This window comes from Nocardioides sp. NPDC000445 (assembly GCF_040300245.1).
In the GTDB taxonomy this organism is placed as follows: Bacteria; Actinomycetota; Actinomycetes; order Propionibacteriales; family Nocardioidaceae; genus Nocardioides.
Window position 1 is genome coordinate 112,587 of record NZ_JBEPDH010000008.1, and the last position, 54,141, is coordinate 166,727.

Consider the following 54,141-nt stretch of genomic DNA (forward strand, 5'->3'; position numbering starts at 1 on the left):
CGGCCCCGACGAGCGCAGGTGCCGACGCCGCTGGCCCAGTTCCTGGACGTCATCGGGGTGCCTGCGTTCGTCGAGGACCGCTACCTCGACATCCTCGCCAGCAACACCCTCGCCCGGCTGGTCGACCCCACTCTCAGGGTCGGCGAGAACCGGCTGCGCTCGTTCTTCCTCGACCCGGCGGTCCAGGCACTCCACCTGGAGTGGGAGTCGGTCACCAGCTCCCTGGTGGCCAGCTTCCGTACCTCCGTCGGTCACGACACCGACGATCCACGCTTCGTCGAGCTGGTCGGTGAGCTCTCGCTGGGCAGCGAACGGTTCCGACAGCTCTGGGCCCGCCACGACGTCATGGCGCTCACCAGCGGCACCCTCCTGATCGACCACCCGCAGGTCGGGAGCATGACGCTGCACCGCCAGAAGCTGACGATCAGCGACGGGAGCGGCCTCATCGTCGGCGCCTACCACGCCGACCCGGGCTCGGAGAGCGCCGAGAAGCTGGCACTGCTGGCCTCGCTGGGAACCACCGAGACCACTCCGTCCTGACCCTCGGGACTACCTGAAGGCGGGCTTCTCCTTGGCCAGGAACGCGCGTACGCCCTCCTTGAAGTCCGCGCCGGTGTAGACCTCCCGCAGCAGGTCCTCGTCGCCCTCCGGCGAGGCCTCCGCCCTGGCGGCGTACGCGGCGAGCTGGCTCTTGGTGGTCCGGACGGTGACTCCGGAGAGCGGCAGGATGCCCTCGACCAGCGCGTCGACCTCGTCGGCCAGCGAGTCGGTGACGGCGGTCAGCGCGCCGGTGGCGTAGGCGCGGTCCGCGCCGACCAGGCGTGCCGCGAGCAGCATCTCTCGCACGACCGGCTCGCCGAAGACGGCGGCCGCGCGGTAGACGATGGAGGCCGCGAGCGCGTTGCCGAGCGTCTTCGCGATCGGGTAGCCGAAGCGCGAGTGCGGCGTCGCGACCCGCAGGTCGCAGTGGGTCGCGACCGCGAGCCCGCCACCGACACAGACGCCGTCGACCGCGGCGATGGTGACCTGCGGGAGCGCGAACAGCTTCTCGAGCAGCGCGCGGATCCAGTCCTCGTAGTCGACCGCGTCACGGGAGAGGAAGTCGGAGATCTCGTTGCCGGCGGCGAACGCCCGGCCGCCGGTGCCGGTCAGCACCAGCACCTTCACCGACTCGTCGGTGGCCAGCTCGTCGCACAGGTCGTGCAGCGCGCCGTACATCTCCGCGGTGAAGGCGTTGTGCTTCTGCGGCCGGTTGAAGGTCACCTGTACGACGCCGGGGCGCCGCTCCACTACCAAGTCCTCGCTCACGAGAACCGAGCGTAGGGCACCCCGCGGGGCGCCCTACGCGGGTGCTCATCAGACGTGCGGCTTGACCTGGTCGGTGTAGATCTTCTCCAGCGCCGTCTTCAGGCTGTCCATCTCGGTCTGAACGTCCTTGTTCTCGGTGAGGATCGAGGCCATGTGGTTGGCCATCTCCAGGTCCCCACCGGGCAGGAAGACACGGGCGTAGTCCTGCGAGCGGGTGTTGGGGAGCTGGTCGATCGCGACCTGGGCCTGCGGGGTCTTCTTCAGGATCGCGGCAGGGTCGGCGGACTTGCGGATCGGCACGTAGCCGGTCGCCTCCGAGAACTTGATCGCCTGCTCGGGCTCGGTGAGGAACTTGATGAACGTGCCGGCCGCGAGCTGCCGCTCGGGGCTGATGTCCTTCGGGATGCCGACACCCGAGCCGCCGGTCGGGCAGATCCGCTCGGCCTCCGCCGGCCCGGCGGGCAACGGGGCGACGCCGACGTCGAACTTCGCCGAGGTGATCGCGTTGATCAGGTCACCGGTCGAGCCGACGGTGGCGCTGGCGACACCCGCCGCGAAGTCCTGGATCTGGTCGACGCCGGCGACCCCGGCGACCTTGTCCTTGTAGACCCAGTCCTTGAGGAACGAGAGCGCCTCGACCGAGGTGGCCGAGTTGCAGGTGATGTCGAACGACTCCTCCTTCGACCAGCCGCCGCCCCAGCCCCACAGGTTGTTCTGCAGGGTCCAGCCGGCGTAGCCCGCCAGCGCCGGGAACTGGAAGGCGAACTTCGCGCCGCTGGCCTGGGCGAGCTTCATCTTCCACTCGCCGAACTCCTCCCAGGACTCCGCTCCCTCGTCGGGCAGCCCGGCCTTCTTCCAGTGGTCCTTGTTGTAGTAGAAGAGCGGCGTCGAGCGCGCCCACGGGACCGCCCAGTGGGCGTCGTCGTAGAGGTAGTCGCCCAGCAGCGAGTCGACGTAGTCGTCGGTGTCGAACTCGAGCGCCTCGAAGAGCGAGTCGAGCGGGATGATCTGGTCGTTCATCTTGTAGCGGAACCACCACACGTCCGACAGGTTGATGATGTCGGGCAGGTCGCCGCCGGTCTGCGCGGTCTGGAACTTCTGCGCGATCTCCTCGTAGTCGGCGCCGGCCGTGACGAGCTTGACCGTGATGTCGGACTGGGAGGCGTTGAACGCGTTGACGATCTCGGTGCTGACCTTGATCGAGTCACCCGGGTTGGAGGTCCAGAAGGTGACCTCCTTGGCCGGCTTCACCCCGCTGAAGTCGATCTGCTCGACCTTGCTGGCGCTGCCTCCCCCGCTGGTCGAGGGGCCACCACCGCAGGCGGAGAGCGCCGCCGCGGAGATGCCCAGGGCGCTGAGGCCGAGGAACCGTCGTCGGTCCAGGATCAGACCCGAGCGATGCAGGTTGGACGAGGTGTTCATGAAGCATCCTTTCCCTGTTGTGCCGACTGTGGGCTGAGAACGTCAGCCTTTGACGCCGCCCTGGGTGAAGCCGTTGACGATGTGCCGCTGCAGGAACGCGAAGACGACGAGGATCGGCAGCAGCACCATCACGGTGCCGGCCATCAGGACGCCGAACGAGCTGGCCGCGGACTCGCTGTTCTGCAGCAGCGTCAGACCGCGTGGCAGCGTCATCATCTCGGGATCGGTGATGATGATCAGCGGCCACAGGTAGTCGTTCCACTCGTAGACCACGTTGACCAGGGCCACGGTCGCGATCGACGGCAGCGACATCGGCACCACGCAGTGCCACAGCCTCCGCCAGTGGCCGGCGCCGTCGAGGTGAGCCGCCTCGATCACCTCGTAGGGCAGCTGCATGAAAGCCTGGCGCAGCAGGAACGTACCGAAGCCGGTGCCGAGACCGGGCAGGATGAGGCCCCAGTAGGTGTTCTCGCCACCGAGGCTGCTGATGAAGACGTAGTTGGGCAGCGCGGTGACCTGCGGCGGCACCATCATCGTGGCGAGCACGCCCCAGAAGATGTACTTCTTGCCGGGGAACTCGCAGAAGACCAGGCCGTACGCCGTCAGGATCGCCAGCAGCACCTTCAGCCCGGCGCCGACGACCGTGACGATGGTGGAGTTGAGGAAGAGCCGCCCGAAGGGGACCTTCTGCGCCGCCTCGGCGTAGTTCTCCGGCTTCCAGACCTCGGGGAAGACGACCAGGTCGGTGGTCGCCAGGTCGCCGGCGCCCTTGAAGGAGGCCAGGAACATGTAGCCGAGCGGCAGCACGACGACGAGCACCGCGAGCAGAAGCACCAGGTAGTCGCGTACGGTCAGCGGCGTCAGCCGCAGCTTGCGTGAGGGAGCCGTCGTCGTGCTCATCGGTAGTGGACCCGCCTCTCCACGACGATCAGCTGGACGAGCGTGATCACCACGAGGATCGCGAAGAGCACCGTGGACAGCATCGCGGAGTAGCCCGCCTGGCTCTGCTCCTTGAAGCCGGTCAGGTAGGCATCGAAGATCAGGGTGCGGGCGCCGCGGCCGAGCTTGTCCATCGCGATCAGCAGGTCGAAGGCCTGCAGGCTGTTGAGGATCGTGGTGACCAGCAGGAAGAACGTGGTCGGCGACAGCAGCGGCAGGGTCACCGTGAAGAACCGTCTCACCGGGCCGGCGCCGTCGAGATCGGCCGCCTCCAGCACGTCGCCCGGCACCGCCTGCAGGCCGGCGAGGTAGATGACCGCGGCATAGCCGAGGTTCTTCCAGACGTAGACGATGATCACCATCGTCAGCGTCCACGGAGGCGAGTTGATCCACTCCGGGCTGTTCAGACCGATGTCGCGCAGGATCGCGGAGAGCGCGCCGATGTTGGGGTCGAAGATGTAGAGCCAGGCGAGCCCGACGCCGTAGCCGGAGAGGATGTACGGCGCGAAGACCGTGGCCTGCGCGAACCCGGCGCCCGGAAGCTTTCGGTTGAGCGCCAGCGCGACACCCAGACCCAGGGCGAGGGTGAGGCCGACGGTCGCGACGGTGAAGATCGCCGTCGTGGTGAGCACCTTGCTCGCCTCGCCGGAGGTGAAGAAGTCGCGGTAGTTGCCCAGCCCGACGGGCGTCGCGAACTTCGAGCCCAGCGTCCAGTTGAGCGTGGAGTAGTAGATGTTCTGGAAGAGCGGTCGGTAGGTGAAGACCGCGATCAGAACGACGTTGGGCGCGACGAACGCGACAAAGATCAGCCACTCCCGTATGCGTCTTCCCGAGAGTGCCTGACGTGGTCGCTTGGTCGTGACGGCCGTCATACCTGGCACGATCGGTGAGTCAAGCGGCTGGGTCGGACCCCGTCAAGAGTAAAACTCTTGGTCTCAAGATTTCGTTACCGGAAACTGACCGTGAACGTCATGGATTTACCAGCTGAAGCGGAGCCCGAAGCAATCAGAGGAGCCAACGTCCGAGCAACGTGCCGTCGTGCTCGATGAGCGAACCCAACGACACCGGTACGTCCGTGGGTGGCCCGGTCACAATCCGCCGGCCGTCGCCGGCGAGGAGCTTGGGCGTGATCGTGTGGCAGAGCTCGTCGACCACGCCGGCCTCGAGCAGCGAGCCGAGAAGAGCCGGCCCGCCCTCGCACAGCACGTGCTGCATGCCCTCCTCGTGCAGCCGGTCGAGGAGCGCCGGCAGGTCGACCTCGGAGGTGCCGGTGACGTAGACGTTCTCCTCGCCGATCTCCTCGCGCGCCGCGTCCAGGCCGGGCGCCTCGGCCACCGTGGCGAGCCGTACCGCGCCGGGCTCGCAGCCGCGGAGATCGTCGGGGATCCGGCCGCGGCGGGAGACGACGACGATCGGCGCGCCCTTGGCCTGGTACGTCTCCGCGACGGCGGTCCCGGCGCCGACCAGAACGGCGTCGGCGAGATCGCGCAGGACGTGGAAGACGTCGACGTCGACCGCGTTGTTGACCGTGCCGGAACGCCCGTCGGAGCCGGTCGCCGCGCCGTCCAGGGAACTGACCATGTTGGCCCGCAGCCATGGCAGGCGGGGCGGGGCGTAGATGGCGCGCAGGCCGTCAGGGGTCGTCGGGTCGCCGTCACCGTGCAGGAGCCTCACCCCGCAAACCTAACCGCTCAGGGCACCCCGCTATCTTCATCGCATGAGTTGGTTGGTTACCGGAGGCGCGGGCTACATCGGATCGCACGTCGTGCAGGCACTGCTCGACGCGGGCATGGAGCCGGTCGTCATCGACGACCTGTCCTCGGGGTTCGCGAAGTTCGTGCCCGACAACGTCACGTTCGTCGAGGCGACGCTGCTGGACAGGTCCGCGATCGAGCAGGCGATCTCCAACCACGGTGTCGAGGGAGTCATCCACCTCGCCGGCTTCAAGTACGCAGGCGTGTCGGTGCAGCGGCCGCTGCACACGTACGCACAGAACGTCACCGGCACCGCCAACCTTCTCGAGGCGATGACGGCCACCGGTGTCGACAAGCTGGTCTTCTCCTCCTCCGCCGCGACCTTCGGCACTCCCGACGTCGACCTGGTCACCGAGACCACGCCGACCAACCCGGAGAGCCCCTACGGCGAGTCGAAGCTGATCGGCGAGTGGCTGATCGCCGACGTGGCGCGTGCCGAGGGGCTCGCCCACACCAGCCTGCGCTACTTCAACGTCGTCGGGTCCGGCAGCAAGGACCTCTACGACACCAGCCCCCACAACCTCTTCCCGCTCGTCTTCGACGCGCTGGCCAAGGGCAAGACGCCGCAGATCAACGGCGACGACTACCCGACCCCCGACGGCACCTGCGTACGCGACTACGTGCACGTCGCCGACCTGGCCCACTCCCACGTCGTCGCCGCCAAGCGGCTCGCCGAGGGCAAGGACCTCGAGCCGGTCTACAACCTCGGCTCGGGCGACGGCTCCTCCGTACGGCAGATCATGGATGCCATCCGCGAGGTCACCGGCATCGACTTCGAGCCGGTCATCAAGCCGCGTCGTCCCGGCGACCCCGCCCGCATCGTCGCCACCGGCGAGCTCGCCCGGCGCGATCTCGACTGGCAGATGCGCCACGACCTGCGCTCCATGGTCGCCACCGCCTGGGAGGCCCGCCAGGCCGCTGGCGCCGACTACCCGAGCTGACCCTTCGACAAGCTCAGGACATCGCCTCGGGCGGGATGTTCACCGAGGTAACTCGGTCAACGCCCACTTCCCTCGTGGAACTCGATGAAATAACCGACGGCTCACCGAGTTACCTCGGTGAGCCGTCGGGCATGAAGGGCCAGGATCAGGCCTTCTTGGCAGCCGTCTTCTTGGCCGGAGCCTTCTTGGCGGGAGCCGGCTTCTCGGCCGGAGCCTCGGCCTTCGGGGCCTCCGCCTTGGCAGCCTCGGCCTTGGGGGCCTCAGCCTTCGGAGCCTCGGCCGGGGCCTCAGCGGTCTCGGACTTCTTGAACTTCGCGACGAAGGTCTCACCGCGGGTGGCGAGCTTGTCGTAGGTGCCGGTGGCGGAGCCGGTGGTCTCGTCGAGCTTGGCCTTGACCGTGGTCTTCAGCTTCTCGGGGAGAACGGTGTACTGCTCCTTGGCCAGGGCCGGGAGGGACTTCGGGTCGAAGCCGGTCACGGTGGACTTGGCAGCGGTGGCCTTCTCGGTCGCCTGGGTGCGGTAGGCGGTCGCCTTCTCGGTCGCCTTGGAGCGGGCGTCGGTCAGCTTGGTGGTCGCCTCGGAGCGGTAGCCGTCGACGCGCTTCTGCAGGTCGGTGGCGAGGTCCTTGACGGTCTCGTAGGCGAGATCCGCGACACCGGCGACGGCGTTGAGGGGCTTGGTGGTCTCAATCTTGGGCAGAGTGGGCATCTGGGTTCTCCTCGTGATGGGGTTCAGCGGTTTCATCGGCGGCCGGCGCATCGTCGGTGACACGACTGTTGAGAGCAAGGAACGAGTGATAGACGTCGAGCAGCGAGTGCTTCTGCCGCTCGGTCAGGCTCGGGTCGGCGAGCACAGCGAGCTCCACGGACCCCCCGACGTTGGAGTCGGGGCTGAGGATCCCGGCACGGACATAGACCTGCTCCGCCGAGATACGCAGCGCCTTGGCGATCTGCTGGAGGACCTCAGCCGATGGCTTGCGCAGACCGCGCTCGATCTGGCTGAGGTAGGGGTTGGACACACCTGCTTGGTCGGCGAGCTGACGCAGAGACATCTCAGCCGAGATCCTCTGTTCCTTCAGATACTCGCCGAGCGTGCCAACCGCACTCGTGACCTTGCTCTTGACCATGGCTCCATGGTGCTAACAATTGCTAGCAAACACAAGGCCTGAGCAACCGAAGTGACACACATCACCCACTAGTTGCCTCACCAACCGGCGAAAACGCGCGGAGCGCGGCCATCCTCGCCTCGCTAGCAGACCGCTAGCAGATCACAGAAGCGCGCGGATCTCCCCGACGCGTCGCCCGCCACCGAAGATCGGCGCGTCGCCGGTCGCGCGCAAGGCATCGGCATCGACCCCGTCGAGGTCACCGACCCCGTCGCGCAGCAGCGCGGCGGCCATCACCGCCGCCCGCGCCCGGTCGCCGCCGTCGTCGGCCTTCAGCGCCCATGCGCGGCCGTCGGGAAGCGCGACGGCGTAGACCGCCTCGGCACCCAGCTTGCCGATCAGCCCGGGTACGGCCCGGTGCAGCGCCACCTCGTCGCGGGTCGTGCCCGAGACGTACTCGGGGTGGGAACGGATCGCCTCGGCGACCCGCGCGGCCGGACCGTCGACCGCCGAGCCGATCATCGAGAACGCCCGCGCCAGACCGGTCAGCGACGTGGACAGGGCCGGCGCCCCGCATCCGTCGACGGTGGCGTACGCGGTCTCGCCGGTGCACGCCTCGAGCACCTCCTGGATGCCCTCCTGGAGCGGGTGCTTCGGGTCCAGATAGTCCTCCAGCGGCCAGCCTGCCGCGACGCAGGTGGCCAGCATCGCGGCGTGCTTGCCGGAGCAGTTCATCGCCAGGCGGGTCTTCGGCTCGCCGCGACGGAGCGCCTCCTCCCGCGCCTCGACACCGAACGGGTAGTCCTCGATGTTGCCCAGCGCGGACTCGTCCAGGCCGACGGTGGCGAGGATGCGGCGCACGCCCTCCTGGTGGAACGCCTCGCCCGAGTGGGAGGCGCAGGCGAGGGCGAGCAGGTCGGGCGGCAGGTCGAGGCCGAGGATCACCATCGCGAGGGCCTGGACCGGCTTGTTCGAGGAGCGCGGCAGGATCGGCGACTCGACGTCACCGAGCGACCAGCTCACGGTTCCGTCGGCCGCCAGGGCGACGGCGGAACCGTAGTGGTGTCCCTCGACGAAGTCGGAGCGGATGATCTCGGCGAACGGCACTGGTGCTGGCATGGGGGCGAGACTATGTGAGAGTTGCCCCGTGTTCGCCGACCTCCTCACCCAAGACGCGCTCAGCGTGCTCGTGGTCAGCTTCGGCATCGGCATCGTCGTCGGGCTGACCGGCATGGGCGGTGGCGCCCTGATGACCCCGGCGCTGATCTTCCTCGGGGTGCCGCCGACGACCGCGGTCGCCAACGATCTCGTCGCCGCCTCGGTCAACAAGTCGGTCGGGGCCGCGGTGCACTGGCGCCACGGCTCGCCCAACATCAAGCTGGCGACGTACCTCATCATCGGCTCGGTGCCGTGCGCGTTCCTGGGCACCTTCGTCCACAAGCTGGCGCCGGGCGACACCGACCACTTCCTCAAGCTCGTCCTCGGCGGGGCTCTGCTGTTCGCGGCGGCGTCCTACATGTTCCGGATGTACCTGCAGCTGCGTCTGGTCACCGGCGGCAACGAGGCTCCCGAGGAAGATCCCCGCCTGAAGCCGCTGCTCACCGTCGTCATCGGCGCGCTCGGCGGCCTGCTGGTCGGCATCACCTCGGTCGGCTCCGGCTCGGTCATCATGATCGCGCTGCTGCTGGTCTACCCGACCCTCTCCGCGGTGAAGCTGGTCGGTACTGACCTGCTCCAGGCGGTGCCGCTCGTCCTGGCCGCCGCGATCGGACAGGTGCTCAACCACGGCGTCGAGTGGGCGGTGCTGATCCCGCTCATCCTCGGCGGCACCCCCGGCACGTTCCTCGGCTCCCGGATGGCGCGCTGGGTCTCCCAGTCGGTCATCCGGCGCGGCATCGTCATCATGCTGACGCTCTCCGGCGCCAAGATGCTCGGCGCCGACGCCACCTTCCTGCTGCTCCTCGGCGGCGCGATGCTGCTCCTCGGACCGCTCCTGTGGGGCTTCATCCGCCAGTCGCGCGGCCTGGAGGCCTTCGACAACAACGCCGCCGCCTGGCGGCTGCCGGAGCGTTCGGAGAAGTAGCACGCACGCAGAGTCGGCAGTCAGGCCTTCAGGTAGCGGCGCAGGGCGTCGAGGTGGTCCTCGGGCTCGAACCCGGTGGCGGTGAGCTTGTCGAGGGACATCACCGAGTTGAGCGGTCGCGGCGCGACGCCCTCCTTGCCCGCGAAGTAGGCCTCGGTCGAGGTGGCACCCACATCGGCCCGGTCACGCCCCGACAGCGAGAACACCTCGGCGGCGATGTCCCGCCACGAGCACGGCTCCCCGGCGTTGGTGCAGTTGTAGACCCCGTACGCAGCCTCGGACCGGAGCAGGTGAGCGGTGGCCGCGGCGAGGGTGTCGGTGAAGGTGAGCCGGCCGATCTGGTCGTCGACCACGGTGGGCGAGACGCCCTTCTCGGCGAGAGCCGCCATGGTGCGTACGAAGTTCTTGCCGTCGCCGACGACCCAGGAGGTGCGCAGGATGTAGTGACGAGCGGTGCCGGCGACCGCGATGTCGCCGGCGGCCTTGGACTGGGCGTAGACACCGAGGGGCGAGACCGGCTCGTCCTCGGTGTGCTCGGTGGCGGTGCCGTCGAAGACGTACTCGGTGGAGTAGTGCACCAGGGTCAGCCGGTGCTCGGTCGCGACCCGGGCGAGCAGCGCGGGAGCCGTCGCGTTGGCGGCCCAGGCGGTACGCCGGCCGTCGGCCGTCTCGGCGACGTCGACGGCCGTGTAGGCCGCGGCGTTGAGGATGAGCTGGTAGTCGGGCCACGGCCAGGCCGCGACCGCCTTCTCGTCGGAGATGTCGAGCTCGTCGAGGTCGACCGCGTCCGCATCCGGGAAGACCGACACGAGGGCCCGGCCGAGCTGGCCGTTGGCGCCGATGATCAGGGTCTTCTTCGGCTTCATCGGGGTGATCTCGGCCAAGCGCGGGTTGGCGAGATCCTTCTCGGAGATCTCGGCCGACTCCAACGGGATCGGCCACGGGATCGCGGCGGTCTCGTCGGCGAGGTTGAGCGCCGGGTAGGCGAACCCGGGACGCCAGTGGTCGTTGACCAGGTAGGAGTAGACGGTGCGGTCCTCCAGCGCCTGGTAGGAGTTGCCGACCCCACGCGGCACGAAGACCGCGGTCTCCGGGCCGATCTCGACGGAGAAGGTCGCTCCGAAGGACGACCCCTCACGCATGTCGACCCACGCCGCGAAGACCCGCCCGCACGCGACGGAGACGAACTTGTCCCACGGCTCGGTGTGGATCCCCCGGGTAGCGCCGCGGGAGGCGTTGAAGGACATGTTGTTCTGCACCGGCCCGAAGTCGGGGAGCCCCAGCTCCACCATCTTCGCGCGCTGCCAGTTCTCCTTGAACCAGCCGCGGGCGTCGCCGTGCACGGGCAGGTGGACCACCAGGAGACCGGGGATCGGGGTCTCCTCGACACGAAGCTCAGCCACCGAGATCACTGTCCCTTCGCGGCGTACTTGGCTTCGGTCTCGTGCTTGAGCGGCGACCACCAGGCCTCGTTCTCCTGGTACCAGGAGATCGTCGCGGCCAGGCCCTTGTCGAAGTCCTGGTACTTCGGCTCCCAGCCGAGCTCGCTGCGCAGCTTGCCTGACTCGATGGCGTAGCGGCGGTCGTGGCCGGCGCGGTCGGTGACCCACTCGATGTCGTCCTCGGGACGCCCGAAGTGACGCAGGATCGCGCGGACGACGTCGACGTTGGACTTCTCCCCGTCGGCACCGATCAGGTACGTCTCCCCGATCCGGCCCTTCTCCAGGATCGTCCAGACCGCCGAGGAGTGGTCGTCGGTGTGGATCCAGTCGCGCACGTTGAGCCCGTCGCCGTAGACGCGCGGCCGGCGGCCCTCGATCACCTCGGTGATCTGACGCGGGATGAACTTCTCGACGTGCTGCCAGGGGCCGTAGTTGTTGGAGCAGTTGGAGATCGTCGCGCGTACGCCGAAGGAGCGCACCCAGGCGCGGACGAGGTGATCGGAGCCGGCCTTGGAGGCCGAGTAGGGCGAGGACGGCTGGTAGGGCGTGTCCTCGGTGAACCGCTTCGGGTCATCGAGGTCCAGGTCGCCGTAGACCTCGTCGGTGGAGACGTGGTGGAAACGTACGTCGTGACGCCGGACCGCCTCGAGGAGCACGAAGGTGCCGACGATGTTGGTCTGGACGAACGGAGCCGGGTCGGAGAGCGAGTTGTCGTTGTGCGACTCGGCCGCGTAGTGCACCACGGCATCCGACTCCGCCACCAGCGGCTCAACGACCGCGGCGTCCGCGATGTCGCCGACCACGAGCCTCACCCGATCCTCCGTGAGCCCCGCCAGCGATGCCTCCGAGGAGGCATAGGTCAGCTTGTCGAGCACCGTCACGTACGCATCGGTGTTGGCCACGAGGTGGTGCACGAAGTTGGAGCCGATGAACCCGGCCCCGCCTGTCACAAGAATCCGTCTCACCGGTTCATCGTAGGCAGAATTAACCACCCGGTGGTCGCCTCGCCCCGGTGGGTTCCCTAGAACGTGGGGTGAACATCCGTAGGATCAACTGACCATGAAGGGGATCATCCTTGCCGGAGGCACCGGCTCACGTCTGCACCCGATCACACTCGCGATCAGCAAGCAGCTGATGCCGATCTACGACAAGCCGATGATCTACTACCCGCTGACCACGCTGATGCTGGCCGGGATCCGGGACATCCTGGTGATCACGACGCCCCACGAGGCCTCCGGCTTCCATCGGCTCCTGGGCGACGGCAGCCACCTCGGCGTCAACATCAGCTACGCCGAGCAGCCCTCCCCCGACGGCCTCGCCCAGGCGTTCACGATCGGCGCCGACGTCGGCTTCCTCGATGAGTCCGAGGACGGTGTCGGCCTCGTCCTGGGTGACAACATCTTCTACGGCCCCGGCCTCGGCACCCAGCTGGCCCGCTTCAAGACGATCACGGGCGGCGCCGTCTTCGGCTACCGCGTCGCCGACCCGCGCGCCTACGGCGTCGTCGAGTTCGACGAGAACCGCAAGGCCATCTCCTTGGAGGAGAAGCCCGAGAAGCCGAAGAGCCCGTACGCCGTCCCCGGCCTCTACTTCTACGACAGCTCGGTCATCGGGCACGCCCGCAACCTGAAGCCATCGGCGCGCGGCGAGCTCGAGATCACCGACCTCAACCGGATCTACCTCGAGGCCGGCACCCTCTCTGTCGAGGTGCTGCCACGCGGCACCGCGTGGCTCGACACCGGCACCCTCGAGGACCTCAACGAGGCCGCCAACTTCATCCGCGCCATCGAGCACCGCCAGGGCACCAAGATCGGCGCCCCCGAAGAGGTCGCCTGGCGCCAGGGCTGGCTCTCCGACGAGGATCTCTCCCGGCTCGCCCAGCCGCTGCTGAAGAGCGGCTACGGGAAGTACCTGCTCGGCCTGCTGGCCTAGGCGGAATCAGGCCTCCGCCGCGACCGCGGCCGTCTGCTCGGCGCGACCGAAGTCGTCCTCGAGGCGGACGATGTCGTCCTCGCCGGTGTAGCCACCGCGCTGGACCTCGATGATCGAGAGCGGCTCGTCGGTCTCGTTGCAGATCCGGTGGGCCTGGCCGACGGCGACGTCGACCGACTCACCCGGGCCGGCGATGGTGGTCACGCCGTCGATGATGCAGGTCGCCTTGCCGTAGATGACCACCCAGTGCTCGGAGCGGTGGGTGTGGGTCTGGTACGAGAGGCGGCTGTTGGGCAGCACCTCGATCCGCTTGACCTTGTAGCCCGGACCGATGTCGATGACGTGCCACGAACCCCAGGGGCGGGTCTCGGAGTCACCAGCCATGATGTTGCCTCATTCCTAGACACTGAACAGAAGACGCGACAATAACTGTACGCATCCGCGCACGGTTCATTGCGAACCGATATTCACCGGTCCGTTACCCGCAGGTCGCCCACGGGAGCAGAACTCTTCCGCCGGAGGCCCTCAGTCGCGACCGTAGATGTCGCGCGTGTAGACCTTGTCGGCGACATCGGCGAGCACGTCGGTGCGCCGGTTGGCGATGATCACGTCGGCCCGCTGCTTGAACTCGTCGAGGTCCTTGATGATCTCGGAGTGGAAGAACTCCGGCTCGTCGAGCTCGGGCTCGTAGATGACCACCTCGACGCCCTTGGCCTTGATCCGCTTCATCACTCCCTGGATCGAGGACTCGCGGAAGTTGTCTGAGCCGGACTTCATGATCAGCCGGTAGACCCCGACCACCTTCGGCTCGCGCCGCAGGACGTCGGTGGCGACGAAGTCCTTGCGCGTGGTGTTGGCCTCGACGATCGCCGAGATGAGGTTCTGCGGGACGTCTTGGTAGTTGGCCTGCAGCTGCTTGGTGTCCTTGGGCAGGCAGTAGCCGCCGTAGCCGAAGCTCGGGTTGTTGTAGTGCGAGCCGATCCGGGGGTCCAGGCCGACGCCCTCGATGATCTGGGTCGTGTTGAGCCCGTGGGTGGCGGCGTAGGTGTCCAGCTCGTTGAAGTAGGCGACCCGCAGCGCCAGGTAGGTGTTGGCGAACAGCTTGATCGCCTCGGCCTCGGTGGCGCCGGTCATCAGCACCGGTACGTCCGGCTCGAGCGAGCCCTCGAGCAGCAGCTCGGCGAAGCCCTTCGCCGCCGGGGAGTCGTCGCCGACGACGATGCGGGAGGGGTGCAGGTTGTCGTGGAGCGCCTTGCCCTCGCGGAGGAACTCGGGGCTGAAGAAGAGCGTCACCTCGGGGTGCTGCTCGCGCTTGGCCGCGATGTAGCCGACCGGGATGGTCGACTTCACCACGATCGCCGCCTCCGGCGCATAGGTCACCGCGTCGGCGATCACGCTGTCGACGGTGGAGGTGTCGAAGTAGTTCGAGGCCTCGTCGTAGTTCGTCGGGGTGGCGACGATGACGTACGCGGCGTCCGCGTAGGCGTCCTCCTTGTCGAGGGTCGCGCGCAGGCCGAGCTCCTTGGTGGCCAGGAAGCTGGTGATCTCGGCGTCCTCGATCGGGGTCTTGGCGGCGTTGACCAGGTCGACCCGCTCCTGGGAGATGTCCAGGACGACGACGTCGTGCTTCTGGGCGAGCAGGACGGCGAGCGACATCCCGACGTAGCCCACGCCGACAACGGTGATCTTCATGTTCGGCACTGTAAGCAGCGGTTCGAGACCGGTCACAGCGTATAAGGCAGCGATGTTCCCGTACGGGAACATCACGTAGAGTGTTCATCGTGCCGTCGCCCTACCTGACCTCACCGGCCGCCTTCGGGTCAGCCGTGCGCTCCGCCCGGCGCCGCGCCGGACTCACCCAGAGCGACCTGGCGCACCGGGCCGGCGTGGGCCGGCGGTTCGTGGTCGACGTCGAGTCCGGTCACCCGCGCGCCGAGCTCGGCAAGGCGCTCGCGCTGCTGGAGGTCCTCGACGTCTACCTGGCGCCCACGCAGCTCTCCCCGATCGCCCCGCCCCTGGAGGACGTCGACCTCGACGCCGTCCTGGCCCGCTGTCTGACCAGCCCCTGATGCGAGAGCTGTACGCCTTCGCCGGCCGCCGCCGGATGGGCACCTTCCGCCAGGTCGGCGACCGGATCGACTTCACCTACGCCGAGACCGCCGGCCCGACGCCCATCTCGCTCTCCCTCCCCCGCACCGGCCCCGCCCTGAACCCGGGAGCCGCCCGCGCCTGGCTGGACAACCTGCTCCCCGCCCGCGAGGACGTACGCCGCAGATGGGCGCGCGAGCGGGGGCTGCCCGACACCGAGCCGATGACGCTGCTCGCCTCCTACGGCGACGACCTCCCCGGCGCGGTCTCGCTCTCGGCCGACCCCGACCTGCCCTGGCGCCGGGCACCGCACCCCGTCGAGGCGCCGCTGCCCGAGATCACGACCCGGCTCGCGGCGCTGCGCAACCAGCCCACCTCGTGGCTCGACCAGCGGGCCCGGCCGCGGTTCTCCCTCGGCGGCCACCACGGGAAGTTCGCGCTGCGCCGGGCCTCGGGGAAGTGGTTCTGGCCGACGTACGAGCACCCCTCGACGCACATCCTGCGGCCGACGACACCCGAGGAGGCCTCCGCGAGGATCGCCGACCTGGGCCGGGCCCGCTCCGCCGGGATCCCCGCGACCCGCACCGAGCTGGCCACCTTCGGCGCGCAGGCGGCGCTCGTCACGGAGCGCTGGGACCGGCTCGGCGGCCGGCGCATCCACGCCGAGACGATCCGGCAGGCGCTGGGCCTCCGGCCGGGCGAGGACATCGACCCCGGCGGCGTACGCGACCTGTTCCAGCGGTGCGATCTGGCGCCGTCTCCGGCAGACGAGGTCGACAAGATCGCCTTCCTGCTGGCCGGGGACCGGGTCGCCGTGGCGCCGCGGCGCTGACCCGGTCACGTCGGCCATCTCACCGTGCGAGTGGCGCTTCCGGACATGGCCCGTCGCCTGCGTACACTCGGATTCCTGCCCACGCGGGGATGGGACATTTCGCCGTGCCGTGGAAGCCGCCACTAGCATGGGCGCCTCAACCTGACGGAGAGGTCCTCTGGTTCCGTAATGACTGCAACACACGCCGACTACCGGCTCAGCCAGCTCGACCAGCTGGAAGCCGAGTCGATCCACATCTTCCGCGAGGCCGCGGCCGAGTTCGAGAAGCCTGTCCTGATGTTCTCGGGGGGCAAGGACAGCATCGTGATGCTGCGACTTGCGGAGAAGGCTTTCTTCCCCGCCAAGATCCCCTTCCCCGTTCTCCAGATCGACAACGGCCTCGACTTCCCCGAGGTCGCCGAGACCCGTGACCGCTGGGTCAGCCGTCTGGGCGTACGCCTGGTGATCGCGAGCATCGATGACGCCATCGCGCGCGGCATCGTCGTCGACGACGGCAAGACCTCGCGCAACCGGCTCCAGACGCCCACCCTGCTGAACGCGATCGAGGAGAACGGCTTCACCGCCGCCTTCGGTGGCGGTCGCCGCGACGAGGAGAAGGCCCGCGCCAAGGAGCGCGTCTACTCCCACCGCGACGAGTTCGGCCAGTGGGACCCCAAGATGCAGCGCCCCGAGCTCTGGTCGCTCTACAACGGCCGGCTCCACGAGGGCGAGCACATGCGGGTCTTCCCGATCTCCAACTGGACCGAGCTGGACATCTGGGACTACATCGGCCGCGAGGGCATCGAGATCCCGAAGGTCTACTTCGCCCACCAGCGTCGCGTCTTCGAGCGCGACGGCATGCTGCTGACCGAGACCCCGCTCAACCCGCTGCGCGAGGGCGAGGTCGTCACCGAGCGTACGGTCCGCTACCGCACCTGCGGCGACATGACCCTGACCGGCTGCGTCGAGTCGACCGCATCCACCATCCCCGAGATCATCGAGGAGGTCGCCGCCGCCCGGGTCACCGAGCGAGGCGCGACCCGCGGTGACGACCGGTTCTCCGAGGCTGCCATGGAGGACCGCAAGAAGGAAGGTTACTTCTGATGGCCATGGACCTTCTGCGGTTCGCCACCGCCGGTTCGGTCGACGACGGCAAGTCCACCCTCATCGGGCGGCTGCTGTTCGACTCGAAGTCGATCTTCACCGACCAGCTCGAGTCGGTCGAGAAGACCTCGCAGGACAAGGGCCACGGCTACGTCGACCTGTCGCTGCTGACGGACGGACTGCGGTCCGAGCGTGAGCAGGGCATCACCATCGATGTCGCCTACCGCTACTTCGCGACGCCCAACCGCAAGTTCATCATCGCCGACACCCCGGGCCACGTGCAGTACACGCGCAACATGGTCACCGGTGCCTCCACCGCCGACCTCGGCCTGGTGCTCGTCGACGCTCGTCACGGCCTGACCGAGCAGTCGCGCCGTCACGCGGTGCTGCTCTCGCTGCTGCGCGTGCCCCACCTGGTCCTGTGCATCAACAAGATGGACCTCGTGGACTACTCCCAGGAGGTCTACAACAAGATCTCTGCCGAGTTCACCGCGTTCGCGACCAAGCTGAACATCCCGGACCTCGAGGTCATCCCGATCTCGGCGCTCCAGGGCGACAACGTGGTGACCCGCTCCGCCAACATGGACTGGTACTCCGGCCCGACGCTGATCCACCACCTCGAGCACGTCCACGTCGCCTCCGACCGCGACCTGGTCGACGTGCGTCTTCCGGTGCAGTACGTCATCCGGCCGAAGTCCGACGACCACCACGACTACCGCGGCTACGCGGGCCAGGTCGCCGGTGGCGTACTCAAGCCGGGCGACGAGGTCATGGTGCTCCCCTCCGGGATGACCAGCAAGATCGCCGGGATCGACCTGTTCGACAAGGAGATCCCCGAGGCGTTCCCGCCGATGTCGGTGACCGTCCGGCTCGAGGACGACGTCGACGTGAGCCGCGGCGACATGATCTCGCGGGTCAAGAACGCCCCCGAGCCGAGCCAGGACATCGACGCGATGATCTGCTGGATGACCAACGCTCCGCTGCGTCCGCGGCAGAAGCTGGCCATCAAGCACACCTCCAACTCGGCGCGAGCGCTGGTCAAGGACATCCAGTACCGCCTGGACGTCAACAGCCTCCACCGCGACCTGGAGACCAAGGAGCTCGGCCTCAACGAGATCGGCCGCGTGCAGCTGCGCACCACCAAGCCGCTGCTGTGCGACCCCTACTCGAAGAACCGCACCACCGGCTCCTTCATCCTCATCGACGAGGCGACCGGCGTCACCGTCGGCGCGGGCATGATCAACGACTGATCCGGCACGTACGCACGAAGGCGGCGGCTCCCCGACGGGACCGCCGCCTTCGTCGTCTCTCAGGAACCCAGCGCGAGCCGGACGAACGCCTCGAGGGCCTGGTCGATGGGGTGCGGCTGCGGCCGGCCGTCCGCGCCGAGCGTGTTCCACCGCTGCCGGTTGACCACGAGCGAGACCTGCCGGCGCCCGTCCGAACTGGTCAGCGACAACGCACCACCGCCCCACACCGAGCCATCGTGTCCCCAGAAGGTGCCGACGCCGGGGACCTCCCGGCGGTGGAGACCCAGGCCGTAGTCGATCAGCGTCCCGTCGAAGGCGATCACCGGCACCGTACGCTGCATCTCCGCCAGCATCGGAAGGCCGATGACCTCGCCTGCCAGCAGGCGCGCGAAGAACCGGTCGAGGTCGGCGACGGTGGAGACGAGCGCGGCCGAGACACCGACCCACGACATGTCGAAGACGCTGAAGTCCCGGGGCGGGTCGAACATGCCGAACCAGGACTCGTAGAGCCGCGAGTGCGGCCCTGACACGGACAGCCCGCTCGGGAAGCGGGTGTGCTCCAGACCGGCCGGGGCGATCACGTCGCGGGCGATCAGCTGCTCGGCCGGTAGCCCGCCGACCTCCTCGAGGAGCTGGCCGAGCAACAGGTAGTTGGTGTTGGAGTAGACGCCCGGCTCGCTGCCCGGCCTCCCGGTGGGTGGCGCCTCGACGCCGAGCTTGATCAGCTCGTGCGGGTCGAAGGTCCGGCGCCGGTTGTCCTCCAGGCTGTCCGGCGTGGTGCGCGCGACGCCGGGGAAGGCGGCGAGCGACGGGTAGGCGTACGGGAGGTACTCACGCAGGCCGCTGGTGTGGTTGATCAGCATCCGCACGGTGATGTGCCGGCCGGGCTCGCCGGGGACCAGTCCCGGCAGGTAGTCGCCGATCGGGTGATCGAGCTCGATCACCCCGCGCTCGACCTGCTGCAGCACCGCGGCCGCGGTGAAGCTCTTCGTGACGCTCCCGACGCGATGACGCAGGTCCGTTCTCATCGGCCGCCGGGACGTCAGGTCGGCGACGCCGGCGGCGTGCCGCCAGACGTCGTCACCGTCGCGCACCTCGGCAACGGCTCCGGGCATGCCCGCCCGATGAAGGTCTTCCAGGGCCGACTCGAGCCTGGTGGGTTCCATGGTCAGTGCCTTTCGGTGTGGAGGAGGGACGTACGCAGGAGCAGGACGACGACAGCCAGGCCGGCAAGGCTGGGCAGCAGCCCGACCCACCCCAGGAGGGGCGGCAGCCCGGTGTCTCCGGACGTGTCGCGCACCAGCAGGTCGAAGAGGGCGACGGCAGTCCCGACGATGAACAGGCCGGTGGCGACCCAAGGAGCCGATCGCCGCCGGCGCGCCACCAGCCGGATGGTGATCGCCCAACCGGCCAGCCCGAGTACGCCGACGGCGGAGAGGTAGACCAGGTAGGTCCCGGCCGCCTCCTCGATGCGGGACGGGCTGAGATCCGGGTAGCCGTCCTGGATGTGAGCTGCCAGCAGGTTGCCGGTCAGGCGGTCGGCATAGAGGACGGCGAGCGCGGCGAGCGTGAACAGCAGGCCGGCGTAGGCCGTCAGCAGCGGTGGAGAGGGACGTCGAGCCACATCGACGTCCCGGTTGCGTTCAATCATCTGCACCCCTTTGTGTTTTACGGTGTAAGACTCACGATAATGTACGCCGTAAAGCAGCGACACGAGGGAGATCCCGGAGAGGACCACGAGATGACCGCTCGCCCGACCCGAGGGCGTGGGCAGCACGCCGGCCTGAGCACGCACGCCATCTTGCGATCGGCCATCCGGCTCGCCGACCGCGAGGGGCTCGGCGCGCTGTCGATGCGTCGCCTGGGCACCGAGCTCGGCGTCGAGGCGATGGCGCTCTACCATCACTTCCCCAGCAAGGACGCACTGCTGGACGCGGTCGTCGGCGAGCTCGTGACCGAGGCGACCGCCGCGCAGCCGCCCGGCGACGACTGGCAGGCCGCACTGCGCGGATACGGCCTGGCCTTCCACGCCAGCCTGACCGCGCACCCGCAGCTGGTGCCCCTGGTCCTGACCCGCCCGGCGGTCACCTCCGGCAACCTGAGGGTCGTCGAGTCGCTGGTCGGGTCGATCTCTGCCGCCGGGTTCGCGCCCGAGCGCGCCCTGGACATGGTCTACGCCGTCGGCCGGCTGGCCTTCGTCCATGCCGCCCTCTCCACCGGCACCGACGAGGCGACCTTCGTACGCGGCGACCCCACCGATCGACTCGGAGCCATCTCGCCCGAGGACTACCCCCACCTCGCCGCCGCCGCGCAGGCCAGCATCGGGCGCCCGCTGACCTACCGGCTCGAGTTCGCCCTGGATGCGCTGATCGCCGGCTTCGCGCAGCTGCAGCACCGCCCCTGACCCTGCCCCTGACCCCGCCCGTGGCGACGTCCCGATCCGCCGCATGGGAAAGTTGGCCCGTGCCAGTTCCGCAGTACGCCCCAACGCCCCGTGAGCTCGATGACGTCGAGCTCGTCGTCTCCGGAGCCCTGCCCGGACCGCTCAACGCGCCCGGCTCGGCGCTGAGCCTCGTCCTCCCGTCCGCGGTGGAGGCCTCCGCGACCGAGGCCGGCGCCGTCGAGATCGTCGACCCCGAGGGACTGCCGATCGCGCGGGTCACCTGGCCCGCCGGCGAGGTCACCGGCCTCTCTTCTCCCGCCTACGGCCCCTTCCGTCGGCTCTACCTCACCCCGTCACAGACCCGCGAGGCGTACGCCGGGCGGACGGTCGTGCCGGTCACCGACGCACTCACCACCGCCGAGATAGCCGAGATCGCGGCCCTCGGGCCGGTGCTGCTGCTCGCTCTCGTCGGGCACGGCACCCCGTCGCTCTCCCCCGTCGCGCTGCTGCGGGCGTCGTTGCTGGCCGCGGACGCACTGCCCGACGCGGCCGTGGTCGCGGTGCCGCTGGCTTCCCACGACGACCCCGAGGCCAACCACGCGCTCGGGGTGTCGGTCGTCGCGGCGTACGCAGGGGGCGACCCGGTCCACGCACTGGCCGCTCCCACCTCGGAGGACTACCCCGACGAGATCGCCGCGGTCATCGATCGCGACCAGCCCGCTCCCGAGGAGCAGGGCCTGGTCATCTTCTTCACCGGCCTGTCCGGCTCCGGCAAGTCCACCCTCGCCCGCGCCCTGATGGACCGGATCCTGGAGCAGGGTGCGCGCACGGTCACCTCGCTCGACGGCGATGTCGTGCGCCGCAACCTGTCGGCCGGGCTGACCTTCTCCAAGGAGGACCGGGAGACCAACATCCGCCGGATCGGCTGGGTGGCCGCCGAGATCTCCCGCCACGGCGGCCTCGCCGTCTGCTCCCCCATCGCGCCCTTCGACTCGACCCGCCAGGACGTACGCGGCTACGTCGACGGCGCCGGCGGCGCCTTCTTCCTGGTCCACGTGGCCACGCCGCTGGAGGAGTGCGAGCGGCGCGACCGCAAGGGCCTCTACGCCAAGGCCCGGGCCGGCGAGATCCCCGAGTTCACCGGGATCTCCTCACCCTACGAGGAGCCGGCCGACGCCGACGTACGCGTCGACACCACCGGCCGCTCCATCGACGAGGCCCTCGATGATGTGATCGAGGGCCTGCGTTCGGCGGGCTACCTGTCGCTGTGACCAGGTCGCGCGCTCAGCGGTCGCGGTAGACCAGACCGGACAGGCGCCAGGCGAGCATCCGGCGGAAGCGCGGGAGCCGCGCCAGCGTGGACAGCACCAGGTTCCGTACGCTCCGCCGGACCCCCTGCGCGATGCCGAACCGGGTCAGGCGGTCGGAGAGCTCGATGACCTCCTCGGCGACCGGCCGGCGCCGAGCAGCGTAGGTGTCGAGCGCGGCATCGTCGCCGTGGGCGATGGTCGCGACGAGGGCGTCGCCGAGCACGACCGCGTCCTGGATACCGGTGTTCATGCCCTGGCCGCCGGCGGGGCTGTGGACGTGGGCGGCGTCGCCGGCGATCAGCACCCGGCCCGCACGGTAGGCGTCGGCCACGCGGTGGTGGACCCGGAAGCGCGAACCCCAGATCACCTCGGTGACCTTGACCGGGCTCTTGATGCTGCCTCGCTGGTCGAGGAGGGCCTGGACGTAGTCGACGTCGGGGTTCTCCGGCGCCTCGGGAACCGGGGCCACGAACCGGAACGAGCCGTCGGGTAGCGGCGCGGAAACCAGGGTCCCCTCGGGCGAGAAGTAGAGGATGACCTCGTCGTGCGGCAGGTCGCCCTCGATGCGTACGTCGGCGAGGCTGAACGACTCGGCGTACTTCCCGCCCGGGAAGCCGATCCCGGCTTTGTCGCGCACGATGGAGTGCATGCCGTCGGCGCCAACGAGGTAGCGCGCCCGGATCTCGGTGCCGTCCTCGGTGGTGGCGGTGACGCCGTCGTCGTCCTGGACGAGGTCGACGAGGGCGAGCGGCCGGCGTACGTGACCGCCGAGCTCGGTGAGGCGATCGAGGAGGACCCGCTCGGTGACCGCCTGGGAGACCATCAGGGCATAGGGGAAGTCGCTGGGGAGGTCGTCGAAGCGGATCGGCACCAGGACCTTGTCGCGGTCACGGATGGTGAAGCGCGGCGCCTCGATGCCTTCCTTGACCAGGCGCGCGGAGACGCCGAGATCGGCGAGCACCTCCAGGGTGCGGGCGTGGACGACCGCGGCCCGGGAGGTGTTGTCTCCGGAGGCCTGGTTGTCGATGACGGTGACGTCGATGCCGGCCGCGGCCAGCTTGGCCGCCACCGCCAGCCCGGTGGGGCCGGCGCCGACGACGAGCACATCAGTGGTGATGGTGGACATGATGCTCTCCTTGCTCCGTTGGGTTGGTCAACACGTGTTGGCCAACTGATGTTGACCAAGCTAGCGCGCTGCCGCCATTGACGTCAACGACTGTTGGCCTACAATTGTTGGCATGACCGAGACCCGCCGATCCGGAGCCGAGACCCGCGAGCGCATCCTCGCCGTCGCTCGCGAGCACTTCGCGCAGCAGGGATACGACCGCACCACCATCCGCTCGATCGCCTCAGCGGCGCAGATCGACCCGTCGATGGTGATGCGCTACTTCGGCAACAAGGAGGAGCTCTTCAAGGTCGCCGCCTCGATCGACCTGGCTCTTCCCGACCTCTCCGCGACTCCAGAGGGCGAGGTCGGCCGCGTGATGACCGCCCATTTCGTACGCACCTGGGACTCCGAGGGCACCCTGATGGCCCTGCTCCGCCGAGCGGCCTCGGACCCCCAGGCCGCGGAGCAGATGCGGAGCATCTTCGCCACCCAGGTCGCCGCCGCCGTCGCACCCCTGTGCCCCGACCCGGCCCAGGCCGCCCGCCGGGCGGCCCTCGTCGCCACCCAGCTTCTCGGCATCGCGCTGGGCCGCTACGTACTCCACCTCCCGCCCATCGTCGAGATGGACCCCGAGGAGATCGTCGCCTGGGTAGGCCCGACGATCGACCGCTACCTCACCGCCGACTCGGCGGAACCTTTACGGGCAGGTACGACTAGCGCTTGAGGCCGAGGAGCGCCCAGGCCTCGTCGGTGCTCATCGGCTCGCGCTGAGCGACCGCCGCGGCCTCGACGGCTCGCTCGACGAGCTGGCGGTTGGCGTCGACCGGAACGCCCTTGGCGAGGGTGAGTACGTCCTCCATCCCGACCCGCAGGTGCCCGCCCATGGCCAGCGAGGTGAGCATGACCGGGAGGGTCGAGCGGCCGATGCCGGTCGCCGACCACGAGGTCACCTCCTCCGGCAGCGCGGCGACACCGGCGACCAGCGCGGCCGAGGTGCCGGGCATGCCACCGGGCACGCCCATAACGAAGTCGACGTGGACCTTGCCGCCGGCGGGCAACCCGTACTTCCCCAGCAGCCGCTGCAGCGCGGCGACGTGGCCCAGGTCGAAGAGCTCGAACTCCGGCACCACGCCGCGCTCCTGGGTGAGCTGGTAGAGCTCGGTGATGAACGGCCACGGGTTGGAGAAGACGTCGTCGCCGAAGTTCGTCGTGCCCATCGTCAGCGAGCACGAGTCCGGCCCGGCGTCGAGCACCTTCAGCCGCTTGTCCAGCGGGTCGTGGACCGAGCCGCCGGTGGAGAGCTGCACGATCAGCTCGGTCTTCTCGTGGAGCGCGTCGACCGTCTCGGTGAGCCGTCCCAGGTCGAGCGTCGGCGCATGGTCGTCGTCGCGGATGTGGACATGGATCATCCGCGCCCCCGCCTCCTCGCACTCGACGGCCGTCGCCACCAGCTCCTCGAGCGTCGTCGGCAGCTGCGGGCAGTCTTCCTTCGCGGTTTCCGCCCCGGTCGGCGCCACGGTCACAAGCAGTCCAGTCACCCGGACAATCTAGCGCCATTCAAGCGATCCACCGCAATATCTCCATCAGATGATGGCAAAACGACGAGGGAGCCCCGGCGTCACTGATGACACCAGGGCTCCCTCGTCAGGGATCGTCAGCCGATCGGGATCGTCACCTCGGCGACGTTGCCGACAGCGGCGTGGACCTTCTTGTCCACGGGCTCCGCCTTCGGCGCGAGCGTACGCAGCGTCCACTCGCCGTTACCGGCGAAGAACCGGAAGTGACCGGTGGCCGAGGTGGGCACCTCGGCGGTGAACTCGCCGGTGCGGTCGAGCAGCCGGACGTACGCACCGTGGACCGGCTCGCCGTCACGGGTCACCTGACCCTGGATGACGGCCTCCTTGGCGACATCGACGCCGGCGAGCGAGAGCCCGCCCTCAGTCGCGCCGCACATCAGGCGACACCCGGCTCGTCGCCGGTCACGACCGGAACGCCGACGAGGGAGCCGTACTCGGTCCACGAGCCGTCGTAGTTCTTCACGTTCTCCTGGCCGAGGAGCTCCTTGAGCACGAACCAGGTGTGCGAGGAGCGCTCGCCGATGCGGCAGTAGGCGATGGTGTCCTTGCTCCAGTCGACGCCGGCCTCGGTGTAGATCTCCTTGAGCTCCTCGTCGGAGCGGAAGGTGCCGTCGTCGTTGGCCGCCTTGGACCACGGGACGTTGGCCGCAGTCGGGATGTGGCCGGCGCGCTGGGCCTGCTCCTGCGGGAGGTGGGCCGGGGCGAGGAGGCGGCCGGCGAACTCGTCGGGCGACCGCACGTCGACCAGGTTCTGGGTGCCGATGGCCTCGACGACCTCGTCGCGGAAGGCGCGGATCGAGTGGTCCTGCTCCTGGGCGGTGTAGCTGGTCGCCTCACGGGTGACGGTCTCGTCGGTGAGCTCGCGGGAGTCGAGCTCCCACTTCTTGCGGCCACCGTCGAGGAGCTTGACGTCCTGGTGGCCGTAGAGCTTGAAGTACCAGAAGGCGTACGCGGCGAACCAGTTGTTGTTGCCGCCATAGAGCACCACGGTGTCGTCGTTGGAGACGCCACGCTCGGAGAGCAGTGCGGAGAACTGGTCCTTGTTGACGAAGTCGCGGCGCACCTGGTCCTGCAGGTCGGTGGTCCAGTCGAGCTTGATCGCGCCCTTGATGTGGCCCTTGTCGTAGGCGGTGGTGTCTTCGTCGACCTCGATCAGCACCACCTTCGGGTCATCGAGGTGCTCCTCCACCCACTGGGCGGAGACGAGGGAGTTCTCGCGGGTCATTGGTTACCTTTCGTTGTGTTTCTGGCGTTCAGGTTCAGGCGAAGCGCCTGATCAGCAGGTAGAGCTCGCAGCCGAGGCAGAACCGGAAGACGGCATTGAGCACGGCCGCCACCAGCGCGAGGCCGAGGGCGACCTGTGCCACGAGCGTGGCGCCGAGGAGGTAGCCCACGAGCGCGACCACGAGGAAGGCGAGGCCTACCCCCTGGGCGAATCGGGGCGGTGCCGGGTCCTCGAGCTCGTCCGGGGCCCCGAGCCGGGGACGTACGAACTTCTTGAAGAGCCAGGCGTGAGGGGTCCGCTGAACGCCGAGACCTGCCCCGATCGCGAAGAGCACCGTCTGAACGGCGGTCACCACCAGAGCCCACGGCTGCGGAAGCAGCAGAGCCAGGAGGATGACGACAACGGTCAGCGCCGCAGTGAACTGCGGGCCGCGCGGGTCGATTCCGGTCTGTGCCGCCGTCTTGCTCGAGGTCTCGGACATAGGTGTGCTCCTGCGAGAGTGGAGGGGAGGTCGTCAGGACGAGCCTGACAGGCGAAAGCGATCCCCGGTGTCGACAGCGCGACAAATCTCAGGGAATCAGCGGCAGGAACGACACAGCGCCGAGCGCACGCGGCAGTGATCCACTGCGCGGCGCTTGGTCAGCATGGTCGAGAACATGCGATGACAGTAGCGTGATGCTCGACGGCCACGAAACGAATGTCTCGCCATATGGACGAGCGTGTCAGGATTCGAGATTCACGGCAGGAATCGCACTCAGGACCTGCTCCTTGCGCGGAGCACCGGAGGCACGTGCGATCTCGTTGCCGGAGCCGTCGATCACCAGGGTCGTCGGCGTACGCATGATGTCGAGGCGGCGCACCAGGTCGAGGTGGTGCTCGGCGTCGATCTCGACGTGCACCACACCCGGGACGATGTCGGCGACCTCGCCCAGGATCCGCCGGGTCGCCCGGCAGGGCGCGCAGAAGGCGCTGGAGAACTGCACGAGAGTCGCGCGCGCACCGAGCTCGGTCTCACCCAGTGCGTCGGTGACCGCGTCCCACGCGTGCGGCTCGGGTGCGTGATCCTCGTGAGTCACATGGAGCTCCTTCGTGCCTCGGAAGCGGCCGTCGCTGAGCATCCGGAACAGGCCGAAGGCAAGGGCGGCGGTGATCGCGACGACGGCGATCCAGGCTCCGGTGCTCATAGAACTATTGAACCGGCAATCCGCTCCACTCATTCCCTCGCCGCGCGCCGAAGCCTCTCGTTGGTCGCCTCCAGGCGGCGTACGTCCTCCTCCAAGGCGAGCACGCGGGCGATGCCGGCGAGGTTGAGGCCGTCGGCGAGAAGGTCACGGATGCGGACCAGACGCTCGACGTCGGCGCGGGAGTAGAGCCGGGTGCCACCCGAGGTCCGCGCAGGGTCGACCAGTCCGCGCCGCTCGTAGACGCGGAGGTTCTGGATCTGCATGTCGGCCATCTCGGCCGCCACCGAGATGGCGTAGACAGCCCTGGTTCGCTCCGTCACGCATCAATTCTGACACGCGGACTTGAAATCATCTAGCGCATGGGATATATGAAAGGTATATCCGCTGATATAGATCCCGTGAGGAGGGAAACCATGCTGATCCGAAGCACCGATCCGTTCCGCGAGTTCGATCGCATCACCCAGCAGCTCCTGGGCGGCGGCACCACCAACCGACCGGCCGTGATGCCCATGGATGCCTGGCGCGAGGGCGACCGGTTCGTCATCGAGTTCGACCTTCCCGGCGTCAGCCCGGACACGATCGACCTGGATGTCGAGCGCAACGTACTCACCGTCAAGGCCGAGCGGGTCGCCAGGAACGGCGACTGGCAGATGCTCGCCAACGAGCGCGTCCGCGGCAGCTTCAGCCGTCAGCTCGTGCTCGGCGACAACCTCGACCTCGACCGCATCGAGGCCGCGTACGACGCCGGCGTGCTGCGCCTGGTCGTGCCGGTCGCCGAGAAGGCCAAGCCGCGCAAGATCCAGATCGCCACCAGCCCCAAGTCGGAGCCGGCCGCGATCGAAAGCTGAGTGAGCCTGCCCGCCCCGGCAGGCCCTTACGCAGGTGAGTCGCCGGGTGCGGGCCCCCAGCCCTCTGCGACCTAGCCGCCGGCGAACGGCGGAAGAAACTCGACCGTCGACCCCGGTGGGACCTCGATCCCGCCGGGGTCGCCCGTACCCGCCGGGCGGTCGCCGATCAGTGCCGAGCAGACCTTCAGGACCTCGGGAAGACGGGTGTCGGCATGCAGCTCCGCGGCGCGGCGTACGACTTCCGCCAGCGTCAACGGGCCATCCACCTCGAACCGGTCGGACGGAGTCCCGGCCGCTGACTTGGCCGCGGCCCAGTAGCGGACCTCTATAACATTCGTCACTTTCTCGTGGACATCCTTCCTATGTCACCGCGAGGTTTCGTTAATATGGTGCAACGATCACCTCACCGAGGCTCAATGTTGCGTTTCGGTGCTCCTCTTTCTCTGACCGAGAGGCACCCCATGAGCTCGCTTCTGTTGTTGACCAGTTCGCTCCAGCCTTCGGCAGATGTCCTTCCCGGGCTCTCGCTCCTTGGCCACCAGGTGAAGATCCTTCCTGCTGAAGGTAGCGCGCTTCTCGAGGCGCCGGACTCCGACCTGCTGCTCGTCGACGGTCGGCAGGACCTCGCCCAGGCCCGTGACCTGTGTCGTCTGATCCGCACCACCGGCACCGACATCCCTGTTCTGCTGATCGCGACCGAGGGTGGCCTCGCCGTCGTCGCCCACGACTGGGGCATGGACGACGTCGTGCTGCACACCTGCGGTCCGGCCGAGCTCGAGGCCCGGATCAAGCTCGCCATCGGCCGCATCTCGGCGGCCCGCGAGGCCTCCGACCCCGAGGCCCACGTCATCCGCTCCGGCGAGGTCGTCGTCGACGACGCCACCTACACCGCCAAGATCGGCGGCCGCCCGCTCGACCTGACCTTCAAGGAGTTCGAGCTCCTGAAGTTCCTCGCCCAGCACCCGGGCCGCGTCTTCTCCCGCCAGCAGCTGCTGCAGGAGGTGTGGGGCTACGACTACTTCGGCGGCACCCGCACCGTCGACGTCCACGTACGTCGCCTGCGCGCCAAGCTCGGCCCGGAGAACGAGACCCTCATCGGCACCGTCCGCAACGTCGGCTACCGCTTCGTGCTGCCGTCGAAGAACAACGAGGCCGCCGCCGACGGCGCCCGGCTGACCCCGTCTCCTCGCCTGGGGGCCGACGCCTAGGCTGCTCCTATGGCACTCACCGTCGATCAGGTCCTGGCCATCGCGAAGGCGACCGAGGCGTACGACGGCGTGGCGCCGCTCGACGAGGCGACTCTCCTGACGCTGCGCAACCGTCCGGAGGCCGCCACGATCTGGGGTGACGTACGCGGCTTCGGGCTGATGGTCTCGACAGGCTCGACCACCGAAGGAGAGCTGTCGCTGGTGGTGCTGACCCAGCATCGCGGTGTCGGCCTGGGTCGCCAGCTGCTGCTCCGAGCGCCGTCGCTTCCCGCCGGCACGACGGCGTGGTCGCACGGCGACAACCCGGCGGCTGCCAGGCTGGCCGCCACACAGGGGTGGGACCGCACCCGTGAGCTGTGGGTGATGCGGCGCCCTGTCACCGGTCTGCCGCCGGCTCCGGAGGCTCCTGACGAGATCGTCGTACGCGGCTTCGAGGCCGGCGACGAGTCCGAGCTGCTCCGGGTCAACGCTGCCGCCTTCGCGCACCACCCCGAGCAGGGATCGCTGGACGAGGCCGGGCTGCGAGAGCGGATGGCGGAGTCGTGGTTCGACCCGTCCGGGCTGGTCACCGCGTGGGAGGACGAGAAGCTCCTGGCGTTCCACTGGACCAAGCGCCACAGCGAGACCGAGGGCGAGGTCTACGTCGTCGGTGTCGATCCCGCCGCCCAGGGCCGCGGCCTCGGCAAGCTGGTCACCCTCCTCGGGCTGAACCACCTGGCCGCTGTCGGCGTCGACCGGATCCATCTCTATGTCGAGGGCGACAACACCCCGGCCGTACGACTCTACGAAGGCCTCGGTTTCACCCGTGCCGCGGCGGACACGCACGTCCAGTACACCCGCGGCTAGTCTTCGGTCGCGTGAAGCTGACCGATTCCCATCTCACCGAATCTCAGAGTGACCGGGCCGTCGGGGCCATCGTCGGAACCGCGGTGGCGGATGCGCTCGGGGCTCACTACGAGTTCGACCGCCCTCGGCTCGGCGCGGACGAGGTGGCGCAGATGCTCGGCGGCGGACTCGGCCCGTTCGCGCCCGGGGAGTGGACCGACGACACGACGATGGCGTGGTGCATCCTCGAGGTCGCCGCGAGCGGTCTCGACCTGCGTACCGAGGAGGGGCTGACGGCCGTCGCCCGTAACTTCCGGACGTGGGCGGAGTCGGACCCGAAGGACATCGGCAACCAGACCGCCCGGGTGCTCGACACCGCAGGTCCCGAGCCCACCGCCGCGCAGCTGCGACACGTCTCGGAGAAGCTGCACGAGACGACCGGCCGCACGGGCGGCAACGGCTCCCTGATGCGGACGGCTCCGGTCCCGCTCCGCCATCTCGGCGACCGCCCGGCCGTTGCCGAGGCAGCCGCCGCGGTGAGCGCCCTGACCCACTGGGACGAGCACGCCCGGTCCGGTTGCGTCCTGTGGTCCCTGGCCATCGAGCACGCGGTGATGAACGGCGAGCTCGACGTACGCTCCGGCCTCTCCCTCCTCTCCCCTGCCGAGGCAACCTTCTGGACAGAGAAGCTCGACGAGGCCGAGACCGCGCCGCCGGCGACCTTCAACCCCAACGGCTGGGTGGTCACCGCGCTGCAGGCGGCGTGGTCCGCGATCGCCCAGACTCCCGCTGCCGGTCCCGAGCACTACGTCGAGGCCCTCAACACCGCGATCCGGATCGGCAACGACACCGACACCGTCGCCGCCATCGCCGGCGGTCTCCTCGGCGCGTGCTGGGGCGCCACCGCCATCCCGGCCGAGTGGCGCGAGCTCAGCCACGGCTACCCCGGCATCCCCGGCGACGTCCTCGCCGCCCTCGCCCTGGATGCTGTTGTCGCCGGGCGGGCACGCTGATCACCGTTATCGGTCAGCCGTCGCTACACCAGGAACTGTGGGTGCTCAGGCCTACCGTCGCCCTATGAAGCTCACCGCTCGGGCTGCCGCCGAGACCATCTCCCCCGCCCACAACATCGGCCTGCGAGACGCGGGGCGCGTGCTCGCGGCCGGACTCGCAGGACCGGCCACCAAGCAAGGGACGTCCCTGGTCGCCTACCGGAGCTCGCGCAACTGGCTGAGCGCGGACGTGCCCGTCCGATCGAACGGACGGCTCTGACCGTTCCCGGCCGCAGGGCCGATCAGCGCAGCGGGCGGATGTGGAGGCCGATCTCGGGGTCGACGAGGACCTCCTGAGCGACCGGCATCCCGTCCACGACGAGCTGCGCGTCCACAGGTACGTTGCGCTTGACCAGCCCCAACGCGATCGGGCCGAGCTCGTGGTGACGAGCCGACGAGCCGATGAAGCCGACTGTCTTCTCACCGAAGACCAGCTCGGAACCAGCAGCGGGCAGCCGGTTCTCCGAGCCGTCGAGGTGGAGCAGCACCAGGCGCCGCGGCGGGCGGCCGAGCGTGTGGACGCGGGCGACCGTCTCCTGGCCGCGGTAGCAGCCCTTGTCGAGATGGACCGCGTACTCCGGGCCGACGGTCTCTTCCGAACCCGGCACCCAGCCGACCTCGTTGGGGATCGTGCGCGTGTCGGTGTCGACGCCGAACCGCGGCTCACCGCGCTCGATCCGGAGAGCCTCGAACGCCCAGAGCCCGCAGGCGGGGCCCGCGGCAGCGGCGTACGTCTCCAAGGAATCGCGCGGGACGAACGAGTAGCCCTGCGAGGGACGCCAGACCGAGGCCTGCGACGGCTCCGCCGTCACGGTCACGTCGGACCAGAACTTCATCCGCTCCAGATAGGCGACCAGAGCCTCACCGGCACCGGGCTCGGTCCACGCCAGGAAGGAGGAGCCGTCGTCGACGCCGGAGAAGAAGTGCTCGACATGTCCCTGCGGGGACAGGATCAGGGCCGAGGTCCAGACCCCGGGCTCCAGTCCCTCGAAGGCCTGCGAGGTCAGCGAGTGCAGCCAGGTCAGCCGGTCGGGACCGGCGATCCGTAGGACGTCACGGTGGGAGAGGTCGACGAATCCCTCACCTGAGGCCAACGTCCGCTGCTCCAGGTTGAACGACCCGTAGTGTGCGGCGACGGGTGCGTCAGCACCATCGCCGGCGACGGCACCGGGCAGGGACAGAAGCGGGCTGGCAGTCATCATGGCTCCTCAGAAGAACAGTCGACGCACGCCCCGAAGACGGTCAGATGAGCGACATCCACCTCGAAGGCGTACTCCTCGCGCAGCCGCTCGCTGATTCCGTCGGCCACTGAGGGGTCAACACTGGTGACCTTCTGACACTTCCTGCAAACCGCATGAAAATGCGGACGGCCGGAGACCGAGTGGTAGGTCGAGGCCCGCTCGCCCAGGTGGGCGTGGCGCACCAGTCCCAGCTCCTCGAGCACCTCGAGGTTGCGATAGACGGTGGAGAGGTTGATCGCCGAGGACGACTCGCGTACGACCGCGAGGACCTCCTCGGGGGTGGCGTGCCGCAGCCGCTCGACAGCGCCGAGGACCAGCTCGCGCTGGGGCGTGAGTCGATAGCCCTTCGCCCGAAGGGCCTCGCGCCAGTCCTCAGCCGCCTCGGTCATCGCGACTACTTGTTGACGCGCTTGAGCCGCGCCCACAGGTGCGGCTGCAGCGCCTGGCCCATCGCGGCCATGTCGTACGCATAGAGCAGATCGCCCTCGACGTTGCCGTAGAGACGCTTGCCGGCGGTGTACTCCTTGGCGGTCTCGGTGCGACCGACGGCGTCCGTGGTGACGTCGAGCTTGCCGCCCTCGGCCTTGCCGTACCACACCTCGATGATGCCGCTGCTGTGCGTCATCACCCACTCGACCTCGCCCCCAGGGCGGAAGCGCAGGAAGCCGGTCTCGAGCGCGGCGTCGCGCACCTTCTCGCCGGTCTCGGGGTCGATGATCCACGAGCGCGCGAAGTAGTGGAAGAACGGTCGCCCGTCGTGGGTGAAAATCAGCTCCTGACCGAACTCGAACTTGTCGATCGTCGGATAGTCACCGTGTCCGTTGCCCTGCCAGGTGCCGAGCATCCACGCACAGGGACCGGCATCGGGGTGAAGGTTCTCCGGAAGTTCGAAAGCCACACCCCGAGTTTAGGCCGTACGTCGGCTACGACCCGAAACGCAAGCGCTAGTGTGCTCGGCATGCAAGAACTCGTGGTGAAGGTGACCGTGGGCGCCGAGGCGCCCGAGCGTACGAACCAGGCCTTCACGGTCGCCTCCGCGGCCGCGACCGCCGGCGCGAAGGTGTCCCTGTGGCTCACCGGTGAGGCGACCTGGTTCGCGGTGCCGGGGAAGGCGGAGGAGTTCACGCTGGAGAATGCGACTCCTCTGCAGGAGCTGATCGGACTGGTCCTCGAGTCCGGCCAGATCACCGTGTGCAGCCAGTGCGCGTCCCGTCGCGACCTCTCCGAGGAGGACCTGATCGACGGCGTGATCATCAAGGGCGCGTTCGTGTTCGCCGAGGAGATCCTGCGCGACGGCGTGCAGGCGCTCGTCTACTGAGCCCACCCCTTCACAGAACTACACCAATGTAGTTCCAGGTAGCAGCCGTGTTAAACCTCTCGGAGACTCCACACACCGCCTACTTCGCCGTTAGCATTCACCCTCGTGAGCACGCAGACCCCCAGTGGCAAGTGGTGGAGCCGTGATTCGGCCGCCCAGCCGGGTGACGACGAGGACCTGACGGCGCGCGCTGCGGAGTTGGCCCGCGCCGCTGCCGCAGCCGAGTCACTTCGCATCGCAGCCGAGCAGGCGGCCGCCGAGCAGGCGGCCGAGCGGCTGGTGGCCGAGGAGTCCGCCGCCCAGCACGCGACCGCCCGCGCGAAGGCGGACGAGACCGCCAAGCTGCACGCCGAGCTGGCCGCCGACGCCCACCAGGCGCGCGAGGTCGCGGAGAAGGCAGCCGAGGAGTACGCCCGCGCCCGGGTCGAGGCCGAGAAGCTCGCCGACACCCGTGCCAAGGAGCGCGCCGAGGCCGAGGAGGCCGCCCTCGCGAGGGGCAAGGAGCTGGAGGCGGCCGAGCGTCGCCTTCTCGACGCCGCCCGTGTCGCCGAGGAGCAGGCCACCGCCCGCACCGAGGCCGAAGAGGCCGCCCGTGCCAAGGCCGAGGAGGCCGCGGCCGCGGCCGCTTCCGCCGCGGAGGCCCACACCAAGGCGGCCGAGCACGCCGAGCTGGCCCAGGCCGCCTACGCCGCGCGCAGCGTCGCGGAGGCAGCCGCCGAGGACCGCCTCGAAGAGATGGACGAGCTTCGCGACGCGCTGGCGGCAGCCGAGAAGGCTGCCCGCAAGGCCGCGGACGAGGCCCGTGCCGCCTACGAGGCGCGCAGCGAGGCCGAGGCCGCCGCCGAGGCCGCCTACACCGCCCGCGCCGCGGCCGACACCCGATCCGAGGAGCTCGCGCGGATGCGCGAGGAGGCCGACGCGGCCGCAGCCGGCCGGGCCGACGAGGCGCTGGCCGCGTTCACCGCGCGCCAGGCCGCCGAGCAGGCCGCCAACGACCGAGCGACCGAGGCCGAGAAGGCAGCCGCCGCACGCATCACGGCCGAGGAGTCCGCGGTCGCGATGGCGACCCAGGCCGAGCTCGCCGAGCAGGCGCGCAAGGAGGCCGAGGCCGCGGCCGAGGCCGCCTATGCCGCTGCCGAGGCGGCCGCGACCGCCCGCGCCGAGGCCGAGGAAGCGGCGAAGGAGGCCTTCGAGGAGCGCAAGGCCGCCGACGCCAACGCCGAGGACCACGCGATGACCCGTGCCGCGGCCGAGGCCACCGCGGCCGACCAGTACGCCGTGGCAGCCGAGGCGCTGGCCGCACGCACCGAGGCGGAGGAGGCCGCGCTGCGCGCCTTCAAGGCCGCCGACGCCGCCAACGACGCCCGTCTCGAGGCCGAGAAGAGCGCGAAGCAGTACGCCGAGTTCGCCGCTGCCGCCGCGCACGAGGCCAACGAGAACGAGGAGCGCTACCGGCAGCTCACCGAGCTCGCCTCCCAGGCCGAGCAGGCGGCCGAGTCCGCCAACCTCGCCCGGATGGCGGCCGACCAGCGCGCCTCCGAGCACGCCGATCTCGCGGTGCAGGCCCTGGAGGGCCGCCGCGCCGCCGAGCGCGCCGCTACCGAGGCCAACGAGGGTCGTCGCGCGGCGGAGTCCGCGCTGCGTACCGCCCACGAGTCGATGACCGAGCTCATCACCGGACAGGCTCGCGAGCGCGAAGAGGCCGAGCGCCGGATGACCGAGATGATGAACCGTCTCGCTGACGTCCAGGAGCAGGCCGCCGAGGCCGTACGCCTTCGGGCGGAGGCCGAGGAGGTCGCCGGTCAGAAGGCGATCGACCGTCAGGCAGTCGAGGCCTCGATCCTGCACAACACCCAGCTGGTCGAGCAGGCCATCGTGGACCGGCAGATCGCCGAGCGCCGCAGCGCCCAGCTCGCCAAGCAGCTCGCCGACCTGCGCGAGGCCGTGATGCTCGCGGTCAAGGGCGGCAGCACCAACAAGCGTGCGATGCAGGCCCTCGAGCTCACCCTCGCCGCGACCCCGTCGCCGCCCGAGGCGCAGTTCCCCATCCCGGACGCTCCTGACGAGCCGCTCGTCGTCGAGCCCCTCGAGCCGGTCGAGCCCGTGAAGGCCACGGCTCCCGCGCCGGTCGACTCACCGGCAGCGCCGACGGCCGGTCCTCCGACCGCACCCGTGACGCTGCCCGAGCGGCAGACCGGCAAGAAGCAGGCCGACAAGTCGCAGTCCCAGGGCTCGCCCGCGCAGCCGGCGGACCTGCCCGACACCCCGAGCGACTCCCTCCCCCAGCGCTCGAGCGGCTGGCTGGCGGCGGTCAAGCTCGCCGAGTCCGGCAAGTTCCCCGGCGCCAAGATCCCCGGCGCCGGCAGCTCCGTGCCCGAGGCCGCCACCGCTGCCGACGACGCGCCTGCCGACGAGTCGGAGGGCGAGCCGGTCGGCGCCAAGAGGCTCACCGTCCGCACCTTCAGGCCCGAGGACGGCTCGCTCATGACCGAGAGCACCGTCACGGTCACCGAGGAGGGCGTGCTCGACGTACGCAAGGACGAGCAGACCCACACCTACGACCTCTACGACACCCACACCGACATCACCATCAAGGGTGAGCCGGCCGCCGACGAGTGGGTCGTCGAGTTCAACACCGACGAGGCGGGTGCGGTCCAGGTCGACAAGTCGATGGTCGACCCCGAGGCGTTCCAGCGCGAGGTTCTCCGCTGGCGCCCCGACATGGCCGGCTGAGCTCCTTACAAGTTGTCCTTCAGCACTCGAGCGATCTCGAGGACTGCCGCGCGTGCCGTACGCCCTGCGCCGACCACGTTCAGGAACCCATGGATCTGGTCGTCGAAGCGCCGGTGCACGACCTTGACCCCGGCCTCGTCGAGCTTGGCGGCGTACGCCTCGCCCTCATCGCGCAGCGGGTCGAAACCCGCTGTCGCGACGTACGCAGGGGCGATCCCGGTCGCCGGGATCTCCGCATACAGCGGAGCGTGGCGCGGGTCGCGGCGGTCGATGCCCTCGGGCAGGTAGTTGTTCGTGGCGGCCGCGATGAAGTCGGCGGTCAGGTAGAAGCCCTCGCTGAGGTCCTCGCGGCTGCGGGTGTTCGCCTCCGACTGCGTCACCGGGTAGATGAGCAGCTGGAACGCGCAGTCCTCACCGACGGCGAGCGCGACCCCGGCGGCCAGGTTGCCGCCGGCGGAATCGCCGCCGACCCCGATCCGGGCCGGGTCCGCCCCGAGCTCGGCCGCATGCTCGACCGCCCACCGGAACGCCGCCACCGAGTCGTCGTACGCCGCCGGGAACGGTGACTCCGGCGCCAGCCGGTAGTCGATCGAGAGCACCTTGACGCCGGACTCGCTGGCCAGCAGCCGGCAGGGAGCGTCGTGGCTGTCGAGGTCACCGAAGATGAAGCCGCCGCCGTGCAGGAAGACCAGCAGCGGCGCGTTGCCCGAGGCACCCTCCGGGACGTAGAGCCGCGCCTTCAGCCCCGCGGCCCAGAGCTCGCGCACCGACCCGATCTCCTGGCGACCGCCCCCGAGCTGCGACTGCCGCAGCAGCGCGACCCGCCCCTTCGGGATCGGCAGCGTCGACGGGTCCGGCTCCCCCGACACCTTCATCAGCGCGAGCATGACCTGCGTGTCCACCGCGAGCGTCTGCCCGTCGTACGTCACCGGCTTGCCGACCAGCCGCCGCTGCACTGCGGCCGGAAGGTTCAACGCCGTTGTGAACGCAGGCCTCTTGATGGGCACCAGCAACGGATCGATCAGGGACGACGCACGCGCGAGAATCGACATGCGCCCAAACTACCCGCTAGTAGGGACATCGTGTAACAGGTAGTTCGCCAGACGACCCGAGTCCGCCAAGCGGCGCCCTTGCATGCGGTCGCTGGATTTCTACCCTGCTCGCCGTGATGGCCTCGATCGCGGAAGGTGTTCGCCCAACAGCGAGCAGGCGTCATGACGCCCCCAAGCCGTACACGTGCCTACCCGCTCAGATACGTCGACTGAGGCCACAAGTCCCGGGCGAACGAAAATTCGTTCGCCCGCTCGCGCTCGACTGCGCCCTCGGTCCCTGTCGCAGCGATCTCGGGCGGATTCCGCCAGAGGGGCACGCGGTGGATGACAGCCTTGATGAATCACCGGCCGGAAAGCGCATCGACCATCGCCTCGATCACGCTGCGACTGAACTCGCTGTCCTCGTCCGGGGCAACCACCGTAATCAGGTACAAGCCGTCCGCGACCAGAGTGACATCGTACGGCTCGAATCGACCCAGACCGTGACCGTATGGATCCTCGAGCGCGGTGACCGCAATCGAGCCAGCATCGAAGCGGCGATACATCAAGCACAGTGGCGCCTCTGAACGTGCATCGAGGGAATACCCGAACTCCTCCCAATGAACGTCCATCTCCTGATCACGGACAAGATATATGGCGGCCTGTTCGCCAAGGTCACTCAAACGATCCGCACTCCATCCGCGCGGCCCGCCGAACCCTTCGATCTCGACCGTCATGTTCGGCCATCGCTCTCCCCACACCGAGATGAAGCGCGCGATCTTCAGATCGATCGGCCCCGAACTGATCATGACCTGATCACGTCCCGTGACCATCAGCCGAAGCCCACCGCGGCAAGTAGGTCCTCCAACAGATCGTCTGCCAGGTCGTCGATAGCTCGTCGCTCCTTCTCGCAATACGATCCGGTCGCCCCGAGTATTGCTGGATACAGGGACAGCAAGGCCCCCACGGTCGCGCCGCATAGGACTCCGCCATTCGCCCGCCAACGATGGGATGCGAGTTCGATCTCACCCCGGAGAGCAGCGAGCGCCGCTGAGTCGATCCCGCTCCCAATTCTGATCTCGGCCGCGAACTCGATGAGTTGCTCCACCAGAGAATCGTCACTCGACGTCATTCGACCCCACCGAACCCGGCGAACGCCGTGAACCGGTAGCGGTTCTCCTCGGCATCGAAGACGACTTCGATCTCGCGGGCACGCAGCCCGAACTGATTCTCCGCCCATCGACACATCGCGACAGCCAACCCTTCTACCTGGAAGTCCGTCTCGACAAGGGTGACGTCGTCAACCGTCACGTGCACCGCGCGGCGGTGGCGACGGACGACATCAGCAGCAACCGTCGTCCAACCAGCACGCAACGCATCGACATGATCGAGCGCCAGCCCGGCCGCGGCCCCAGAGAACTCAAGGGTCGTCGCGCCGCCACCATCGGCAGAGCGATCGACCGGGTCGCCGTATCGAACCTTCGCGGTGATGGAGATCCAGATCCCCCAAGAGGACCGCAGGACCTTGAAGACGTACGTACTCCACGTCTCGTCCACCATCTGTCCACCTCCCTGGTCGAACCTGGGCGGCTCCGGCGTCGCCCGACGCCGCAACCTACTGCGCGAGAGCGAGACGTACCGTGGAATCGACGGTTTCAAACACCCGCTCGGATGAAAGACTGGCCTCATGAGTCTCGACCCGCAGGCCCCCACCCGCTCGGCCGAGGACACCGTGAGCCTGACCGCGGTTCCCGACCAGCCGTTCGACGTCGAGCCCGAATACATCCCCGATCACGAGGCCCTGGCCGAGGTCGAGAAGTACGAGGACAGATTCCTCGACCGAGAGCTGTCCTGGCTGCGGTTCAACGAGCGGGTGCTGGAGCTGGCGGAGGACGAGACGCTGCCCCTGCTGGAGCGCGTACGTTTCCTGGCGATCTTCACCTCCAACCTGGATGAGTTCTTCATGGTCCGGGTGGCGGGTCTGAAGCGGCGGATCGCGGCGGGGGTGGCGGTCAAGGCCGCGTCCGGGCTGATGCCGCGCGAGGTCCTCGAGGTGATCTGGCGTACGACCCGGGAGCTCTCCGAGCGGCATGCCGCGGTGTTCCGCGGCAAGATCAAGCCGGCGCTGCTCGAGGAGGGCATCCAGCTGCTGCACTGGGAGGACCTCACCCCCGAGGAGGTCAAGGCCTGCAAGAAGCTGTTCAAGGAACGGGTCTACCCGGTGCTGACGCCGCTCGCGGTGGACCCGGCCCACCCGTTCCCCTACATCTCCGGCCTCTCGCTCAACCTCGCCGTCCGGCTGAGGGACCCGAAGACCAAGAAGAAGCACTTCGCCCGGGTGAAGGTGCCGCCGATCTTCAGCCGCTTCGTGCCGCTGGGCAACGACCGCTTCGTGCCGCTCGAGGAGGTCATGAGCGAGCGTCTGTCCAAGCTCTTCCCGGGCATGGAGATCCTTGAGGTGCACACCTTCCGGGTCACTCGCAACGAGGATCTCGAGGTCGAGGAGGACGACACCGAGAATCTCCTCACCGCGCTGGAGAAGGAGCTGCTCAGGCGGCGCTTCGGCCCTCCCGTACGCCTCGAGGTACAGGAGTCGATGACCGACTCGACCCTCGACCTGCTGGTCTCCGAGCTCGGCATCTCCGACAAGGAGGTCTTCCGGCTGCCCGGTCCGCTCGACCTGCGCGGGCTGCACGGCATCGCCGACATCGACCGCGAGCAACTGAAGTATCCAGCCTTCGTGCCGAGCACCCACCCGGCGCTCGCGCCGGTCGAGAGCGCCGCGCCGGTCGACGTCTTCAAGGCGGCCCGCCGTGGTGACGTACTCCTGCAGCATCCTTACGACTCGTTCGCGACCAGCGTGCAGCGCTTCATCGAGCAGGCCGCGGCCGACCCGCGGGTGCTGGCGATCAAGCAGACCCTCTACCGGACCTCCGGCGACTCCCCCATCATCGACGCCCTGATCGACGCCGCCGAGGCCGGCAAGCAGGTGCTGGTACTGGTCGAGATCAAGGCGCGCTTCGACGAGGTGGCCAACATCCGCTGGGCCCGCAAGCTCGAGCAGGCCGGCTGCCACGTGGTCTACGGCCTCGTCGGCCTGAAGACCCACTGCAAGCTGGCGATGGTGGTGCGCGAGGAGCCCGACGGCACGATCCGTCGCTACACCCACATCGGCACCGGCAACTACAACCCGAAGACCTCCAGGCTCTACGAGGACATGGGGCTGATCACCACCAACGAGGGGATCGGCGAGGACGTCGCCCACCTGTTCAACAACCTGTCCGGCTGGAGCCGGGAGGCGACGTACGAGCAGCTCCTGGTCGCGCCCGGCAACGTACGCAACGGCCTGATCGAGCAGATCCACGCCGAGATCGCCCACCATCTGGCAGGGCGGCCGGCGAGGATCCGACTCAAGGCCAACTCGGTGGTCGACGAGGCCATCATCGACGCGCTTTACCTTGCCTCGCAGGCGGGCGTGCCCGTGCAGCTGCTGGTGCGCGGCATCTGCGCGCTCCGTCCGGGCGTGGAGGGCCTGAGCGAGACCATCGAGGTTCGCTCGATCCTCGGCCGGTTCCTGGAGCACTCGCGGATCTTCTGGTTCGAGAACGGCACCGCCGACGACGGGGACGGACCGAGCGCCTGGATCGGCTCGGCCGACATGATGCACCGCAACCTCGACCGACGGGTCGAGGCCCTCGTACGCCTCCCCACCCCCGAGCTCGTGGCCGAGGTCGGCGCACTGTTCGACCTGGCATTCGAACCGACCACGGATGCCTGGCTCCTCGGGCCCGACGGGACCTGGACCCGAAACCACGCTGCCAACCATCTCCAAGCGATGTTGATCACTCGACAGCGCCAGCGCAGGCGTGCCGCGGCGGGCTAAGACACGCCCTGGCTTTCGTCGTGTCAAGCGGACTCGCCTAACATGAGCCCGCAGGTCTGCCTCATCCAGCCAGGAGCCCCCCGTGCGTTTCCGAATCCGCCCGGTCGACACGTCGTTCTACGACCTGTTCACCGAGTCCGCCAACCACCTCGTAGGCGGTGTCTCTCTGCTCGCCGAGATGCTCAGCGACACAGCCGAACGCGAGGACGTCGCGCGACGGATGCGCGACGCGGAGCACGCCGCTGACGAGACCACCCACGAGATCGTCAAGAAGGTCAACTCGACCTTCGTCACGCCCTTCGACCGCGAGGACATCTACGCCCTCGGCTCCGGTCTCGACGACGTGATGGACTCGATGGACGAGGTTGTCGACCAGATCTTCGTCTACGGCGTCAACATCCTGCCCCCGGAGCTCTCCGACCAGGTCACCGTGCTCCAGCGCTGCGCCGAGCTGACCGCGGCGGCGATGCCCAAGCTGCGCTCGATGAAGGAGCTCTCCGAGTACTGGATCGAGATCAACCGTCTCGAGAACCAGGGCGACAAGAACCACCGTCGCATCCTCGCCAAGCTCTTCTCCGGTGAGTACGACGCGATGGAGGTCCTCAAGCTGAAGGACATCGTCGAGTCGCTCGAGGACGCGATCGACGGCTTCGAGAAGGTCGCGAACACCGTCGAGCAGATCGCCGTCAAGGAATCCTGACACCGTGGAACTTGCCATCGTCATCGCGGTGGTCGTCGTCGCCCTGGTCTTCGACTACACCAACGGCTTCCACGACGCCGCCAACGCCATCGCGACCTCCGTCTCCACGCGCGCGCTCACGCCACGCATCGCCCTCCTGCTCGCAGCGGTGATGAACTTCGTCGGCGCGTTCCTGGGCCAGAAGGTCGCCCACACCGTCTCCGACACGATCACCCCACCATCAGGGGCACATGGTCTGACCGTGGTGATGGCCGGCCTGCTCGGCGCGATCGCCTGGAACATGATCACCTGGTACTTCGGTCTTCCCTCGTCCTCGTCGCACGCGCTCATCGGTGGTCTGGCCGGCTCGGCGATCGCCGCCGGCGCGTTCGTCAACTGGATGACGGTGCTGGAGAAGGTCGTCATCCCGATGTTCGTGTCCCCGTTCGTCGCCTTCAGCCTCGGCTTCGGCGTGATGCTCGCGATCATGTGGATCTTCCGCCGTGCCAACCCGCACAAGGCACAGAAGGGCTTCCGGATCGCCCAGACGATCTCGGCCGCCGCGATGGCGCTCGGCCACGGCCTGCAGGACGCGCAGAAGACGATGGGCGTCATCTTCCTCGCCCTGGTCACCGGTGGCTTCCTCACGGCCGATGACGACCTCCCGTTCTGGGTGATCGCCGCGGCCGCGACCGCCATCTCCCTCGGCACCATGTCCGGCGGCTGGCGCATCATGCGCACCCTCGGCCGCCGGATCATCCACCTGGACCCGTCACGCGGATTCGCCGCCGAGTCGGTCGCCGCCTCGGTGCTCTACTCCACGGCGTACATCTGGGAGGCCCCGATCTCGACCACCCACACGATCACCTCGGCGATCATGGGTGTCGGTGCGACCAAGCGGTTCTCCGCGGTCCGCTGGGGTATCGCGAAGTCCATCGTCGCCGCCTGGGTCTTCACCTTCCCCGCGGCCGGCGGCGTGGCAGCCCTGACCTACCTGCTCTGCCACTTCGTCTTCCAATTGCCGTAGACGACAACGTGCCGAGTCGGCGCATCCGACCCCTCCCGCTCGCTTCGCTTCGCGAGACACGGGGTCAGATGCGCCGACTCGGCTGCATTTTCTAGCCGAAACGACCCGAGATGTACGCCTCGGTGTCCGGGTTGTCCGGCTTGGTGAACATCTGCTTGGTGGGGTTGAACTCCACCAGGTGGCCCGGCTGGCCGGCGGCCTTCAGGTTGAAGAAACCGGTGTCGTCGGAGACACGGGCGGCCTGCTGCATGTTGTGGGTGACGATCACGATCGTGTACTCGGACTTCAGCTCGTGGATGAGGTCCTCGATCGCGGCGGTCGAGATCGGGTCGAGGGCCGAGCACGGCTCGTCCATGAGCAGCACCTCCGGCTGGACCGCGATCGCACGGGCGATGCAGAGCCGCTGCTGCTGACCACCGGACAGGCCCATGCCGGGCTTGCCGAGACGGTCCTTGACCTCGTTCCACAGGTTGGCGCCGCGCAGCGCGCTCTCCACGATCGAGTCCGCCTCGGACTTCTTGATCCGCTTGGAGTTGAGCTTGTTGCCGGCGAGCACGTTGTCGTAGATCGACATCGTCGGGAACGGGTTGGGCCGCTGGAAGACCATGCCGACCTTGCGGCGTACGGCCACCGGGTCGACGTTCGGCCCGTAGATGTCCTGGCCGGCGATCTGGATCTTCCCCTCGACGTACGCACCGGGGATGACCTCGTGCATCCGGTTGAGCGTGCGCAGGAAGGTCGACTTGCCGCAGCCGGAGGGCCCGATGAAGGCGGTCACCGACTTCGGCTTGATGGACATGGAGACGTCCTCGACGGCCTTGAAGTCGCCGTAGAAGATGCTGGCGTCCTTGACTTGAATGGACATGTGTTTCTCCTAGCGCCCGGTCTTGGGGGCGAAGATCGTGCCGACGATACGGGCGATGAGGTTGAGGACCATGACGAGGATGAAGAGCACCAGTGCTCCACCCCAGGCGTACTCGACGCCCTTGGCCGTGGCCTCGGACAGCTGGGTGTAGATGAAGACCGGCACGGTCATCATCGGGCTGTCCTCGAAGGCGCTGGTGTTCATGTTCGGGTTGAAGCCCGAGGCGACCAGCAGCGGCGCGGTCTCGCCGATCACTCGCGAGATCGAGAGCACGACACCGGTGACGATGCCGCCGATCGCGGTCGGGAGCACCATCTTGGTGATGGTGCGCCACTTCGGCACACCGAGGGCGTACGCAGCCTCGCGCAGGTCGTCGGGGACCAGCTTCAGCATCTCCTCTGTCGAGCGGACGACGGTCGGGATCATCAGCAGCGAGAGCGCGATACCGCCGCCGAAACCGAAGCGCGTGCCCGGTCCGACGAGGAGGGTGAAGAGCGCGAACGCGAACAGGCCGGCGACGATCGACGGGATGCCGGTCATGACGTCGACCAGGAAGGTGATCGTCTTGGCGAGGCGGTTGCCCTTGCCGTACTCGATCAGGTAGATCGCGGTCATGATGCCGATCGGGATCGAGATCACCGCGGCGATGCCGGTGACGATCAAGGTGCCGATCAGTGCGTGGTAGAGACCGCCCTGCTCGTCGCCGGTGACCGAACGCATCGAATAGGTGAGGAACTCCGGGCTGAGGGTCGCGGCGCCCCTGGAGACAACCGTGTAGACCAGCCAGATCAGCGGGATGACCGCGACCGCGAAGGACGTCCACACCAGACCGGTGACGAGCTTGTCGGTCGCCGAGCGCCGGTTCTCCACCAGCAGCGCCCACAGCGGGTAGCCGATGAGGAACCCGAGCACGGCGATGACGGCTGCCCCGACGATGCCCACACCGAGCACCAGGGCCAGGCCGCCGAGGGCGACCGCGGCGACGCCGACCAGCCACTGGGCACCACGCGGGAGCGTGGCATGGGACAGCTGCGGCTCGTTCAGAGAAGGTTCGGTGTTGGTCACTTGGCCCTCCCTCGGGCGACGATCCAGCGGGCGAGCGCGTTGACCAGGAAGGTGAAGGCGAACAGCACGAGGCCGGTCGCGATCAGCACGGAGAGCCGGTCCGGCGTGCTCTCCTTGTAGCCCTGGGCGATGTGCGCCGCGATGGTCTGCGGGTTGTTGGTGCCGATGATGAACAGCGAGATGAGGACCTTCGGAGAGACGATCATCGCGATCGCCATGGTCTCCCCGAGAGCTCGGCCGAGGCCGAGCATGACCGCGGAGACCATGCCGGAGCGGGCGTAGGGGAAGACCGCGTAACGGATCATCTCCCAGCGCGTCGCGCCGAGCGCCAGCGCCGCCTCCTCGTGCAGTCGCGGCGTCTGCGCGAAGACCTCGCGGCAGATCGAGGTGATGATCGGCAGGATCATCACGGCCAGCACGATCGCTGCGGTGAACAGCGTACGGCCGTTGCCGGAGGGCTGGCCGTCGAAGAACGGCAGCCACGCCATGTTCTCGGAGAGCCAGGTGTGCGCCGGCACCAGGTAGGGGCCGAGCACCACCGCACCCCACAGGCCGAAGACGACCGAAGGGACCGCGGCGAGCAGATCGATGACGTACGCAACGGGGGTGGCGATCCGGCGCGGGGCGTAGTGGCTGATGAAGAGCGCGATCGCCACGCTGAAGGGGACCGCGACGATCAGGGCCAGCACAGCCGCGTACATGGTCGCGAACAGCAGCGGCACCACCAGGCCCAGGAACGAGCCCTGGCCGGCGTAGTGCTGCTCGTCCACGCTGAAGCCCGGGATGCCCTCGATGCCCAGGAAGATGAAGACGGCTGCCAGCGCCACCATGATGAGAGTGGCGGCGATGACGGCGAGGCCTCGGAAGACGACATCACCCATCGAGCCACGGCCGGACAGCTCCGACTTCGGGTCAACGCCAGGGTCGGCGCCGGGGTCAGCGGCGACAGTCACAAGGCATTCCTCGACTTTCTTGTTTCGGTTCTCAAGACAGCCGTACGGGCGGCGGCCGCAGCCACCGCCCGAACGGCGATCAGATCAGACGTACCGGCACTTACTTGATGCCGCCGACCAGGTCGAGAGCCTTGTCGGCGGTCTCACGGTCGAGCGGTGCGGAGCCGGCCTCCTCGGCGGCGACCTTCTGGCCCTCCTCGGAGAGGATGTACTCCAGGTAGCCCTTCACGTTGGCCGCGTCCTCGGCGTTCTCGTAGGTCGGGCAGGCCAGCAGGTAGGAGACCAGCACGACCGGGTAGACGCCGGCCTCGGTGGTCGTGCGGGCGACCTCGACGGCCATGTCGTTGTCGCTGGTGCCGACCGGCTTGGAGGCGGCAAGGATCTTGGCGGCGGCCTCGGCGGTCGGCTCGACGAAGTCCTCGCCGACCTTGACCTTGACCGTGGCGAGGTCGTTCTCGCGCGCCGCGGACTCGTCCATGAAGCCGATGTAGCCGGCACCCTGCATGGCGGTCACGACACCGGAGGTGCCGTCGCCGCCCTCGCCACCCTTGATCGAGGCGGGCCACTCACCGGAGGGCTCCTCGGTCCAGCCACCGGCGGCCGCGAGGTACTCGGTGAAGTTCTCCTGGGTGCCCGAGTCGTCCGAGCGGTGGACCGGGGTGATCGCGGTGTCCGGAAGCTTGGCGTCCGGGTTCGTGGCGGCGATCGCCGGGTCGTTCCACTTGGTGATCTTGCCGGAGAAGATGCTGGCGATCGTCTTGGCGTCGAGGCTGAGCTCGTCGACACCCTCGACGTTGAAGACAACGGCGATCGGCGAGACGTAGCCCGGAACCTGGATCGGGTCGGCGCCGCACTGCTCCTTGGCCTTGCTCAGCTCGCCCTCGTCGTCGTTGAGGGCGGAGTCGGTGCCGGCGAAGAGGTAACCACCGGTGATGAAGCCCTCACGACCCGAGCCGGAGCCCACGGGCTCGTAGACGACGCTGAGGTCGGGGTTGGCGTCCTGGATGCCGGCGACCCATGCCGCCTGGCCCTTTTCCTGCGAGGAGGCTCCGCCACCCTTGATGGTGCCCGAGAGGGTGCCTTCCCCGTCGCTGCCGCTGTTCTGCTCGTTGGCAGCGCCGCAGGCGCTGATCGCAAGAGCAAGGGCCGCAGCCGTGATGCCCGGGACGAGTGCCCGGCGCAGCGAGGTGGTGTTCACGCAAGTCTCCTGATTGATGATGCAGTCGATTCGGAGTTGTCGCGATGACCGTAAGGAGCCGAGGTGGACGGGAAACTCGGTGAAGGTGAACGCAGGCTGAACGAGGAACACAAAGTCGGTGGCAAATCAGTGTCAGTTCCGGGCACAGGAGATGAACAGGCAGGCCTCAAGCCTCTGTTAGACCTGAAATGCCTCAACAGCACACACTTCACCCGCGCGCACGTGCAGCACCATCAGCTCGCCCTTCGCCAGCTTCGGGTCACGCATCCCCAGCCCCTCGAAGACCCAGGGCAGCACCGGCCGGTGCGTGCAGATCACCGTCGGAACGGCCAGGTCACGCAGGGTGTCCGCAGCCAGGGCCGACACGCTACCTTCGTCCGCACCCTCCTCGCTCAGCAGTCTCATCTGCTCAGACGCGATGCCGGCGAGCCCGGCGTACGGCGCGACGGACTGCGTGCAGCGAACGCTCGGTGAGGTGATCACCCGGCGGATGTCGTACGCCATCAGCAGGCCGGCCAGCGTGACCGCCTGAGCCCGGCCTGTGTCGTCGAGCGGCCGCTCCGGGTCTGCCCCAGACCAGGCCGAACGACCGACGGCCGAGGCGTGACGGAGGACCACCAGGGGCGTGGTGGGGTCGCGTACGTCTTCGGCCTGCTGCAGCGTCGCCCGATCGTGCGGGTAGGTGAGCCGCTGGCGCGCCTCGTCCACCGGCAGCCACTCGACGTCGTCTATCTCGTCGTTGATCAGGTAGCCGTCGACATCGTCGTCGGCGCCGGCAGCGGTGCGGCCGACCCAGTAGTGGACCACCTTCTGCCCCGCATCGACGGGATAGCGCTGCTGCTGGAGCGGGCGACCGAGTGCGACCTTCAGGCCGGTCTCCTCACGCACCTCCCTGATCGCCGCCACCGGCACCGTCTCGCCGGGGTCGACCTTCCCCTTGGGAAAGGACCAGTCGTCGTACTTGGGTCTGTGGACCAGCGCCACCTCCGACAGGTCGTCGTGCTCGCGAAAAACCACTACGCCGGCGGCCGGGATCTCGGGCATGCGCACAGGGTATGTCGAGAAGGCGGCTGATTCGTCTAAGGTTCCTCGCAATGCTCCGCACCCCCCAGCTTCTCAGCCGCCCCAGGACGTGGGCAGACCGCTCATCCCGAGTCGTACGCGCCCACCCCCTGGTGACCATCGCGGTGGGCGTCGTCGTCGTTGCGCTCGTCATCTTCCTCGCCCGCGCATGGGCGACCCGCGGAGGCGACCTCGACGAGGCCCTGCGGCTGGCTCCCGCCGAGGCGACCCGGGTCTCCTTCACCGACTGGACGGGAATCCGCGAGAGCGTCGGTGCCGACCTCGACGCCGACTCCACACCGGAGGAGGTCCACGAGATGATCGACGAGGCCTATACGAAGGACCTCACCTCGACCTCGGTGCTTCCCGACGCCTCCGGCCTGCTGCAGCAGCACTTCGGCTGGTCGCCCGCGACCCTCGACTGGGAGCTCTACACCCAGTCGACCGAGGGAGCGCTCATGGTCGGGCACCTCGAGGACATGGACGCCGACCATCTCGTCGAACAGCTCACCTCGATGGGGTTCACCGCTCCCGAGGACGACCCCTCGGACGGTGGTGTCTGGGACGGCACCCTGGTCCCGTTCTCCAGCTTCACGGACTCCGGCATCGACTCGACGATCAGCCCGCAGCTCACCTACATCGCCTTCCTGCCCGAGGAGGACCTCATCCTCGCCTCGGACGGCCGGCGCTATCTGAGCGACCAGGTCGAGAGCCTCGGCGACGGCGACCTGCACGAGCCGATGACGGACGCCGCCGACCGGCTCGGCAACCCTCTCTCGGCGTTCGTGTACGACGGCGACTTCACCTGCACCGAGATCGGGCTGGGCGGCGCCTCGGCCGCTGACCAGGACCAGGCAGACGGCCTCGTCGACGCCGCCGGCGACATCAACCCGATCGCGGGCTTCGCCATGGCAGCCGAGTCGAACGGGGACGTACGCGTCGCCATGTCGTTCGAGAACGACGACCAGGCGCGTACGAACGCCGACACGCGTGCCAAGCTCGCCGTCGGCCCGGCACCCGGCCAGGGCGGCACGTTCGACGAGCGGTTCGAGCTGGGCAAGGTCGCGGCGGAGGACGAGGTCGTCACCATGCAGCTGCGGCCGAAGGACGGCACGGCCGTGCTCTCCGACCTGGCGAACGGGCCGCTGCTCTTCGCGACCTGCTGACGTGCTTAGGGGATGATCCCGAGGATGCGGTCGATCTCCTCTTGAGAGAGGTGATCCTCGGACTCGCTGGCGGCGACGATGAGATTGGTCGTGAGCTCGACCTCGAGAAGCAGCTCGGGATCTTCCAGCGTCACATCGAACTGATCAGCCACGCTCGCCGCCTCCTCACGTCACTCTCAAAAAGCTCGTCATCACATCATCGCCCAGTCCCGGTGGATCTGCGCGCTGATCCACCAAGAACCATCAAAAGTTGTCATATCAAGCGTGACACAGAAGCCTGAGAGGGCTCCAATCAGACCACGAGGCCCCAGCCGAACGGCTGGGGCCTCGTTGCAGATGATCAAATGTCGGCAGGTGCCGAACCCGAGATCGCCTTAGCTACTCATAGAGCCTCAGAGAGGGCGAACGTTCTCCGCCTGCGGACCCTTCGGGCCCTGGGTGACGTCGAACTCGACCTTCTGGTTCTCGTCCAGCGACTTGTAGCCGTTGGTCTGGATAGCAGAGTAGTGAACGAAGACGTCGTCGCCGCCGTCCTCCTGCGCAATGAAGCCGAAACCCTTCTCGGCGTTGAACCACTTAACGGTGCCCTGAGCCATCTGCTCGTTACTCCTTAGTCGGGGCGAGAGGCCACCAGGTTCGGTAGCCCCGCATCAGGGGCGGGTGACACGTCGCTCCGACCTGTGTTCCCGGACCGGGGTCCGGGCGGGCACAGAGCAGAAACGCCGTTGGATCACAAACTCCGCAGGCGTCAGACCTTCTGGAACTTGCACCTGTTGCGGGAGTGACACTAGCAACTCACGCGCCTGTGCGAACCCCCCTTGACCGATCGTTTTACGCGCGAAGCGGTGAAGGTTGAGCAACAGAGCCGTGAAACGACCGCTCAGCGGGACGTACGAGCACGTGTTCCGGGGCATCGTCGGACGGCAGAAGACCCCCGCCCGAGGCCGGGCGAGGGTCTGATCTGGTAGGCCGTGTCGGTCTCGAACCGACGACCCATGGATTAAAAGTCCACTGCTCTACCAACTGAGCTAACGGCCCGCCGGGAGTCTACCGGAGCAGCTGCCGTGTCCTATTCGTGGTCGTCCAGCCGCGCCGACGACCTTCCGCGCTCGCCGATGATCCGGGCGCATCGCTCGGCGGCCGCCTCGCCCGTCAGCGCATGCTCGAGCAGGAGCTGCGCCCAGCGCTCGTAGCGGGCGACCTCGACCGGGTCGGCGATCTCGAGGTCACCGGCGCTGGTCTCGAGGGTGACGATCCGGTCGCGCTGGTCCCAGCCGTGCTGGACCAGAACGGGGAAGCTCTCGAAGGGGACGATCCCGATGGTCGCCTGGGTGGTGGTCGCCAGGTTGGCGATGTGCTCGATCTGGGCGCGCATGATGTCGGGCGAGCCCACCAGGTGATGGAGGGCTGCCTCACCGACCAGGATGGTGATCGTCCGGCCGGGCTCATAGAGGATCGCCGAGCGACGGAGCCTGGCCGCGATCACGTGGGAGACCTCCCCGGCAACCTCGTCCCGGTCGCGCGAACCACCCGCCAGCGCCAAGAGGGCACGCGCGTAGTCGGGTGTCTGCAACAGCTCGGGGACACTGTGCGGCTGGTAGCTGGTCAGGACCTTGGTGGCCACCTCGGTCGCTGCGTACGCGTCCTGATGCTGCTCCGCACCGCCGCCGGTCGGATGAGCGTCGCGGAACGCGGCATGCTCCTGGTCGGCGCGGGCGCGCAGCGCGAGCAGCATCTCCCGGTCGGCGCCCACCGCGGCCGCCCAGGCACGGACCTCGGCCTCGGAGACCGACTGCCGACCGGACTCGATCTTCGACACCTTGGGCTGGGACCAGCCCGAGCCCAGGGCATCCGCCAGGCCGGATCCGGTCAGGCCGGCGGCGCGACGGGCGTCCCGGAGCGCCTCGGTCAGCGCTTCGCGGGCTCGGCGGTTGGGGCGGGGCACGGCGACAGCCTCCTTCGACGGCTTCGACTGGTTCGGCGAACCACCATCGTGCCCGATGGGCATACCGTACGTCCAGATGCACATCATGATTGGCAAGATAAAAATATTATGCTCTACTGAGTCCGGGGTCGACGTCGACAGGAAGGCAGGGCCTCGATGAGCATCCGACGAACCCACCCCGGGCGACCACGCCTCGTCCCTTCGAACACGGCCGCCCCACCGCGCGAGCAGGTGCTTCACGCCGCGGCGCAGCTGTTCGTGACCAAGGGCTTCGCGGCCACCTCGACCCGGGAGATCGCCGACAAGGTCGGGATCCGGCAGGCGTCGCTCTACTACCACTTCACCGGCAAGGACGAGATCCTCGCCGAACTCCTGGAGCGATCGGTCCGACCCACCGTCGATCGGGTCGACCAGGTCGAGCAGCTGACCGCGTCGGCGGGCCCCGAGGCCGCGCTCTACCTGCTGGCCCTCGTCGACATCCACACGCTCGCCGAGGCGCCGGACAACATCGGCATGCTGGCCACCCATCCCGACGTGACCAGCAGCGAGGCGTTCGATGCCTTTCGCAGCATTCGCGCCGAGCTCGCCGACGCCTACGGGCGGCTCGCCACCCGAGCCGCGATGCCCGGCATCGCAACGGCGGCCGAGCCGGGCCCCCTCGGTGAGATGCTCATGCATCTGGTCGAGGTCACCACGAGCCTTCGCAGCAGCGGTGTGCCGATCGACGACGCGACCGCCGCCGTCATCGCCTCGACCTGCCTGCGCGCCTGCGGGATTCCCGACAGTCGCATCACTCCGGCAGCCGCGTCCGCAACGACACTCGTCGGTGGGCTGACGATGAGCGCGCCGACATGACAGCGGGCCCGACCAGCTCAGAGCTGGTCGGGCCCGCTGCGTACGGACGAACTCTCGTTCAGTGGGTCCCGGTGATGCGGTCGAGCGGGCCCGGGGTGTAGGGCGAGTTGGCCTCCAGGTAGGCGGAGAAGGCGTCGATGTCGAGGCCGCCGTAGTAGGGGTCGGTGCCCTTGGTGAAGGCCGCGAAGGCGTCACCGCCACCCTGCAGGAAGTTGTTGGTCACGACCCGGTAGGACGCGGCCTTGTCGATCGGCTGGCCGTTGAGCGTGACCGAACCGTCGACCGGACCCGAGGGGCTGATCTGGTAGGAGAAGCCCTTCGAGACCTGCAGGATCTTGTGGGACGCGGCGTTGGCGCCGGTGACCTGCTGGGTGAGCAGGTCGTAGATGTCCTGGCCGGTCATGGTCAGCGAGACCAGGTAGTTGTTGAACGGCTGGACCGTGAACGCCTCGTCGTAGGTGACCTCACCGACTGCCTCGCCGTAGGGCGAGTTGGTCGCGGTCAGGTCGGCACGGATGCCGCCCGGGTTCATGAACGCGATCACCGGCGTCTGCCCGTTGACGACCGTCGACTGGTCGGCGAGCTGAGCGTCGGCGATCAGGTCGCCGAGGGCGCTCTCGCCGGAGGCGCTGGTGGTGCGGGTGACGTCCCCGGAGATCGAACCGAGCACCCGGGAGGCGATCGGGGTGACCAGCTCCTTGTAGGTGTTGATCAGCGTGGTCTGCTCGGGGGCCTTGGCCACGTCACGGGTGACGAGCAGGTTCGAGCCCTTGACCGACGAGCGGACGATGTCGCGCGACTTGAGGTTGTACTTCAGGTTGGTCTCGGTGTAGAGCCGGCCGAAGGACGAGGCCGAGGTGATCAGGCGGGACTTGCCCTCGGGGTCCGGTACGTCGCAGACATAGGGGTTGTGGGTGTGCCCGGTGACCACCATGTCGATCTCAGGGTCGAGGTTCTGGGCGATCGGCACGATCGGCGAGCCGGCGACGAGCTCCCCGCCGCCCTCGCAGGTGTAGTCGTACCTGGCGTTGACGTCGTAGACCGTGCCGGTGGCGGGGTCGGTCCACTTCTCCTTCGGCAGGTTGGCACCCTCGTGGATCAGGGTGACGATCGCCTTGACGCCCTTCTTCTTCAGCTTGGGCACGAGCGCGTTGGCCGTCTCGACCTCGTCCTTGAAGGTGAGGCCCTTGACCCCCTCGGCGGTGACGATGTCGGGGGTGCCCTCCAGGGTCATACCGATGAAGCCGATCTTGACGCCGTCGACCTCCTTGATGGCGTACGACGGCAGGATCGTCTTGCCGCTCGCGTCCTCGATCACGTTGGAGGCGAGGATGTCGAAGTCGGCGCCCGCGTATTCGTGGGCGGCGCAGGAGTTCTGGTTGTCCTCGCCGTCGCCGTCCTCGATGCAGCCGCCGTCGGCGATGCGCTGCAGCTCCTTGTAGCCCTCGTCGAACTCGTGGTTGCCGACCGCGGTCACGTCCAGCCCGAGCTTGTTGAGCGCCTCGATGGACGGCTCGTCGTGGAAGGCGGCCGAGAGCAGCGGCGAGGCGCCGATCAGGTCACCCGCAGCGACGGTCAGAGAACGGTCGTGGCCCTTGCGCGCCTCGGCCAGGTGGGAGGCGAGGTATTCCACGCCACCCACGTTGACGGTGTCATCGACCGGCTTGCCGGTGGCCGGGTCGATGTGGTGGCCGGTGATCAGGCGCCCGCTCGACCCCGACGGCGCCTCGAGATTGCCGTGGAAGTCGTTGAACGAGAGCAGCTGGACATCGACCAGGTGCTTGCCAGGCTTCGCCGCGGCAGAGGCAGAGGTCGCGACCGGAGTGGCGACTGCGGCGGCCGCGAGAGCGACGGCGGCAACGGCCACAACGGGGCGAAGCTTTCGGGTGTTACGAGGCATTGCGGGGCTCCCCATCTCAGTGATCGACGAAGGGAACAATGCCCCTTCGGGTTCCGATTGTGAAGAGGTAACAGGATTACCGCCGCCGAATCGTCACCAACCGTTAATCATCGCCAAATTTCGCTTCGGGCTCCGCTTCAGCCAAAGAATTCGGCAGCGTCCACCGCGCCGCCGGCCTCCTCGAACTCGTCGCGGACCGTCTCCCGCAGGTTCGCGTCCGAGAGGTAGTCGGCAGCCACCCCGGCGAGACCGTAGGCGGCATCGACGAGCACCTCGTCGGCGTACGGCGTGACCGCGGCAGCGGCGAACTCGCGGCTGTG

General features: G+C 68.4%; 62 protein-coding genes and 1 tRNA gene (2 of these 63 running past the window's edge). 23 read left to right on the forward strand and 40 right to left on the reverse strand.

Translation table 11 applies throughout. The annotated features are described in order from the left end of the window. A protein-coding gene (locus tag ABT304_RS12770) for a helix-turn-helix transcriptional regulator (RefSeq protein ID WP_350715625.1) crosses the window boundary here: on the forward strand, positions 1-540 show its 3' portion. 336 nt of this gene lie to the left of the window's left edge; only the last 540 of its 876 coding nucleotides appear in the window; its start codon lies beyond the left edge, outside the window; the stop codon is at positions 538-540. A gap of 9 nt (positions 541-549) precedes the next feature. Here ABT304_RS12770 and ABT304_RS12775 read toward each other — a convergent pair whose 3' ends face one another. From ABT304_RS12775 to ABT304_RS12795, 5 genes are all read right to left on the reverse strand, one after another. Beyond that, complete coding sequence (locus ABT304_RS12775) at positions 550-1,308, reverse strand: enoyl-CoA hydratase-related protein (RefSeq protein WP_350715627.1); 759 nt, start codon at positions 1,306-1,308, stop codon at positions 550-552. 48 nt (positions 1,309-1,356) lie between these two features. Continuing rightward, positions 1,357-2,730, reverse strand: a complete 1,374-nt coding sequence (locus ABT304_RS12780; protein ID WP_350715629.1) for an ABC transporter substrate-binding protein — start codon at positions 2,728-2,730, stop codon at positions 1,357-1,359. 42 nt (positions 2,731-2,772) lie between these two features. Further along, positions 2,773-3,630 carry a carbohydrate ABC transporter permease gene (locus ABT304_RS12785; RefSeq protein ID WP_350715631.1) on the reverse strand — a complete coding sequence of 286 codons (858 nt, stop codon included), beginning with the start codon at positions 3,628-3,630 and terminating at the stop codon, positions 2,773-2,775. Continuing rightward, complete coding sequence (locus ABT304_RS12790; RefSeq protein WP_350715633.1) at positions 3,627-4,541, reverse strand: carbohydrate ABC transporter permease; 915 nt, start codon at positions 4,539-4,541, stop codon at positions 3,627-3,629. Before ABT304_RS12790 ends, ABT304_RS12785 begins: the two co-directional genes overlap by 4 nt. 133 nt (positions 4,542-4,674) lie before the next feature. Then, positions 4,675-5,343 (reverse strand): dihydrofolate reductase family protein, encoded by a 669-nt coding sequence (locus tag ABT304_RS12795; protein ID WP_350715635.1) that lies wholly within the window; start codon positions 5,341-5,343, stop codon positions 4,675-4,677. A gap of 43 nt (positions 5,344-5,386) precedes the next feature. Here ABT304_RS12795 and galE point away from each other — a divergent pair, with 43 nt between their 5' ends. Then, the gene (gene galE, locus ABT304_RS12800) at positions 5,387-6,364 is read left to right on the forward strand and encodes a UDP-glucose 4-epimerase GalE (protein WP_350715637.1); all 978 of its coding nucleotides are present in this window, start codon (positions 5,387-5,389) and stop codon (positions 6,362-6,364) included. Between the two features lie 145 nt (positions 6,365-6,509). Here the strand turns inward: galE and ABT304_RS12805 are convergent, their stop codons facing one another. The 3 genes from ABT304_RS12805 to ABT304_RS12815 all read right to left on the reverse strand — a co-directional run bounded on the left by ABT304_RS12805 (position 6,510) and on the right by ABT304_RS12815 (position 8,589). Continuing rightward, a complete protein-coding gene (locus ABT304_RS12805) occupies positions 6,510-7,073 on the reverse strand; it encodes a hypothetical protein (RefSeq protein ID WP_350715638.1) in 564 nt (187 codons plus the stop codon). After that, the gene (locus ABT304_RS12810; protein ID WP_502890334.1) at positions 7,051-7,416 is read right to left on the reverse strand and encodes a helix-turn-helix domain-containing protein; all 366 of its coding nucleotides are present in this window, start codon (positions 7,414-7,416) and stop codon (positions 7,051-7,053) included. The genes ABT304_RS12805 and ABT304_RS12810 overlap by 23 nt, the downstream gene beginning before the upstream one ends. Positions 7,417-7,632: 216 nt before the next feature. Further along, positions 7,633-8,589 carry an asparaginase gene (locus ABT304_RS12815; protein WP_350715640.1) on the reverse strand — a complete coding sequence of 319 codons (957 nt, stop codon included), beginning with the start codon at positions 8,587-8,589 and terminating at the stop codon, positions 7,633-7,635. Between the two features lie 28 nt (positions 8,590-8,617). On the opposite strand from ABT304_RS12815, the gene ABT304_RS12820 reads away from it, so the two are divergent. Then, positions 8,618-9,553: a sulfite exporter TauE/SafE family protein gene (locus ABT304_RS12820; protein ID WP_160026787.1), complete on the forward strand. Its 936-nt coding sequence runs from the start codon at positions 8,618-8,620 to the stop codon at positions 9,551-9,553. 20 nt (positions 9,554-9,573) lie between these two features. Here the strand turns inward: ABT304_RS12820 and ABT304_RS12825 are convergent, their stop codons facing one another. Next, entirely contained in the window at positions 9,574-10,956 is a 1,383-nt protein-coding gene (locus ABT304_RS12825) for a sugar nucleotide-binding protein (RefSeq protein ID WP_350715642.1), read from the reverse strand. A gap of 5 nt (positions 10,957-10,961) precedes the next feature. Continuing rightward, a complete protein-coding gene (gene rfbB / locus ABT304_RS12830) occupies positions 10,962-11,960 on the reverse strand; it encodes a dTDP-glucose 4,6-dehydratase (protein WP_350715643.1) in 999 nt (332 codons plus the stop codon). Positions 11,961-12,054: 94 nt separating this feature from the next. Here rfbB and rfbA point away from each other — a divergent pair, with 94 nt between their 5' ends. Then, entirely contained in the window at positions 12,055-12,927 is an 873-nt protein-coding gene (gene rfbA, locus ABT304_RS12835; protein ID WP_350715645.1) for a glucose-1-phosphate thymidylyltransferase RfbA, read from the forward strand. 6 nt (positions 12,928-12,933) lie between these two features. Here the strand turns inward: rfbA and ABT304_RS12840 are convergent, their stop codons facing one another. Then, the gene (locus tag ABT304_RS12840) at positions 12,934-13,311 is read right to left on the reverse strand and encodes a phosphomannose isomerase type II C-terminal cupin domain (protein ID WP_160026783.1); all 378 of its coding nucleotides are present in this window, start codon (positions 13,309-13,311) and stop codon (positions 12,934-12,936) included. 141 nt (positions 13,312-13,452) lie between these two features. Further along, positions 13,453-14,619 carry a nucleotide sugar dehydrogenase gene (locus ABT304_RS12845; RefSeq protein ID WP_350715647.1) on the reverse strand — a complete coding sequence of 389 codons (1,167 nt, stop codon included), beginning with the start codon at positions 14,617-14,619 and terminating at the stop codon, positions 13,453-13,455. A gap of 89 nt (positions 14,620-14,708) precedes the next feature. Here ABT304_RS12845 and ABT304_RS12850 point away from each other — a divergent pair, with 89 nt between their 5' ends. The 4 genes from ABT304_RS12850 to ABT304_RS12865 all read left to right on the forward strand — a co-directional run bounded on the left by ABT304_RS12850 (position 14,709) and on the right by ABT304_RS12865 (position 18,180). Then, a complete protein-coding gene (locus ABT304_RS12850) occupies positions 14,709-14,996 on the forward strand; it encodes a helix-turn-helix transcriptional regulator (protein ID WP_350715649.1) in 288 nt (95 codons plus the stop codon). After that, the gene (locus tag ABT304_RS12855) at positions 14,996-15,847 is read left to right on the forward strand and encodes a HipA N-terminal domain-containing protein (protein WP_350715651.1); all 852 of its coding nucleotides are present in this window, start codon (positions 14,996-14,998) and stop codon (positions 15,845-15,847) included. Before ABT304_RS12850 ends, ABT304_RS12855 begins: the two co-directional genes overlap by 1 nt. A 168-nt stretch (positions 15,848-16,015) precedes the next feature. Beyond that, complete coding sequence (cysD, locus tag ABT304_RS12860; RefSeq protein WP_160026779.1) at positions 16,016-16,930, forward strand: sulfate adenylyltransferase subunit CysD; 915 nt, start codon at positions 16,016-16,018, stop codon at positions 16,928-16,930. Next, positions 16,930-18,180 carry a sulfate adenylyltransferase subunit 1 gene (locus tag ABT304_RS12865; protein ID WP_350715653.1) on the forward strand — a complete coding sequence of 417 codons (1,251 nt, stop codon included), beginning with the start codon at positions 16,930-16,932 and terminating at the stop codon, positions 18,178-18,180. The genes cysD and ABT304_RS12865 overlap by 1 nt, the downstream gene beginning before the upstream one ends. 59 nt (positions 18,181-18,239) lie before the next feature. On the opposite strand, the gene ABT304_RS12870 is transcribed toward ABT304_RS12865, so the two are convergent. Together ABT304_RS12870 and ABT304_RS12875 are read right to left on the reverse strand one after the other, a co-directional pair. Beyond that, entirely contained in the window at positions 18,240-19,346 is a 1,107-nt protein-coding gene (locus ABT304_RS12870; RefSeq protein ID WP_350715655.1) for a serine hydrolase domain-containing protein, read from the reverse strand. 2 nt (positions 19,347-19,348) lie between these two features. Continuing rightward, the gene (locus ABT304_RS12875; protein ID WP_350715657.1) at positions 19,349-19,831 is read right to left on the reverse strand and encodes a hypothetical protein; all 483 of its coding nucleotides are present in this window, start codon (positions 19,829-19,831) and stop codon (positions 19,349-19,351) included. A 90-nt stretch (positions 19,832-19,921) separates the two neighbouring features. Between ABT304_RS12875 and ABT304_RS12880 the strand changes: the two genes are divergently transcribed. Both ABT304_RS12880 and cysC read left to right on the forward strand, forming a co-directional pair. Beyond that, positions 19,922-20,584 carry a TetR/AcrR family transcriptional regulator gene (locus ABT304_RS12880; RefSeq protein ID WP_350715659.1) on the forward strand — a complete coding sequence of 221 codons (663 nt, stop codon included), beginning with the start codon at positions 19,922-19,924 and terminating at the stop codon, positions 20,582-20,584. 59 nt (positions 20,585-20,643) lie between these two features. Continuing rightward, positions 20,644-21,834, forward strand: coding sequence for an adenylyl-sulfate kinase (cysC, locus tag ABT304_RS12885; protein WP_350715661.1), 1,191 nt, complete (start codon positions 20,644-20,646; stop codon positions 21,832-21,834). A gap of 13 nt (positions 21,835-21,847) precedes the next feature. On the opposite strand, the gene ABT304_RS12890 is transcribed toward cysC, so the two are convergent. Beyond that, positions 21,848-22,999, reverse strand: a complete 1,152-nt coding sequence (locus tag ABT304_RS12890) for an FAD-dependent oxidoreductase (protein ID WP_350715663.1) — start codon at positions 22,997-22,999, stop codon at positions 21,848-21,850. A 112-nt stretch (positions 23,000-23,111) separates the two neighbouring features. Between ABT304_RS12890 and ABT304_RS12895 the strand changes: the two genes are divergently transcribed. Then, positions 23,112-23,705, forward strand: coding sequence for a TetR/AcrR family transcriptional regulator (locus tag ABT304_RS12895; protein WP_350715665.1), 594 nt, complete (start codon positions 23,112-23,114; stop codon positions 23,703-23,705). On the opposite strand, the gene ABT304_RS12900 is transcribed toward ABT304_RS12895, so the two are convergent. From ABT304_RS12900 to ABT304_RS12925, 6 genes are all read right to left on the reverse strand, one after another. Next, positions 23,695-24,519, reverse strand: coding sequence for a beta-keto acid cleavage family enzyme (locus ABT304_RS12900; RefSeq protein ID WP_350715667.1), 825 nt, complete (start codon positions 24,517-24,519; stop codon positions 23,695-23,697). The genes ABT304_RS12895 and ABT304_RS12900 overlap by 11 nt on opposite strands. A gap of 116 nt (positions 24,520-24,635) precedes the next feature. Then, positions 24,636-24,935 (reverse strand): DUF1416 domain-containing protein, encoded by a 300-nt coding sequence (locus ABT304_RS12905; protein WP_160026772.1) that lies wholly within the window; start codon positions 24,933-24,935, stop codon positions 24,636-24,638. Then, on the reverse strand, positions 24,935-25,783 hold the full coding sequence (locus ABT304_RS12910; protein ID WP_350715669.1) for a sulfurtransferase: 849 nt from the start codon (positions 25,781-25,783) through the stop codon (positions 24,935-24,937). The genes ABT304_RS12905 and ABT304_RS12910 overlap by 1 nt, the downstream gene beginning before the upstream one ends. A 34-nt stretch (positions 25,784-25,817) precedes the next feature. Further along, on the reverse strand, positions 25,818-26,264 hold the full coding sequence (locus ABT304_RS12915; protein ID WP_160026770.1) for a DUF4395 domain-containing protein: 447 nt from the start codon (positions 26,262-26,264) through the stop codon (positions 25,818-25,820). Positions 26,265-26,505: 241 nt separating this feature from the next. Next, the gene (locus tag ABT304_RS12920; RefSeq protein ID WP_350715671.1) at positions 26,506-26,967 is read right to left on the reverse strand and encodes a thioredoxin family protein; all 462 of its coding nucleotides are present in this window, start codon (positions 26,965-26,967) and stop codon (positions 26,506-26,508) included. A 29-nt stretch (positions 26,968-26,996) separates the two neighbouring features. Beyond that, positions 26,997-27,287, reverse strand: a complete 291-nt coding sequence (locus ABT304_RS12925; protein WP_350715672.1) for a MerR family transcriptional regulator — start codon at positions 27,285-27,287, stop codon at positions 26,997-26,999. A gap of 93 nt (positions 27,288-27,380) precedes the next feature. On the opposite strand from ABT304_RS12925, the gene ABT304_RS12930 reads away from it, so the two are divergent. Beyond that, complete coding sequence (locus tag ABT304_RS12930; RefSeq protein WP_350715674.1) at positions 27,381-27,815, forward strand: Hsp20/alpha crystallin family protein; 435 nt, start codon at positions 27,381-27,383, stop codon at positions 27,813-27,815. Positions 27,816-27,886: 71 nt separating this feature from the next. On the opposite strand, the gene ABT304_RS12935 is transcribed toward ABT304_RS12930, so the two are convergent. Beyond that, positions 27,887-28,156: a MoaD/ThiS family protein gene (locus ABT304_RS12935; RefSeq protein ID WP_160026766.1), complete on the reverse strand. Its 270-nt coding sequence runs from the start codon at positions 28,154-28,156 to the stop codon at positions 27,887-27,889. A 120-nt stretch (positions 28,157-28,276) separates the two neighbouring features. Here ABT304_RS12935 and ABT304_RS12940 point away from each other — a divergent pair, with 120 nt between their 5' ends. From ABT304_RS12940 to ABT304_RS12955, 4 genes are all read left to right on the forward strand, one after another. Beyond that, entirely contained in the window at positions 28,277-29,023 is a 747-nt protein-coding gene (locus tag ABT304_RS12940) for a response regulator transcription factor (protein WP_160026765.1), read from the forward strand. A gap of 9 nt (positions 29,024-29,032) precedes the next feature. Further along, a complete protein-coding gene (gene mshD / locus ABT304_RS12945) occupies positions 29,033-29,869 on the forward strand; it encodes a mycothiol synthase (protein ID WP_350715676.1) in 837 nt (278 codons plus the stop codon). An 11-nt stretch (positions 29,870-29,880) separates the two neighbouring features. Next, positions 29,881-30,861, forward strand: coding sequence for an ADP-ribosylglycohydrolase family protein (locus tag ABT304_RS12950; protein WP_350715678.1), 981 nt, complete (start codon positions 29,881-29,883; stop codon positions 30,859-30,861). 64 nt (positions 30,862-30,925) lie between these two features. Next, positions 30,926-31,120, forward strand: coding sequence for a hypothetical protein (locus tag ABT304_RS12955; protein WP_350715680.1), 195 nt, complete (start codon positions 30,926-30,928; stop codon positions 31,118-31,120). Positions 31,121-31,142: 22 nt separating this feature from the next. Here ABT304_RS12955 and ygfZ read toward each other — a convergent pair whose 3' ends face one another. Genes ygfZ through ABT304_RS12970 form a run of 3 tightly spaced genes read right to left on the reverse strand, consistent with a single transcriptional unit; the run spans position 31,143 to position 33,039 of the window. Beyond that, positions 31,143-32,102 (reverse strand): CAF17-like 4Fe-4S cluster assembly/insertion protein YgfZ, encoded by a 960-nt coding sequence (ygfZ, locus tag ABT304_RS12960; RefSeq protein WP_350715682.1) that lies wholly within the window; start codon positions 32,100-32,102, stop codon positions 31,143-31,145. Then, positions 32,099-32,530, reverse strand: coding sequence for a Fur family transcriptional regulator (locus tag ABT304_RS12965; protein WP_350715683.1), 432 nt, complete (start codon positions 32,528-32,530; stop codon positions 32,099-32,101). The genes ygfZ and ABT304_RS12965 overlap by 4 nt, the downstream gene beginning before the upstream one ends. Before the next feature lie 5 nt (positions 32,531-32,535). Continuing rightward, positions 32,536-33,039, reverse strand: a complete 504-nt coding sequence (locus ABT304_RS12970; RefSeq protein WP_350715684.1) for a heme-binding beta-barrel domain-containing protein — start codon at positions 33,037-33,039, stop codon at positions 32,536-32,538. Between the two features lie 60 nt (positions 33,040-33,099). On the opposite strand from ABT304_RS12970, the gene ABT304_RS12975 reads away from it, so the two are divergent. Then, positions 33,100-33,459, forward strand: coding sequence for a DsrE family protein (locus tag ABT304_RS12975; RefSeq protein ID WP_160026759.1), 360 nt, complete (start codon positions 33,100-33,102; stop codon positions 33,457-33,459). 105 nt (positions 33,460-33,564) lie between these two features. Next, complete coding sequence (locus ABT304_RS12980) at positions 33,565-36,192, forward strand: hypothetical protein (protein WP_350715685.1); 2,628 nt, start codon at positions 33,565-33,567, stop codon at positions 36,190-36,192. A gap of 5 nt (positions 36,193-36,197) precedes the next feature. Here the strand turns inward: ABT304_RS12980 and ABT304_RS12985 are convergent, their stop codons facing one another. The 4 genes from ABT304_RS12985 to ABT304_RS13000 form a co-directional block, all read right to left on the reverse strand. Then, a complete protein-coding gene (locus ABT304_RS12985) occupies positions 36,198-37,244 on the reverse strand; it encodes an alpha/beta hydrolase (protein WP_350715687.1) in 1,047 nt (348 codons plus the stop codon). A gap of 341 nt (positions 37,245-37,585) precedes the next feature. After that, positions 37,586-38,056, reverse strand: a complete 471-nt coding sequence (locus ABT304_RS12990; RefSeq protein WP_350715688.1) for a hypothetical protein — start codon at positions 38,054-38,056, stop codon at positions 37,586-37,588. Continuing rightward, on the reverse strand, positions 38,056-38,331 hold the full coding sequence (locus tag ABT304_RS12995) for a hypothetical protein (protein WP_350715690.1): 276 nt from the start codon (positions 38,329-38,331) through the stop codon (positions 38,056-38,058). Before ABT304_RS12995 ends, ABT304_RS12990 begins: the two co-directional genes overlap by 1 nt. A gap of 20 nt (positions 38,332-38,351) precedes the next feature. After that, positions 38,352-38,783 (reverse strand): hypothetical protein, encoded by a 432-nt coding sequence (locus ABT304_RS13000; RefSeq protein ID WP_350715692.1) that lies wholly within the window; start codon positions 38,781-38,783, stop codon positions 38,352-38,354. A gap of 127 nt (positions 38,784-38,910) precedes the next feature. Here ABT304_RS13000 and ABT304_RS13005 point away from each other — a divergent pair, with 127 nt between their 5' ends. The 3 genes from ABT304_RS13005 (at position 38,911) to ABT304_RS13015 (ending at position 42,812) form a co-directional block, all read left to right on the forward strand. Further along, the gene (locus tag ABT304_RS13005; RefSeq protein ID WP_350715694.1) at positions 38,911-41,106 is read left to right on the forward strand and encodes an RNA degradosome polyphosphate kinase; all 2,196 of its coding nucleotides are present in this window, start codon (positions 38,911-38,913) and stop codon (positions 41,104-41,106) included. A gap of 82 nt (positions 41,107-41,188) precedes the next feature. Next, on the forward strand, positions 41,189-41,806 hold the full coding sequence (locus ABT304_RS13010) for a DUF47 domain-containing protein (protein ID WP_350715696.1): 618 nt from the start codon (positions 41,189-41,191) through the stop codon (positions 41,804-41,806). A gap of 4 nt (positions 41,807-41,810) precedes the next feature. Further along, the gene (locus ABT304_RS13015; protein ID WP_350715697.1) at positions 41,811-42,812 is read left to right on the forward strand and encodes an inorganic phosphate transporter; all 1,002 of its coding nucleotides are present in this window, start codon (positions 41,811-41,813) and stop codon (positions 42,810-42,812) included. A 91-nt stretch (positions 42,813-42,903) separates the two neighbouring features. On the opposite strand, the gene pstB is transcribed toward ABT304_RS13015, so the two are convergent. From pstB to ABT304_RS13040, 5 genes are all read right to left on the reverse strand, one after another. Further along, a complete protein-coding gene (pstB, locus tag ABT304_RS13020; RefSeq protein WP_350715699.1) occupies positions 42,904-43,677 on the reverse strand; it encodes a phosphate ABC transporter ATP-binding protein PstB in 774 nt (257 codons plus the stop codon). 9 nt (positions 43,678-43,686) lie between these two features. Next, the gene (gene pstA / locus ABT304_RS13025; protein WP_160026751.1) at positions 43,687-44,742 is read right to left on the reverse strand and encodes a phosphate ABC transporter permease PstA; all 1,056 of its coding nucleotides are present in this window, start codon (positions 44,740-44,742) and stop codon (positions 43,687-43,689) included. Next, positions 44,739-45,695 (reverse strand): phosphate ABC transporter permease subunit PstC, encoded by a 957-nt coding sequence (gene pstC, locus ABT304_RS13030; RefSeq protein WP_350715700.1) that lies wholly within the window; start codon positions 45,693-45,695, stop codon positions 44,739-44,741. Before pstC ends, pstA begins: the two co-directional genes overlap by 4 nt. A 100-nt stretch (positions 45,696-45,795) precedes the next feature. Then, entirely contained in the window at positions 45,796-46,893 is a 1,098-nt protein-coding gene (locus ABT304_RS13035; RefSeq protein ID WP_350715702.1) for a phosphate ABC transporter substrate-binding protein PstS, read from the reverse strand. Between the two features lie 177 nt (positions 46,894-47,070). Beyond that, positions 47,071-47,937: an NUDIX hydrolase gene (locus tag ABT304_RS13040; protein ID WP_350715704.1), complete on the reverse strand. Its 867-nt coding sequence runs from the start codon at positions 47,935-47,937 to the stop codon at positions 47,071-47,073. 50 nt (positions 47,938-47,987) lie between these two features. Here ABT304_RS13040 and ABT304_RS13045 point away from each other — a divergent pair, with 50 nt between their 5' ends. Further along, a complete protein-coding gene (locus tag ABT304_RS13045) occupies positions 47,988-49,121 on the forward strand; it encodes a hypothetical protein (protein ID WP_350715705.1) in 1,134 nt (377 codons plus the stop codon). Positions 49,122-49,126: 5 nt separating this feature from the next. Here the strand turns inward: ABT304_RS13045 and ABT304_RS13050 are convergent, their stop codons facing one another. The 4 genes from ABT304_RS13050 to ABT304_RS13065 all read right to left on the reverse strand — a co-directional run bounded on the left by ABT304_RS13050 (position 49,127) and on the right by ABT304_RS13065 (position 51,066). Next, positions 49,127-49,273, reverse strand: a complete 147-nt coding sequence (locus ABT304_RS13050; RefSeq protein WP_165111317.1) for a hypothetical protein — start codon at positions 49,271-49,273, stop codon at positions 49,127-49,129. Between the two features lie 240 nt (positions 49,274-49,513). Next, complete coding sequence (locus ABT304_RS13055) at positions 49,514-49,717, reverse strand: cold-shock protein (RefSeq protein WP_045548871.1); 204 nt, start codon at positions 49,715-49,717, stop codon at positions 49,514-49,516. Positions 49,718-50,083: 366 nt separating this feature from the next. After that, positions 50,084-50,159 (reverse strand) — tRNA-Lys (locus ABT304_RS13060). A gap of 31 nt (positions 50,160-50,190) precedes the next feature. Further along, positions 50,191-51,066: a helix-turn-helix domain-containing protein gene (locus tag ABT304_RS13065; protein WP_350715707.1), complete on the reverse strand. Its 876-nt coding sequence runs from the start codon at positions 51,064-51,066 to the stop codon at positions 50,191-50,193. A 156-nt stretch (positions 51,067-51,222) separates the two neighbouring features. Between ABT304_RS13065 and ABT304_RS13070 the strand changes: the two genes are divergently transcribed. Beyond that, positions 51,223-51,921, forward strand: a complete 699-nt coding sequence (locus ABT304_RS13070; protein ID WP_350715709.1) for a TetR/AcrR family transcriptional regulator — start codon at positions 51,223-51,225, stop codon at positions 51,919-51,921. A 58-nt stretch (positions 51,922-51,979) separates the two neighbouring features. Here ABT304_RS13070 and ABT304_RS13075 read toward each other — a convergent pair whose 3' ends face one another. Together ABT304_RS13075 and ABT304_RS13080 are read right to left on the reverse strand one after the other, a co-directional pair. Further along, positions 51,980-53,821, reverse strand: coding sequence for a bifunctional metallophosphatase/5'-nucleotidase (locus tag ABT304_RS13075; RefSeq protein WP_350715711.1), 1,842 nt, complete (start codon positions 53,819-53,821; stop codon positions 51,980-51,982). A gap of 137 nt (positions 53,822-53,958) precedes the next feature. Continuing rightward, on the reverse strand, positions 53,959-54,141 hold the 3' end of the coding sequence (locus ABT304_RS13080; RefSeq protein WP_350715713.1) for a M20 family metallopeptidase. 1,137 nt of this gene lie beyond the right edge of the window; the window shows 183 of its 1,320 coding nt (coding positions 1,138-1,320); the start codon falls outside the window, past its right edge — the gene reads right to left on this strand; its stop codon occupies positions 53,959-53,961.

Excerpts from the sequence above, each read along its gene's own strand:
- ABT304_RS13005 (WP_350715694.1), top strand. The coding sequence starts at position 38,911 with ATGAGTCTCGACCCGCAGGCCCCCACCCGCTCGGCCGAGGACACCGTG.
- ABT304_RS12955 (WP_350715680.1), top strand. The coding sequence starts at position 30,926 with ATGAAGCTCACCGCTCGGGCTGCCGCCGAGACCATCTCCCCCGCCCAC.
- ABT304_RS13055 (WP_045548871.1), bottom strand. The coding sequence starts at position 49,717 with ATGGCTCAGGGCACCGTTAAGTGGTTCAACGCCGAGAAGGGTTTCGGC.
- ABT304_RS12810 (WP_502890334.1), bottom strand. The coding sequence starts at position 7,416 with ATGTCTCTGCGTCAGCTCGCCGACCAAGCAGGTGTGTCCAACCCCTAC.
- galE (WP_350715637.1), top strand. The coding sequence starts at position 5,387 with ATGAGTTGGTTGGTTACCGGAGGCGCGGGCTACATCGGATCGCACGTC.
- ABT304_RS12855 (WP_350715651.1), top strand. The coding sequence starts at position 14,996 with ATGCGAGAGCTGTACGCCTTCGCCGGCCGCCGCCGGATGGGCACCTTC.
- rfbA (WP_350715645.1), top strand. The coding sequence starts at position 12,055 with ATGAAGGGGATCATCCTTGCCGGAGGCACCGGCTCACGTCTGCACCCG.
- ABT304_RS12870 (WP_350715655.1), bottom strand. The coding sequence starts at position 19,346 with ATGGAACCCACCAGGCTCGAGTCGGCCCTGGAAGACCTTCATCGGGCG.
- ABT304_RS13070 (WP_350715709.1), top strand. The coding sequence starts at position 51,223 with ATGAGCATCCGACGAACCCACCCCGGGCGACCACGCCTCGTCCCTTCG.
- ABT304_RS12785 (WP_350715631.1), bottom strand. The coding sequence starts at position 3,630 with ATGAGCACGACGACGGCTCCCTCACGCAAGCTGCGGCTGACGCCGCTG.
- ABT304_RS12875 (WP_350715657.1), bottom strand. The coding sequence starts at position 19,831 with ATGATTGAACGCAACCGGGACGTCGATGTGGCTCGACGTCCCTCTCCA.
- ABT304_RS13045 (WP_350715705.1), top strand. The coding sequence starts at position 47,988 with ATGCTCCGCACCCCCCAGCTTCTCAGCCGCCCCAGGACGTGGGCAGAC.
- ABT304_RS12910 (WP_350715669.1), bottom strand. The coding sequence starts at position 25,783 with ATGACCCGCGAGAACTCCCTCGTCTCCGCCCAGTGGGTGGAGGAGCAC.
- ABT304_RS13040 (WP_350715704.1), bottom strand. The coding sequence starts at position 47,937 with ATGCCCGAGATCCCGGCCGCCGGCGTAGTGGTTTTTCGCGAGCACGAC.
- ABT304_RS12990 (WP_350715688.1), bottom strand. The coding sequence starts at position 38,056 with ATGGTCACGGGACGTGATCAGGTCATGATCAGTTCGGGGCCGATCGAT.
- ABT304_RS12845 (WP_350715647.1), bottom strand. The coding sequence starts at position 14,619 with ATGAAGATCACCGTTGTCGGCGTGGGCTACGTCGGGATGTCGCTCGCC.
- ABT304_RS12920 (WP_350715671.1), bottom strand. The coding sequence starts at position 26,967 with ATGAGCACCGGAGCCTGGATCGCCGTCGTCGCGATCACCGCCGCCCTT.
- ABT304_RS12915 (WP_160026770.1), bottom strand. The coding sequence starts at position 26,264 with ATGTCCGAGACCTCGAGCAAGACGGCGGCACAGACCGGAATCGACCCG.
- ABT304_RS12895 (WP_350715665.1), top strand. The coding sequence starts at position 23,112 with ATGACCGAGACCCGCCGATCCGGAGCCGAGACCCGCGAGCGCATCCTC.
- ABT304_RS12815 (WP_350715640.1), bottom strand. The coding sequence starts at position 8,589 with ATGCCAGCACCAGTGCCGTTCGCCGAGATCATCCGCTCCGACTTCGTC.
- ABT304_RS12905 (WP_160026772.1), bottom strand. The coding sequence starts at position 24,935 with ATGTGCGGCGCGACTGAGGGCGGGCTCTCGCTCGCCGGCGTCGATGTC.
- ygfZ (WP_350715682.1), bottom strand. The coding sequence starts at position 32,102 with ATGATGACTGCCAGCCCGCTTCTGTCCCTGCCCGGTGCCGTCGCCGGC.
- ABT304_RS12975 (WP_160026759.1), top strand. The coding sequence starts at position 33,100 with ATGCAAGAACTCGTGGTGAAGGTGACCGTGGGCGCCGAGGCGCCCGAG.
- pstB (WP_350715699.1), bottom strand. The coding sequence starts at position 43,677 with ATGTCCATTCAAGTCAAGGACGCCAGCATCTTCTACGGCGACTTCAAG.
- cysD (WP_160026779.1), top strand. The coding sequence starts at position 16,016 with ATGACTGCAACACACGCCGACTACCGGCTCAGCCAGCTCGACCAGCTG.
- mshD (WP_350715676.1), top strand. The coding sequence starts at position 29,033 with ATGGCACTCACCGTCGATCAGGTCCTGGCCATCGCGAAGGCGACCGAG.
- ABT304_RS12865 (WP_350715653.1), top strand. The coding sequence starts at position 16,930 with ATGGCCATGGACCTTCTGCGGTTCGCCACCGCCGGTTCGGTCGACGAC.
- ABT304_RS12805 (WP_350715638.1), bottom strand. The coding sequence starts at position 7,073 with ATGCCCACTCTGCCCAAGATTGAGACCACCAAGCCCCTCAACGCCGTC.
- ABT304_RS12780 (WP_350715629.1), bottom strand. The coding sequence starts at position 2,730 with ATGAACACCTCGTCCAACCTGCATCGCTCGGGTCTGATCCTGGACCGA.
- ABT304_RS12840 (WP_160026783.1), bottom strand. The coding sequence starts at position 13,311 with ATGGCTGGTGACTCCGAGACCCGCCCCTGGGGTTCGTGGCACGTCATC.
- ABT304_RS12880 (WP_350715659.1), top strand. The coding sequence starts at position 19,922 with ATGACCGCTCGCCCGACCCGAGGGCGTGGGCAGCACGCCGGCCTGAGC.
- ABT304_RS12940 (WP_160026765.1), top strand. The coding sequence starts at position 28,277 with ATGAGCTCGCTTCTGTTGTTGACCAGTTCGCTCCAGCCTTCGGCAGAT.
- ABT304_RS13075 (WP_350715711.1), bottom strand. The coding sequence starts at position 53,821 with ATGCCTCGTAACACCCGAAAGCTTCGCCCCGTTGTGGCCGTTGCCGCC.
- ABT304_RS12890 (WP_350715663.1), bottom strand. The coding sequence starts at position 22,999 with ATGTCCACCATCACCACTGATGTGCTCGTCGTCGGCGCCGGCCCCACC.
- ABT304_RS12965 (WP_350715683.1), bottom strand. The coding sequence starts at position 32,530 with ATGACCGAGGCGGCTGAGGACTGGCGCGAGGCCCTTCGGGCGAAGGGC.
- ABT304_RS12985 (WP_350715687.1), bottom strand. The coding sequence starts at position 37,244 with ATGTCGATTCTCGCGCGTGCGTCGTCCCTGATCGATCCGTTGCTGGTG.
- ABT304_RS13000 (WP_350715692.1), bottom strand. The coding sequence starts at position 38,783 with ATGGTGGACGAGACGTGGAGTACGTACGTCTTCAAGGTCCTGCGGTCC.
- ABT304_RS12790 (WP_350715633.1), bottom strand. The coding sequence starts at position 4,541 with ATGACGGCCGTCACGACCAAGCGACCACGTCAGGCACTCTCGGGAAGA.
- ABT304_RS12930 (WP_350715674.1), top strand. The coding sequence starts at position 27,381 with ATGCTGATCCGAAGCACCGATCCGTTCCGCGAGTTCGATCGCATCACC.